The organism is Streptomyces sp. NPDC020996 (assembly GCF_040641355.1).
GTDB lineage: Bacteria > Actinomycetota > Actinomycetes > Streptomycetales > Streptomycetaceae > Streptomyces.
In genome coordinates, this window is sequence record NZ_JBFADM010000003.1 from 171,374 (window position 1) to 228,234 (window position 56,861).

Consider the following 56,861-nt stretch of genomic DNA (forward strand, 5'->3'; position numbering starts at 1 on the left):
CAGGCCCGCCCTCGTCGTCGCCGCGGCGGTGGCCGCGCTGGCCGTGATCGGCGGCACCGTCTTCGCCGTCACCAGCGGGGGCGACGACGGCGACGGCAAGCCGGTCGCCCGGAAGAGCGACGACCCCAAGGCATCCGCGTCCGCCTCCGCCCCGGTCAACCCCGGTGACGGCAGCGGCGACGGCGGTGCGGACCCGGAGAACTTCAACGCCGGCCGCCAGGCCGGTGAGGCGAAGGTGCTCTGGTACAAGGAGGCCCCGGACGCGCCCGGCTCCGGCGCCGACGCCCCCGGCATGTGGATCACCGACAAGGCGGCGGTGAAGGCGGCCTACAAGCAGGTCTCCGCGTACAACGTCGGCGACGGCAACCCCGCCTGGGACCCGATCACCCTGCCGCAGAAGGTCTGCGCCGTCACCCCGCAGAAGTCGGCCGACGACAAGGTCGTCGTGGCGTACGAGAGCGGCACCAGCGACCGCGCCAAGTGCAACCAGCTCCAGCAACTCGACCTGAACACCGGCGAGAAGGGCTGGAGCACCAAGATCGGCGACGGCGCGCTGTTCGACAGCGCGATCACCATCAGCATGTCCATCACCGGGAACACGCTGATGGTGGGCCGCTCGCAGTCCGGGGTGGCCTACGACCTCGCGACCGGCAAGAAGCTGTACGAGAAGACGAAGTACGGCGAGTCCTGCTTCCCGACCGCCTTCGCCGGCGGCAGCAAGCTGATCTCCGTCGCGTCCTGCGACGCCACCGGGTCGAACGAGCACGACGAGATCCAGGAGCTCGACCCGGCGACGGGCAAGGCGAAGTGGACGCAGAAGTTCGACAAGGGCTGGACGATCGCGCGCACGTACTCCCTCGACCCGCTGGTCGTCTACAGCACGAACAAGGACAAGAAGGCATGGAACATCGCCGCCTTCACCTCCAGCGGCAAGTTCCGCTCGCAGGTGGGCTTCGACGAGGACTTCGCCCCCGAGTGCGGCTGGGCCATCCTCCAGCGTGACCTGCAGGGCTGCCAGGGCGTGGCCGTCGACGGCAACACCCTGTACCTGCCCACGGAGGCGACCACCGGGGCGAACGAGGTGGTGGCGATAAACCTCGCGAACGGCAAGGAGAAGTGGCGCGTCAAGTCCCCGGCGGACGAGTCGATGCTGCCGATGAAGGTCGAGGGCGGCAAGCTCATCGCGTACGTGGAGCCGTCCTACGACGCGGGCGGCCAGGTCGTGGCGATCCCGACGAGCGGCTCCGGCCACAAGCCGGTCAAGCTGCTGCAGAACCCGCAGAGCACCGCCGAGATCGAGAACGGCTTCTACTCGAAGGCCTTCGACTGGGTGGACGGGCGCTTCTACCTCTCCTCGACCCGGCTGACCGGCAACGACGAGGCGAAGGAGAAGTTGATGCTCGCCTTCGGCAAGTGACCGCCTTCGGCAAGTGACCCTTCCGCCGCATCTCCGCCCGCCGTCCGCCACCCCCGTTCCCGAGGTACCCGCGTCATGACCCAGCCGCCGCCTCCGCCGCCCAACCAGCCCCCGCAGCAGGGCGGCTTCGGCCCGCCCCAGGACCAGCCGCAGCCCCCGCAGCCGCAGCCGCAGCCGCAGCAGCCGCAGCCGGGCTACGGCTACCCGCAGCAGCCCCAGCAGCCCCAGCAGCCCCAGCAGCCCCAGCAGCCCCAGCAGCCCCAGCAGCCACCCACCACCCCGACCCCGCAGGCGCCGCCGGGCTACGGCTACCCGGGCCAGCAGCCGAACCCGTACGGCCAGCAGCCAAATCCCTACGGCCAGCAGCCGAACCCGTACGGCCAGCAGCCCGGCTACGGCTATCCGCAGGCGACTGTGCCGATGTACCCGCAGGTGGGAGGGTCGGCCGGCGGGCGGAAGCCCAACCCGCAGGTGCTGATCATCGTCGCGGCCGTCGCAGCGATCGCGCTGATCATCGGCGGCGGCATCTGGTACTCGTCCGGCAAGGACGACGGCAAGAAGGACGACACCGCCAGCTCCAGCGGCGGCACCGGCGGCAAGGACGGGAAGGACGACAAGGGCGACACCGGGGGCACGGCCTCCGGCGGCGAGGAGAAGGTGCCGTCCGACCCGAGCGCCCAGGTCCTCTTCCAGATCCCGGCGCCCCAGGTCAAGGGCGACAGCAGCGTCGTCGTCTCCGGCTCGTGGCTCACCGGCAAGGCGTACGTCAAGAGCGGCGTCGCCGAGATCGACGGCTACGACCCGGCCAAGGGCACCAAGCTGTGGACGATCAAGCTGCCCGGCCCGGTGTGCCAGGCCAGCCCGCACACCACCGACACCGGCCTGACGGCGATCGTGTACGAGCCGGCGATGCCCACCAAGGCGGAGCCGTCGCACGGCTGCAGCCAGGTCGCGGCGCTCGACCTGAACGCGGGCAAAAAGCTGTGGACCAAGACGGTCAAGTCCGGTGACCGCCTGATCAGCCTGGACAACGTCACGGTCAGCGCGGAGACGGTCGCGGTGGGCAGCACCAGCGGCGGTGCGGCGTTCAACATCTCCGACGGCAAGACGCTGTGGGCCCCGAAGGCGACCGACAGTTGCTACGACGCCGGGTACGGCGGCGGGCCGAAGCTGGTCGCGGTGCGCAAGTGCGGCTCGTACGACCAGCGGCAGCTGCACATCCAGACCATCGACCCGAAGTCCGGGAAGGTGATCTCGGAGTACAAGATGACCGACGGCATCGAGTACGCCGCCGTCGTGTCGACCGACCCGCTGGTCGTGGCCGCCGACGTCGGCGACAGCGCGGGCGACGGCAGCGGCATCTCCGACTTCTTCTCCATCGACAACAAGACCGGCGAGCTGCGCACCCGGATCTCGGCGCCGGGCGACCAGTACGCGGCCCGCTGCGACGGCATAACGAAGATCGAGTACTGCACCGGACTCGCCGTCGGCGCCGACCGGCTCTACGTGCCCACCGAGGAGGCCGACACCTCCGGGACGTACGGGCGGGCCAACGAGATCGTCGCCTTCGACCTGTCAACCGGCAGGATGACCGGCGGGCGGGCCGACTCCGGCGACGGCTACACCATCACCCCGCTGCGCATGGACGGCAGCAACCTGATCGCGTACAAGCGGCCGCCGTACGACAAGGGCGGCCAGATCGTCAGCATCGACGGGGACTCCCTCAAGCAGACCAAGCTCCTGGAGAACCCGGCGACGGAGTCGGTGCGGGACGCGGAGACCAGCATGTCCCCGGACTACTCCGAGATCATCTACTCGCAGGGCCGCCTGTACTTGTCCGCGATCTACGCGGACAAGCCGTCGAGTGCGGAGGACAAGGAGTACCTGGCGCTCGCCTTCGGCACCGGCGGCTGACCCGTCGGCCCAGCCCGTCGCACGCCCCGGCGGCCCCGCCCCCGTTCAGGGAATCCCTGTTCGAGGGGACGGGGCCGTCGCGCTTACCGCCCAGGACCCGTGAAAACCCGGAGAACGAGAAATTCCGCTGATCCGGGGCACTTCTCGCCGGTAGGGGGAGCGCAACGTCGAACAAGCGTGTAGCTTCCGGGGGCATGAGAAGCGGGGGGAGCCGGGAGGGGGCTTCTGTCCGTGCGGACCAGTGGTCCGGTGGGCATCCATAGTGGGGCGTCGGTGGGAACCACTGGGGGGACTGGGGGGTTTGCTCGATGGGTGTGCGGCTGATGGTGGTCGACGACCACCGACTGCTCGCCGAGGCGCTGGCCTCGGCGCTGAAGCTGCGGGGACACCGGGTGCTCGCCGCGGCGGCGCCCGCCGCGGGCGCGGCGGAACTGGTGATCAGCCGTGCGCCGGAGGTGTGCCTGCTGGGCACGGCGACTCCGGCGGAACCGGGCGTCTTCGACCCGGTGGTGAAGATCAAGCGGGAGCGGCCGCAGGTCGCCGTCCTGGTGCTGGGCCCGGTACCCAGCCCGCGCGGCATCGCGGCGGCCTTCGCCGCGGGCGCCTCCGGCTACGTACGGCACGACGAGCGCATCGAGGGTGTCGAGCGGGCGATCATGAAGGCCAGGGCGGGTGAGGCGGCGGTGGCCCCGCAGTTGCTCCAGGGCGCCTTCAGCGAGCTGCTGAACCCGGCGGCACAGCCCGACGACGAGGGCCAGCGCCTGCTGCAGATGCTCACCCCGAGGGAGGTCGAGGTCCTGGTCAGGGTCGCCGACGGGGAGGACACCCGGCTGATCGCGGCCGGTATGGGCATCGCCCCGTCTACCGCCCGCACCCACGTCCAGCGCGTCCTGATGAAACTGGGCGTCGGCTCCCGCCTGGAAGCGGCGGCCCTGGCGGCCCGGACCGGGCTGCTGGACAGGGCGGGCCCGCTCCCTCGCGAACCGCGCCCGTCGGACTCCTGACAGCGGGGAACCGTCCCGGCCGTCGCCGCGCGGTTCGCGGCACACCGACGGGGCCGCCGCCGGGCGCTTGAAGGGGACTCCGGCCCAGCCACCGTCCCGGGCGCGGTGGGACCGGCAGCCCTGAGCAGGACGCCCCCGAGCGGACCCCGCCCCGCCGCCGCGCCCCGCCCCGCCGCCGCGCCCCGCCCCGCCCCGCCCCGCCGCCGCGCCCCGCCCCGCCGTCGTCAGCTCGCCGGTGCGTCCGGCTCGTCCCGCGGCCCCGGCGCGGTCTCGGTTTCCGGGGTCGGCGGGGTCGGCGGGGGCGTCGGGCGCAGCTTCAGCCAGGCCAGGAAGAAGATGCCCAGCAGCAGCATCCCCAGCCCGGTCCACAGGTTGATGTTGACGCCCTGCGCCTTGTCGATCTCGGCGGCGGAGTCCGTCAGGCCGGTGATCGTGACGATGACGCCGTAGAGCACGAAGAGGCCGCCGATGATGCGGCGGAGGTCGAAGATGCGGGCCGCGGTGGCGGACTTGGCCTCCAGGTCGGAGACCTCCCGCTGGACGTCCTTCTCGGAGTAACCGGAGTAACCGGAGTAACCGGGCTGACCGGGCTGACCGGACTGATCGGATGGTCCGGAGTGTTCGTTCATGGTCTCAGACTCCCTTGTCGGCAGGCCCGCGTCAGATCGAGAACGGGATGTAGCAGGCGGCGGCGAGGATCACGGCGCTCCAGCCCAGCAGGGCCGGCCTGCGGTACCAGGCGTCGTCGCCGGCGGCGGGCGGCTCGGCCATGCCGGGGGACCGGGTGCCGTAGACCAGGCCCTGCAGCTCCTCCTGCGGCTTCGGCTCGGTGAACAGGGACACGGCGACCATGACCACCGCGCCGGCGACGAAGCCCGCGATCGCCGAGACGAAGTTGGCGCCCTGGTCGGTGGGGATGCTGATGACGTCCTGCTTGTACAGGACGAAGTAGTTGACCATCGCGGCCGTCGTGCCGGCCAGCAGGCCCCAGAAGCCGGACTTCATGGACGCGCGCTTCCAGAACATGCCGACGACGAAGACGACGAACATCGGCACGTTGAAGAAGGAGAACAGCGTCTGCAGGTAGCTCATGATGTTCGAGAACGACGACGCCAGGAACGCCGTCCCGATCGAGGCCAGCACACCGATCGCGGTGATGAGCCGGCCGAACTTCACGTAGTAGCCGTCCTCGCGGCCCCGGACGACGTACCGCCCCCAGATGTCGTTGGTGAACACCGTGTTGAAGGACGACACGTTGGCCGCCATGCCCGCCATGAAGGCGGCGACGAGGCCGGTCACCGCGATGCCGAGCACACCGTTGGGCAGCAGTTCCTTCATCAGGTACGGGATCGCGTGGTTGTACTGGTAGTCCGAGCCGGAGGTGCCGATGCCGGGCAGCAGCACGGCGGCGACCAGGCCCGGGATCATGACCAGGAACACGATGAAGATCTTGGGGAACGCGGCGATCAGCGGGGTGCGCTGGGCCGCGGAGAGGTTCTTCGCGGACAGGGCGCGCTGCACCTCGGCGAAGTTGGTCGTCCAGTAACCGAAGGAGAGCACGAAGCCGAGGCCGAGCACGATGGTCAGCCAGTTGGCGCCCAGCGGGTTGGAGCTGCCGATGCCGGTGCCGCCCCAGGCGGTGACGAAATCCTCGCCGTGGCTCGCCGTGAGCTTGTCCGTCAGGCCGCCCCAGCCGCCGACCTTCCTCAGGCCCAGCACGACGATCGGGATGAGCGCGGCGAGGATGACGAAGAACTGCAGCACCTCGTTGTAGATCGCGGACGACAGGCCGCCGAGGGTGATGTACGCCAGCACGAAGAAGCCGGCGACCACGATCGCCACCCACTGCGGCCAGCCGAGCAGGGCCTCCACGATGATCGCCAGTGAGTACAGGTTCACGCCGGCGATCAGCACGGCGGCGAAGGCGAACAGGGCCGAACTCAGCAGGTGCGCCCACTTGTCGAAGCGCAGCAGCAGGAACTCGGGGACCGAGCGCACCTTGGAGCCGTAGTAGAAGGGCATCATCACCAGGCCGAGGAAGACCATGGCCGGGATGGCGCCGATCCAGTACCAGTGCACGGTGTAGGCGCCGTACTGCGCGCTGTTGGCGGCCATGCCGAGGATCTCGGTGGCGCCGAGGTTGGCGGAGACGAAGGCCAGACCGGTGATCCAGGCGGGCAGTGAGCGGCCGGAGAGGAAGAAGTCGAGGCTCGTCCTCACCGACTGGCGTGCGGCGAAGCCGATGCCCAGGACGACGGCGAAGTAGATGCCGAGGATCGTGTAGTCGAGTGCGTTCGTCGGGAGTCGTAGCACCGCGGCCAGGTCGGTGGCCGCATGTGTGGGGGTTTGCATAAGAACTCGCTTCGTTGCGCGAACTGATCCGGTGCGGAACCTACGCCTCTGTGTTCACTGTCTGAACATTTCCGTTGGTGCCCTTTGTTTGATTGTGATGTTGACGCCGCTGGTGCATTGTGTTTCGATGTGTTCGTTTCTGTTTGAAGATTGAGTGGAGTCGCAGTGAAGAAGACCTCGACCCGGCTGGCCGACGGTCGGGAGCTCGTCTACTACGACCTGCGCGACGACACCGTGCGGGACGCGGTCGACCGGCGCCCGCTGGAGCGGACCGTCACGACCTCCGAGATCCGCCGCGACCCGCTGCTCGGCGACTCGGTCGCCGTCGCTTCCCACCGCCAGGGCCGCACCTACCACCCGCCCGCCGACGAGTGCCCGCTGTGCCCGTCGCACGGCGAGCGCCTCAGCGAGATCCCGGACTCGTCGTACGACGTCGTGGTCTTCGAGAACCGTTTCCCGTCGCTGGCCGGCGACTCCGGCCGCTGCGAGGTCGTCTGCTTCACGTCCGACCACGACGCGTCCTTCGCCGACCTGACCGAACAGCAGGCGGCGCTGGTCCTCGACGCCTGGACCGACCGGACGTCGGAACTGTCCCATCTGCCCTCCGTCCGACAGGTCTTCTGCTTCGAGAACCGGGGTGCCGAGATCGGCGTGACGCTGGGTCACCCGCACGGGCAGATCTACGCCTACCCGTTCGTCACCCCGCGCACCTCGCTGATGCTGGGCCAGGTGGCCGCGCACAAGGAGGCGACCGTCGGGGAGAACCTGTTCGACGTCATCCTGGAGCGTGAACTCGCCGGTGAGCGGGTCGTCCTCGAGGGTGAACACTGGGTGGCCTTCGTGCCGTACGCGGCGCACTGGCCGTACGAGGTCCACCTCTACCCGCGGCGCCGGGTGCCCGACCTGCTCGCCCTCGACGAGGCGGCGCGCACAGAGTTCCCCAAGGTCTACCTGGAACTCTTGAGGCGCTTCGACCGGATCTTCGGCGAGGGTGAGCCTCCGACGCCGTACATCGCCGCCTGGCACCAGGCGCCGTTCGGCACGCTGGACGAGTTCGACGGGGTGAGCAGGGACGACTTCGCGCTGCACCTCGAGCTTTTCACCATCCGCCGTACGTCCGGCAAGCTGAAGTTCCTCGCGGGTTCCGAGTCCGGCATGAGCGTGTTCATCAACGACGTGCCGCCGGAGCGCGCGGCCGAGCGACTGCGGGAGGTAGCGAGTTCATGAGCGGCAAGTACCTGGTCACGGGCGGTGCGGGGTACGTGGGCAGCGTGGTCGCCCAGCATCTGCTGGAGGCGGGCCACGAGGTCGTCGTCCTCGACAACCTCTCGACCGGCTTCCGCGAGGGCGTGCCGGCCGGCGCCGGCTTCGTCGAGGGCGACATCCGGGACGCCGCCAAGTGGCTGGACGCATCCTTCGACGCGGTCCTGCACTTCGCCGCCTTCTCCCAGGTCGGCGAGTCGGTGGCGAAGCCCGAGAAGTACTGGGCCAACAACGTCGGCGGCACCATGGCGCTGCTGGCCGCCATGCGCGAGGCGGACGTGCGCACGCTCGTCTTCTCCTCCACGGCGGCCACCTACGGCGAGCCGGCGGAGGTCCCGATCGTCGAGTCGGCGCCCACCTCGCCGACCAACCCCTACGGCGCCACCAAGCTCGCCGTCGACCACATGATCACCGGTGAGGCGGCGGCCCACGGCCTGGGCGCGGTGTCACTGCGCTACTTCAACGTCGCGGGCGCCTACGGGCAGTACGGCGAGCGGCACGACCCCGAGTCGCACCTCATCCCGCTGGTGCTGCAGGTCGCGCAGGGCAGGCGCGAGGCGATCTCCGTCTACGGCGACGACTACCCCACCCCGGACGGCACCTGCGTCCGCGACTACATCCACGTCGCCGACCTGGCGGACGCCCACCTGCTGGCGCTGAAGGCCGCCACCCCCGGCGAGCACCTCATCTGCAACCTCGGCAACGGCAACGGCTTCTCCGTCCGCGAGGTCGTCGAGACCGTCCGCCAGGTCACCGGCCACCCGATCCCGGAGGTCGTGGCCCCGCGCCGCGGCGGCGACCCGGCGGTCCTGGTGGCCTCGGCGCGGACCGCCCGCGAGAAACTGGGCTGGAACCCGTCCCGCGCGGACCTCGCGGGGATCATCGCGGACGCGTGGGAGTTCGCGCAGCACATCGCAAGGGAGCAGTAGTGGGGGCACAGCAGCAGGTCGCCGACGCGTTCGCGGCGCTGTACGGGACGGCGCCCGAGGGCATCTGGTCGGCGCCGGGCCGGGTCAACCTGATCGGTGAGCACACCGACTACAACGACGGCTTCGTGATGCCCTTCGCGCTGCCGCACACCGCCGTCGCGGCGGCCTCCCGCCGCACGGACGGCGTCCTGCGCCTGCACTCGGCGGACGTCGAGGGCGGCGTCACCGAACTGCGGCCGGACGACCTCGTGCCGGGCACCGACCGCGCCTGGACCGCGTACCCGGCAGGCGTCGTCTGGGCCCTGCGGGAGGCCGGCCACCCGGTGACCGGCGCCGACATCCACCTCGCCTCATCCGTCCCGGTCGGCGCGGGCCTGTCGTCGTCGGCGGCCCTGGAGGTCGTCGTCGCACTCGCCCTGAACGACCTGTACGGGCTCGGCCTGCAGCGCTGGCAGCTGGCCCGCCTGTGCCAGCGCGCCGAGAACGTCTACGTCGGCGCCCCCACCGGGATCATGGACCAGACGGCGTCGGCGTGCTGCGAGGAGGGCCGCGCGCTGTTCCTCGACACCCGCGACCTCTCCCAGCGGCAGATCCCCTTCGACCTGGCGGCCGAGGGGATGCGCCTGCTGGTGGTCGACACCCGGGTCAAGCACTCCCACAGCGAGGGCGAGTACGGCAAGCGCCGCGCGGGCTGCGAGAAGGGCGCCGCGCTGCTGGGCGTCGACGCCCTGCGGGACGTGCCGTACGCCGGGCTCGATGCGGCGCTGGCCCGCATCGACGACGAGGAGGTCCGCCGCCTGGTCCGCCACGTCGTCACCGAGGACGAGCGCGTCGAGCGGGTGGTGTCGCTGCTGAAGTCCGGCGACACCCGCGCGATCGGCCCGGTGCTCGTCGAGGGCCACGCCTCGCTGCGCGACGACTTCCGCATCTCCTGCCCGGAACTGGACCTCGCCGTGGACTCCGCCCTGGCCGCCGGCGCGCTGGGCGCCCGGATGACCGGCGGCGGCTTCGGCGGCTCGGCGATCGTGCTGGCGGAGGCCGCTGACGTGGAGACGATCACCAAGGCGGTCGAGGAGGCCTTCGCCGCCGCGTCCTTCACCGCGCCCCGGGTCTTCGAGGCGGTGCCCGCGGCCGGGGCGCGCAGGCTCGGCTGAGCCCGGCCGGGGCGCACCGGCTCGGTTACGCCCGGCTGGGGCGCACCGGCTCAGCCGAGCCGCTTGGTCAGGGTGTACTCCGTGATCCCCGGCGGATAGCCGGGGATCACGCACACCACCTCGTAACCCTGCTTGCGGTAGAAGCCGGGCGCCTGGAAGTCCCAGGTCTCCAGGCGCGCGGACCGGCATCCGCGCTCCCGCGCGGCGACGCGCTCCGCCTCGGCCAGCAGCCGCCCGCCGAGCCCCGCGCCCCGGTGCCGCTCGTCCACCCACAGGTACGTCACGTGCAGCCAGCTCGCCCAGGTGTGCCCCACCAGCCCTCCGGCCAGGTCCCCCGCCTCGTCCGACGCCCACACGTGCAGGGGACGTTCACGCTCGTCCGGGCTTCCGCGCAGGGCCCGCAACACCGGAGAGGCCGCGGTGTTGGCGTCCCGCAACCGCACCCGCAGAAGATCACGCCGGGCCTTGTCGACTTCTGTCTCGAGACGGAACATGCGGCTCACCATAAACGCGCCGGACGGCCAGTTCTGCAAATAACCTTCCGCTCCCGGCCCCCGTCCGTACCCTGATGGACAGCGCCGGTGGGGGCCGGCGCCGCTCAGGGGGGCGAGAAAGCCGGGTACGACACCCGAAGTGGGGGTAGCAGTCTCCGCATGGCGGCGGCCGTGCGGAGCCATCGCGCTTCGGGCGGCGTACCCGCGCCCGTGCCGTCTCCCGACGATGGGGAATCCCCTGCTCCACGGGAGCCTGGGGAAGGGGGTTACGTGGTTCGCATCCGAGTCCTGGTCGTCGACGACCACCGCATCTTCGCCGAGTCGCTCGCCGCCGCACTGGCCGCCGAGCCCGACGTCGACGTCTCCGCCGCCGGCAGCGGCCCCGCCGCGCTGCGCTGCCTGGAGCGGGCGGCCGCCGACGGCCGCCGCTTCGACGTGCTGCTCGTCGACGCCGACCTGGGAGGCGGCGTGCCGGGCGTCCGGCCCGCCGTGCCTGTGCAGGAGGTGGGCGAGGACGGACACGTCGACGGGCTCTCGCTGGTCGCGGGGGTGCGCACCGCGCAGCCGGGCATCCGGATCGTCGTCCTCGCCGAGAAGGACGATCCCCGGCGGGCCGCCCTCGCCCTGCAGGCCGGCGCCTCCGGCTGGGTGGCCAAGGACTGCTCCCTCTCCCGGCTGCTGACCGTCATCCGGGGCGTACTGCGCGACGAGACCCACCTCCCGCCCGCCCTGCTCACCGGCGTCCTGCGGGAACTGACGGCCGCGCGCAAACACCGCACCGAGAGCGAACGGCTGGTGGAATCCCTCACCCCGCGGGAGCGGGAGGTGCTGCGCTGCATGGTCGCGGGGCTCGGCCGCAAGGCCGTCGCCGAGCGGCTGTTCCTCTCCCCGCACACGGTCCGCACCCACATGCAGAACGTCCTCGGCAAACTGGGCGTCCACTCCACCCTCGCCGCGGTCGCGCTCGCCCGCCGCGCCGGCGTCGGCCCGGCCGACCTGGGGCAGGCCCTAACCGGGGATGTTGTCGAACGGGGCGGTCAGCTGGCGTAGCAGGGCCGCCAGTTCACCGCGCTGGGCACGGGACAGCTCGGCGAGGATCGAGCGCTCCTGCTCCAGCAGGCCAGCCAGCGCCTGGTCCGCGCGGTCCCGGCCCTCGGCGGTCAGCCGGACCAGCACGCCCCGGCGGTCGCTCGGGTCCGGCAGCCGCTCCACCAGGCCCTTCTTGGCCAGCCGGTCGATGCGGTTGGTCATCGTGCCCGAGGTGACCAGGGTCTGCGTCAGCAACTGGCCGGGGGAGAGCTGGTAGGGCGCCCCCGCGCGCCTGAGCGCCGTGAGCACGTCGAACTCCCAGGGCTCCAGACTGTGCTCGGCGAACGCCAGCCGGCGCGCCCGGTCCAGGTGCCGGGCCAGCCTGCTCACCCGGCTGAGCACCTCGAGCGGTTCCACGTCGAGGTCCGGGCGCTCCCGGCGCCATGCTGCGACCAGCCGATCGACCTCGTCCTCCATGACGATCAGTGTAGTGGTTGTGTCGATGTGAAGTCTCTTGATGTCGAGCTTCTTGACATCGAGGTAATTTGGGGGCGAGGCTGGAGGTCCGTCCGGTACGCCGAGGAGGCCGACCATGCCCGCCGCCCCCGTCTGGGACCCCGACCGGTACCTGCGCCACGCCGGCCACCGCGCCCGCCCCTTCGCCGACCTCCTCGCCCGCGTCCCCGGCCTGCCCGCGCCACCGCCCGCGGAGCCGTACGCCGGGCCGCCCCGCATTGCCGACCTCGGCTGCGGCCCCGGCAACGTCACCGCCCTGCTCGCCGCGCGCTGGCCCGCCGCCCGCATCACCGGCTACGACAACTCGCCCGAGATGCTCGACCGGGCCCGCGCCGAGCACGCCGGCCCCACCGCGGGCGGCGGCCGCCTCGACTTCGTCCACGCCGACGTGGCGACGTGGACACCGGCCGAACCGCACGACCTGATCATCAGCAACGCCACCCTGCAGTGGGTACCGGGCCACGCCGAGCGGTTCGCGGAGTGGATCTCCGGGCTGCGGCCCGGCGGCACCCTCGCCTTCCAGGTCCCCGGCAACTTCGACGCCCCCAGCCACCGCCTGATGCGCGAACTCGCCCGCTCACCCCGTTTCGCCGACCGCCTCGCCGGCACCCTGCGCCACGCCGACGCCGTCCTCACCCCCCGGGCCTACCTGGAACGCCTCACCGGCCTCGGCTGCACCGCCGACGTGTGGGAGACCACGTACCTCCATCTGCTCACCGGCGACGACCCCGTACTGGACTGGGTGCAGGGGACGGGACTGCGGCCGGTCCTGACCGCGCTGGCCGACCACCCGCGGGACCGGCAGGCGTTCCTCGACGAGTACCGGGCCGCCCTGCGCGCCGCCTACCCGGCCACCGCCCACGGCACCCCCTTCCCCTTCCGCCGCGTCTTCGCCGTCGCCCACAAGGAGGCCTGATGCTCACCGCCGTCGACCACGTCCAGCTCGCCGCCCCGCCCGGCTCGGAGGACCGGCTGCGCGCGTACTACGCCGGTGTCCTCGGGATGACGGAGATCCCCAAGCCGCCCGTCCTGGCTGCCCGCGGAGGCTGCTGGTTCCAGGCGGGGCGGGTGCGGCTCCATTTCGGCGTCGAGGAGGACTTCCGGCCCGCAAGGAAGGCGCACCCGGGGCTGCGGGTGACCGGCATCGAGACCTACGCCGCCCGGCTGAAGGCCGGGGGAGCCCCGGTGCGGTGGGACGAGGACCTGCCCGGACACCGGCGCTTCTACTCCGAGGACCCCGTCGGCAACCGGCTGGAGTTCCTGGAGCCGGAGCGCTGACCGGGGTTTGCCCGTGGCTGCACCGGTTACCCGCCGTGCTGACAGCACTGTCGGATGCGACGGGGAGTGATGAAACGTGGCGAAGGAACAGAAGGCGAAGGCAAAGGCCGAACAGGCCAAGGGCAAGGCCAAGGAAGCCGTGGGCCGCGCCACCGGCGACGACGCCCTGACCGCCGAGGGCAAGGGCGGTCAGTCGAAGGGCGACGCCCGCCAGGCGAAGGAGAAGGCGAAGGACGTCTTCAAGCACTGAGCGGCCCGCACGCGCGTACGCGCGGCGGACCCCGCAACCCGACCCACGAACGCGGCTGACCCCGCAACCCAACGACCCCGTAACACAACCCACGAACCGAGCGCACGCACTGGGCGGCACCCGCGCAGTGCGTGCGCGCACGCCCGCGCACATGCGCACGCCCGCGCACATGCGCACGCCCGCGCACATGCGCGCGTACCGGTGACGCCGGGGACGGGCGGGGCTCGTACCAGTGACGCCGGGGACGGGCAGGGCTCAGGGTCAGCTCTTGCGGTGCCCGATCAGCCGAGGCTTCGGCTCCAGCCCGTCCAGCCCGTGCCAGGCCAGATTCACCAGGTGGGCGGCGACCTCCGCCTTCTTCGGGCGGCGCACGTCCAGCCACCACTGGCCGGTCAGCGCGACCATGCCCACCAGCGCCTGCGCGTACAGCGGGGCCAGCTTGGGGTCGAAGCCGCGGCTCTTGAACTCGCGGCCCAGGATGTCCTCCACCTGGGTGGCGATGTCGGAGATCAGCGACGCGAACGACCCCGTCGACTGCGGGATCGGCGAGTCCCGCACCAGGATGCGGAAACCGTCCGTGTACTCCTCGATGTAGTCCAGCAGCGCGAACGCCGCCTGCTCGCACAGCTCGCGGGGGTGCCCGGCGGTCAGCGAACTGGTCACCATGTCCAGCAGCCGCCGCATCTCGCGGTCCACCACCACCGCGTACAGCCCCTCCTTGCCGCCGAAGTGCTCGTACACCACCGGCTTGGACACCCCGGCCTTCGCCGCGATCTCCTCCACCGACGTGCCCTCGAAGCCCTTCGCGGCGAAGAGGGTGCGACCGATCTCCAGCAGCTGCTGGCGGCGCTCCGCACCGGTCATGCGGGTGCGGCGCACTCGGCGCTGCTTGTCCTGGCTCGGGGTACTGCTGGAGTCGGTCGCCACGGCGTCAATCATGCCGCCTCGGCGGCTTCCTCCCGCTGCCGGGAGCCGCCTTCGCCGCCGTTACGGCGGGAATCGATACGCGAGCGTGACGGCCAGCGCACGTCGTAGGCCCAGCCGAGCGCCTCGAAGATGCGGATGAAACGCGCCGAGGAGTCCACCTGGCCGCGCATCACCCCGTGGCGGGCCGACGTCGGGTCGGCGTGGTGCAGGTTGTGCCACGACTCGCCGCACGACAGCACCGCCAGCCACCACACGTTGCCCGAACGGTCGCGCGACTTGAACGGACGCTTGCCCACCGCATGGCAGATCGAGTTGATCGACCAGGTCACGTGGTGCAGCAGAGCCACCCGGACGAGGGACCCCCAGAAGAACGCCGTGAACGCGCCCCACCAGGACATCGTCACCAGACCGCCGATCAGCGGCGGCAGCAGCAGCGACACCGCCGTCCACAGGACGAACTGACGGGAGATCGCCCGGATCGTCCGGTCCTTGATCAGATCCGGCGCGTACTTGTCCTGCGGCGTCTGCTCCTCGTCGAACATCCAGCCGATGTGAGCCCACCACAGACCCTTGATCAGCGCCGGGATCGTCTCCCCGAAACGCCACGGCGAGTGCGGATCACCCTCGGCGTCCGAGAACCTGTGGTGTCTGCGGTGGTCGGCCACCCAGCGCACCAGCGGCCCCTCGACGGCCAGCGAACCCATGATCGCCAGCGCGATCCGCAGCGGCCGCCTGGCCTTGAAGGAACCGTGCGTGAAGTAGCGGTGGAACCCGATCGTGATGCCGTGGCAGCCCAGGAAGTAGAAGAAGACCAGCAGGCCGAGGTCCAGCCAGCTCACCCCCCAGCCCCAGGCCAGCGGCACCGCGGCCACCAGCGCGAGGAACGGGACGGTGATGAAGAGCAGCAGCGTGATCTGCTCGATCGAGCGCTTCTGCTCGCCACCCAGGGTGCCCAGGCTGGCGGACGGCGGCGGAGCGGTACCGGTCGCCTTCTGCGAGTCTTCGATCACGTCGGAGCTTGAGGTCATGCGCGTCCCCTGTGGGGTCGTGGAATAAGGCAGATGCCGGATCGCGGCAACCGCGCCGTGCTTCCTACGGTTCCGTAACCTACGGCATCGTAAGTATGGCAGTGGCCCGCCGGGCGGCAAGAGCCCGACAGTCTGCGCGTCCGCGCGGACACCTATCCTTGGAGTCGGTCGGACAGCGCGGTCCGCTCTGTTTTCTTCCCCGATGTCCGGGCCGTAAGCGGCGGCGCCGCACCGGTCCGGCGGCCGGGTTCCCCTCCAGACGAGCTTCAACACTGCAAGGAGCCGCACCTGTGAGCAGTGCCGACGACCAGACCCCGACGACCAGCAGCGAGCTGCGCGCCGACATCCGGCGGCTCGGCGACCTCCTCGGCGAGACCCTCGTGAGGCAGGAGGGCCCCGAACTGCTGGAACTCGTCGAGAACGTCCGCCGCCTCACCCGTGAGGACGGCGAGGCCGCCGCCGAACTGCTGCGTGGCATCGAACTGGAGACCGCGGCCAAGCTGGTCCGCGCCTTCTCCACCTACTTCCACCTCGCCAACGTCACCGAGCAGGTCCACCGCGGCCGCGAGCTGCGCGCCAGGCGGGCCGCCGAGGGCGGGCTGCTCGCCCGCACCGCCGACCGCCTCAAGGACGCCGACCCCGAGCACCTGCGCCAGACGGTCAGACACCTCAACGTCCGCCCGGTGTTCACCGCCCACCCCACCGAGGCCGCCCGCCGGTCGGTCCTCAACAAGCTCCGGCGCATCGCCGCGCTCCTGGAGACCCCCGTCATCGAGGCCGACCGCCGCCGCCACGACACCCGGCTGGCCGAGAACATCGACCTCGTCTGGCAGACCGACGAACTGCGCGTGGTCCGCCCCGAGCCCGCCGACGAGGCCCGCAACGCCATCTACTACCTCGACGAACTCCACGCCGGCGCCGTCGGCGACGTCCTCGAGGACCTGACCGCCGAACTGGAACGCGTCGGCGTCAAGCTCCCGGACGACACCCGCCCCCTCACCTTCGGCACCTGGATCGGCGGCGACCGCGACGGCAACCCCAACGTGACCCCCCAGGTCACCTGGGACGTCCTCATCCTCCAGCACGAACACGGCATCAACGACGCCCTGGAGATGATCGACGAACTGCGCAGCTTCCTCTCCAACTCCATCCGCTACACCGGCGCCACCGACGAACTGCTCTCCTCCCTCCAGGACGACCTCGACCGGCTGCCCGAGATCAGCCCCCGCTACAAGCGCCTGAACGCCGAGGAGCCCTACCGGCTCAAGGCCACCTGCATCCGGCAGAAGCTGGAGAACACCAAGCAGCGCCTGGCCAAGGGCACCCCGCACGAGCCCGGCCGCGACTACCTCGGCACCGGCCAACTGCTGCAGGACCTCACCGTCGTGCAGAACTCCCTGCGCGCCCACCGCGGCGACCTCTTCGCCGCCGGCCGCCTCAACCGCACCATCCGCACCCTCGCCGCCTTCGGCCTGCAGCTCGCCACCATGGACGTGCGCGAGCACGCCGACGCCCACCACCACGCCCTCGGCCAGCTCTTCGACCGGCTCGGCGAAGAGTCCTGGCGCTACGCCGACATGCCCCGCGAATACCGGGCCAAGCTCCTCGCCAAGGAACTGCGCTCCCGCCGGCCCCTCGCCCCCACCCCGGCACCCGTCGACGCGGCCGGCGAGAAGACCCTCGGCGTCTTCCAGACCGTCAGGCGGGCCCTGGAGGTCTTCGGACCCGAGGTCATCGAGTCGTACATCATCTCCATGTGCCAGGGCGCCGACGACGTCTTCGCGGCCACCGTGCTCGCCCGCGAGGCCGGCCTGATCGACCTGCACGCCGGCTGGGCGAAGATCGGCATCGTCCCGCTGCTGGAGACCACCGACGAGCTGAAGGCCGCCGACACCATCCTGGAGGACATGCTCTCCGACCCCTCCTACCGGCGCCTGGTCGCGCTGCGCGGGGACGTCCAGGAGGTCATGCTCGGCTACTCCGACTCCTCCAAGTTCGGCGGCATCACCACCAGCCAGTGGGAGATCCACCGCGCCCAGCGCCGCCTGCGCGACGTCGCCCACCGCTACGGCGTCCGCCTGCGCCTCTTCCACGGCCGCGGCGGCACCGTCGGCCGCGGCGGCGGCCCCTCCCACGACGCCATCCTCGCCCAGCCCTGGGGCACCCTCGAGGGCGAGATCAAGGTGACCGAGCAGGGCGAGGTCATCTCCGACAAGTACCTCATCCCGTCGCTGGCCCGGGAGAACCTGGAACTGACGGTCGCCGCCACCCTCCAGGCCTCCGCCCTGCACACCGCCCCCCGCCAGTCCGACGAGGCCCTCGCCCGCTGGGACGCCGCCATGGACGTCGTCTCCGACGCCGCCCACGCCGCCTACCGCGCCCTCGTCGAGGACCCGGACCTGCCGACGTACTTCCTCGCGTCGACGCCCGTGGACCAGCTCGCCGACCTGCACCTGGGCTCCCGGCCCTCCCGCCGCCCCGGCTCCGGTGTCTCGCTCGACGGACTGCGCGCCATCCCGTGGGTCTTCGGCTGGACCCAGTCCCGCCAGATCGTCCCCGGCTGGTTCGGCGTCGGCTCCGGCCTGAAGGCGCTGCGCGAGGCAGGCCTCGACACCGTCCTCGACGAGATGCACGAACGCTGGCACTTCTTCCGCAACTTCATCTCCAACGTCGAGATGACCCTCGCCAAGACCGACCTGCGCATCGCCGCGCACTACGTCGAGACCCTCGTCCCCGAGGAACTCAGGCACGTCTTCGACACCATCCGCGCCGAGCACGAACTGACCGTCGCCGAGGTGCTGAAGGTGACCGGCGAACGGGAACTGCTGGACGCCACCCCGGTGCTCAAGCAGACCTTCGCCATCCGCGACGCCTACCTGGACCCCATCTCCTACCTCCAGGTGACCCTCCTGAAGCGTCAGCGCGACGCCGCGGCCGCGGGCGAACAGCCCGACCCGCTGCTGTCCCGCGCGCTGCTGCTGACGGTCAACGGCGTCGCCGCGGGCCTGCGCAACACCGGCTGACCCCCGCCCGCACACACAAGGGTGCCCCCGCGCTCGTACGGATCGTACGGAGCACGGGGGCACCCCCGTGTACGGACTCAGATCCGGCGCCGGCGGAACACCAGGAAGCCGCCCGCGGCCAGCAGCACGGCCGACAGGCCGGCCAGCAGGCCGACCGGGACGCCGTTGCCGGTCTCGGCGAGATCCCCGGAAGCGCCCCCGGCCGCCGACGGCGACGACGAGGCGGACGGGGCCGCCGGCTCACTCGCGGAGCCCGACGGGCCCGGGGACGCGGAGGACCCGGCCGACTCCGACGCCGACGCCGAAGCCGACGCCGAGGCGGACGAAGACGCGGACGCGGACGCGGAATCGGAAGCGGAAGCCGACGGCGTCGAGCCGCCGCCCTGGGAGTCCTCGCAGTCCGCCCAGAACACCTTCTGCTTCGCGGCGCCCTTCTCCCCCTCGAAGTTCCAGAACAGCTTGTAGTGCCCGTCCGGCAGCGACATGTCGTCCGTACGGCCGTGCCCCTCGCCGTCCAGCGTGATGGCGCCGGACTTCACGGTCTCGCCCTTGGCCCCGGCCGACGGCGCCCAGGCGTCGATGTGCCAGTCGACCTCCTGGACACCGTCGAAACCGAAGGCGTCCAGGTAGAAGGAACAGACGTGCGGTTCGTTGCGGGGAAGTTCCTCGCCGGTCTTCGCGTCGTGGATCTTCACGGTTCCGTTGTCGCCCGGAACGGCGGCGTGGGCGACGGCCGGCGAGCACAGCAACGCGGCCGCAGCGACGGCGGACAGGGCGCCGGCGCGAGAGAGGGTACGCATGAGACAGGTCCATCTTCGAGTGACTGAACGGGAAGATGTGGAGGGGGCGGCTCAGCATCCGGCCGCGACTCGCACCGGGTCAAGCACGAACCGGCAACACTCGCAGCGCCCCTCCGCGGACCCGCGCGGCGCCCGGTGCATCACATCGTCGCGAAAGCCGCCGTCAGCAGCGCCAGCCCCGACCCCGCCAGCACCCACGCCAGCCGCGTCCGGCGCAGCCCCCCGGCCACCACCACCGACGCCAGCAGCAGCGCCCCGGCGAACGGCACCCACGCGTACAGCACCCCCGCCGTCCCGGACCGCACCACCTCGTCCCCGCCGGGCTTGATCACCACCGTGTACCGCCCGCCCTTGCGCACCGCCACCGTCCTGTCGATGACCACCCGGCCGCGCGCCTGCGACCCCGCGGACAGCGGCGTGTACGGACCCGTGCACGTGTCCGCCCCGCACCGGGTCACCACGACCGTCCCGCGCTCCCGCCCCTTGGTGAGCATCACGTACTGGGCGCTCCCCCACGACGCCCACACGCCCGCGACCAGGATCAGTACGGCGATCGACCCCATGACCGCGAACCGCCCGAACCGGACGACGGCGAACGAGGCCTGACGAGAAGTGGTGGCTGTGGCCGGCATGGCCGGGATCATTGGCCATACCCCCACGCCCGGTCAACTCGGCCCGGGCGCGAAAGCCGCACATCAGGAGTTGTAGGTGCTCTGCGCCCGCTCCAGACCGTCGATCACCAGACACTCCACCGCATCCGCCGCCCGGTCCACGAAGTAGTCCAGCTCCTTGCGCTCCGCCGACGAGAAGTCCTTCAGCACGAAGTCCGCGACCTGCATCCGCCCCGGCGGCCGGCCGATCCCGAACCGCACCCGGTGATAGTCCGCACCCATCGCCTTGGTCATCGACTTCAGCCCGTTGTGCCCGTTGTCACCACCGCCCAGCTTGAGACGGAGCGTGCCGTAGTCGATGTCCAGCTCGTCATGAACCGCGACGACATTGGCGACCGGCACCTTGTAGAAATCACGCAGCGCGTTGACCGGACCGCCCGACAGGTTCATGAACGACATCGGCTTCGCCAGGACCACCCGACGGCTGCCCGGCCCCGGCGGCCCGATCCGCCCCTCCACCACCTGCGCCTGCGCCTTGCCGGCCCGCTTGAACTTCCCCCCGATCCGCTCGGCCAGCAGATCGGCCACCATGAACCCGACGTTGTGCCGGTTCATCGCGTACTCCGGTCCCGGATTGCCCAGCCCCACGACGAGCCAGGGGGCATTGGCGGGCGTGCTCACGTCCATGTCTCCTTGGATACGCGCCAGCCGCTGCCCCCGGCGGGAACAGCGGCTGACGAAACGATGCGGGGCGACGATCAGGCCTCGGCGGAAGCCTCTTCGCCGGCCTCCTCGCCCTCACCGGCCTCCTCGGCCTGCGCGGCGAGCACCTGAAGGACGACGGCGTCCTCGTCCACGGCCAGCTTCACGCCTGACGGCAGGGTGATGTCCTTGGCCAGCACCGAGGCGCCGGCCTCCAGACCCTCCACCGACACCGTGACCGACTCGGGGATGTGCGTCGCCTCGGCCTCGACCGGCAGCGCGTTCAGCACGTGCTCCAGCAGGTTGCCGCCCGGAGCCAGCTCGCCCTCGGTGTGCACCGGGATCTCCACCGTGACCTTCTCGCCACGCTTGACCAGCAGCAGGTCGACGTGCTCCAGGAAGCCCTTCAGCGGGTCACGCTGCACCGACTTCGGGATCGCCAGCTCGGTCGACTTGCCGTCGATGTCGAGGGAGATCAGCACGTTCGGCGTACGCAGCGCCAGCAGCAGGTCGTGACCCGGAAGCGTCAGGTGCACCGGCTCCGAACCGTGCCCGTACAGCACACCCGGAACCTTCTTGTCACGGCGGATACGGCGCGCGGCACCCTTGCCGAACTCGGTGCGCGTCTCGACGGCGAGCTTCACCTCGGACATGTCATCACTCCTCGTAGAAAACGGAACGGACGTGGTCACCCGGCCACGAACGGCCTGCTACGAAGAGCGCGTCGATAACGGACCACCGCACCCAAAGAGTGCGGCCTCCCTCGCCGAGCAACTGCAGCAGTCTACTCGGCCGGGGAGGCCGCCGAAAAATCGATCATGCAGGCGCTACGGCAGCACTCGCCGCCCGCTCAACGCCCACTCACCGCTCGCTCACTGCTCGTCGAACAGGCTCGTCACCGAACCGTCCTCGAACACCTCACGCACCGCCGACGCGATGGTCGGCGCGATCGACAGCACCGTGATCTTGTCCAGCTCCCGGTTCAGCTCACTCGGCGTCGGCAGCGTGTTCGTGAACACGAACTCACTCACCCGCGAGTTCTTCAACCGGTCGCTCGCCGGGCCCGACAGCACACCATGCGTCGCCGTCACGATGACATCCTCCGCACCATGCGCGAACAACGCGTCCGCCGCCGCACAGATCGTGCCACCCGTGTCGATCATGTCGTCGACCAGCACACAGACCCGGCCCTTGACCTCACCCACGACCTCGTGGACGGTCACCTGGTTCGCCACGTCCTTGTCGCGCCGCTTGTGCACGATCGCCAGCGGCGCACCCAGCCGGTCGCACCAGCGGTCCGCCACCCGCACCCGGCCGGCGTCCGGCGACACCACCGTCAGCTTGTTCTTGTCGACCTTCGCCCCCACGTAGTCCGCGAGCAGCGGCAGCGCGAAGAGGTGATCGACCGGACCGTCGAAGAACCCCTGGATCTGGTCCGTGTGCAGATCCACCGTCAGGATGCGATCAGCACCCGCCGTCTTCATCAGATCCGCGATCAGCCGCGCCGAGATCGGCTCACGGCCCCGGTGCTTCTTGTCCTGCCGCGCGTAACCGTAGAACGGCACGATCACCGTGATCGAACGCGCCGACGCACGCTTCAGCGCGTCGATCATGATCAGCTGCTCCATGATCCACTTGTTGATCGGAGCCGTGTGGCTCTGGATCAGGAAGCAGTCCGCACCACGCGCCGACTCCTGGTAGCGGACGTAGATCTCGCCGTTCGCGAAGTCGAAGGCCTTCGTCGGGACGACCCCGACCCCCAACTGCTGGGCGACCTCCTCGGCAAGCTCGGGGTGGGCGCGGCCGGAGAAGAACATCAACTTCTTCTCGCCGGTCGTCTTGATCCCGGTCACAGCACTGTCTCCTCAGAGGTGTCAGCCGGCTGACGACGCCGCGCCGCTGGGCACGACGGGCCGTCTCAGCTGGTGGGGGTGCGGGTTGCACTTATCACGGTACGCCGTGTTTCACGCACCTGTTTCCGGTCAGTCCTCGTCACCGTGGAGCCGCGAAGCCGCCTCGGCCGCCTTCGCCGCCGCGCTCCCCGGACGCTTACGAGCCACCCAACCCTCGATATTCCTTTGCTGGCCGCGGGCTACGGCCAGCGAACCGGGCGGCACATCCTTCGTGATCACCGAGCCCGCCGCGGTGTACGCGCCGTCCCCGACCGTGACAGGTGCCACAAACATGTTGTCCGAACCCGTACGGCAATGCGACCCGACGACCGTGTGGTGTTTGTCCTGTCCGTCATAATTCACGAAGACGCTGGCCGCCCCGATGTTCGAGTACTCACCGATGGTCGCGTCACCGACGTAGGACAGATGGGGAATCTTCGTGCCCTCCCCGATGGAGGCGTTCTTCGTCTCCACGTACGTACCGATCTTCCCCTTGGCACCCAGCCGCGTACCGGGCCGCAGATACGCGTACGGCCCCACACTCGCCCCAGGGCCCACCTCCGCACCGTTCGCCACCGTGTTGTCGACCCGGGCGCCGGCACCCACCAGCGTGTCCCTCAGACGGCTGTTCGGCCCCACCTCGGCGCCCTCGCCCAGATGCGTCGCACCCTGCAACTGCGTCCCCGGATGAACGACGGCGTCCTGCTCGAACGTCACCGTCACGTCCACCCACGTCGTCGCCGGATCGATCACGCTCACGCCGGCCAGCATCGCCTCCGTCAGCAGCCGGTCGTTCAGAATCCGCCGGGCCTGCGCCAACTGCACCCGGTTGTTGATCCCGGCGATCTCCCGATGGTCACCGGCGACCGAGGCACCCACCCGGTGACCCGCCTCACGCAGGATCCCCAGCACGTCCGTCAGGTACTCCTCGCCCTGACTGTTGTCCGTACGCAGCTTCTTCAACGCGTCGGCCAGCAACTGCCCGTCGAAAGCGAACACACCGGAATTGATCTCCCGGATCTCCCGCTGCGCCTCCGAGGCGTCCTTGTGCTCGACGATCTCGGTCACGGCCCCGGCGTCGTCCCGCACGATCCGGCCGTAACCCGTGGCGTCGGGCACCTCGGCGGTCAGCACGGTGACCGCGTTGCCGTCGGCGGAATGCGTGGCCGCCAGCCGCCCCAGCGTCCCACCGGTCAGCAGCGGGGTGTCACCGCAGACCACGACGACCGTCCCGTCGACCGACCCGCCGAGCTCCTCCAGCGCGATGCGCACGGCGTGCCCGGTGCCGTTCTGCTCCGCCTGCACGGCCGTCCGCACACCCGGGTCGACCTCGGCGAGGTGCGCGGTGACCTGCTCACGCGCGTGCCCGACCACGACGACCAGGTTCTCGGGCTCCAACTCCCGCGCCGCGGCGAGCACATGACCCACCAGGGACCGGCCGCAGATCTCGTGCAGGACTTTCGGTGTGGCCGATTTCATACGGGTGCCCTCACCCGCTGCGAGAACGACGACGGCTGCCGGGCGGATGGCGCTCACGGAGTTGCCCTTCGGCTGTGGACGGGTGGGGACATCCGCAGGATACCGGGGCGTTTCACGGAGGACATGAGAGTGGGCCCTGACGGTGCTGTCTGGCAGCGGTCAGGGCCCACTCTCAGTTGGGCTCCCGGGGGAGGACTCGAACCCCCATAAGCGACACCAAAAGACGCTGTCCTGCCCTTAGACGACCCGGGAATGCCCTTATGTCCGGTTCGAAAGATCGCCCGGAAGGACAGCTCCTACTATGCCGTACCACCAGCCCTCAATGCGACGGTACAACTCGGCTCCCTGTAGAACTCGGATGACGAGGCAGCCGTGATAGTCGTCGCCGGTGTTCTTGCGGACGGTCTTGGGGTTGTGCTTCTTGAGGGTCGACGGCTGGAGGGCGGAGGGGGCGATACCGACGAGGTCGGCCCAGTATCGCTCGGAGCCTGCCACGTCGGCTGTCTCGTGGATCATCACGCGGAACCGCAGGCGCTCCCGCTTCACACCCAGCAGGTCGAGCCAGGCCAGGTGGACCTGGATCACTTGAGGATCGCTGTTGACGAAGAGCACGGCTTCGCGACGGCTGTACGATTTGCTCTTCTGGCCTTCGGCCCAGTAAAGCGCGACGCCAGCCATGAAGAGCTCCCGGTCGGTCAGTTCGCCGATCTCGCGGGCGGCGCTCTCCTTGACTCGCTGTCGTTCCTCGTCCTGTGCGCTGCGAAGGCGTGCCAGCCCGGCCTGCATGAGCGCTCGCTGCTCCTCCGGTGTGTAGCGAGGCTCCGGCTTCGGTGGATCCCGCACCCACAGGGAGACCGAACTCTTCGAGCAGCCCAGCTCCACCTCGATCTGGTCGTACGTCCAGCCCGGGAGCCGCAGCTCGCGCGCCCTGGCCCGCAGGTCGTCCTTTGCTCGGGGGCGTTTCGTCCACTTCGGTGGCGGTTCTCCCTTCACCAGCTGGTTGAGGATGTCGTTGTTGTAGACCTTCAGCTCGTCGCGGATCTGCCGGAGGGTGTAGCCCTGGCGCCGCAGCGCCACGGCCTGCTCGCGCAGGCCCTCGAAATCCGCGTACTTGCTCTGTGGGTGTGCCATAGGCATACCGTCCAGGCGGAACGGGGCGTTCCGCGGTCGAACGGTGTGCGGTTCAGCAGTTCGAGCGATATCGGGTGGTTTCGCGCCCGTTCGGTTACGCGGTGTGGTGTAGGCCAGTCGTGGAAACTGGACGGAAAACCCCACCCGGGCGCATCTAGGCTGGAGCCATGACCACGACGGGGGAAGACCACGCGACGGCCGCGGGAGGGCCGTGGTGGTGGGCCAGGTGGCGCAGCGCGGCGCTGGACGCCGGTCTGGCGTCGGTGTCCGCGCTGGAGTGCGCGGCGGAGGGGATCGAGTTCGCGCGGGACGCGGGGATTCCGGCGGCGGCCGGTGTGGTGTTCGGGGTGCTGGCCGGCTCGGCGTTGTTGGTGCGTCGTAAGTGGCCGATCGCGGTGGTGCTGGTGTCGATCGCCATCACTCCGGCCCAGATGGGCTATTTGATGGGCATCGTCGGCCTGTACACGCTCGCCGCTTCCGAGCTGCCGCGGCGGATCATCGGGTCGCTGGCCGGTATGTCGCTGGTCGGGATGCTGATCGTGATGTTCGTGCGGGTGCGGCAGGACATGGCGCACGGTGATCTGGATCTCGGTGACTGGTTCGTGCCGTTCGCGTCTATCACCACGGCTGTCGGGATGACCGCGCCGCCGCTTCTGCTGGGCCTGTATGTGGGGGCTCGGCGGCGGCTGATGGAGAGCTTGCGGGAGCGGGCCGACAGCCTGGAGCGGGAGCTGCAGTTGCTGGCGGAGCGGGCGGAGGAGCGGGCCGAGTGGGCCCGGAACGAGGAGCGGACGCGGATCGCGCGTGAGATGCACGACGTGGTGGCGCACCGGGTGAGTCTGATGGTGGTGCACGCGGCGGCGTTGCAGGCGGTGGCTCGCAAGGATCCGGAGAAGGCGGTCCGGAACGCCGTGCTGGTGGGGGACATGGGGCGGCAGGCGCTGACGGAGTTGCGGGAGATGCTCGGCGTGCTGCGCAGTGGGGACGGGGTGCGGGGGCGTGAGCGGCCCGTGCCGTTGGCGGCGGTGGGGGCGGTGTCGGGCGTGGTGGCCGCGGCGGCTGTGCCGGATGCGGAGGAGGGGGAGGGGCCGTGTCTGTCGGAGCTGGACGAGTTGCTGGGGCAGTCGGCGGCGGCGGGGATGGTGGTGGACCTGTCGGTGGAGGGGGAGAAGCGGTCGTACGCGGCTGAGATCGAGCAGACGGCGTACCGCGTGGTGCAGGAGGCGTTGACGAACGTCCACAAGCATGCGGCGGGGGCGAAGACGCATGTGCGGCTGGCGCACCGGGCGGCGGAGATCGCGATGCAGGTGGAGAACGAGCCGCCCCCGGAGCCGGCGTCGGCGTCGTCGGCGCGGCTGCCGTCCGGGGGCAATGGGCTGGTGGGGATGAAGGAGCGGGTCGTGGCGCTGGGTGGTGTGTTCGTGTCGGGGCCGACGGACGCCGGGGGGTTCCGGGTGTCGGCGGTGATTCCGGCGTCGTAGCGCCGGGGGTGTCGTGCGGGGGTGCGGCACGGTTGCGCGCGTCCGGTCCTGCTGTTCGTGCGGGGGTCAGCCGGCGGTGAGGCGTACTGGTTCTATTCCTGCGACGAGGCCGGTGAGGGCTTGGTCGATGTCGGGGCCGAGGTACCAGTCGCCGGTGTGGTCGAGGGCGTAGACGCGGCCTGCGGCGTCGATGGCGAGGACGGCGGTGGTGTCGGTCTCGGCGCCGAGGGGGCTGACGTCGGTGCCGAGGGCGCGGCCGAGGTCGCCGAGGGTGCGGGCCATGTGGAGGCCGTGCAGGGGGTCGATGTGGACGGTGGCGGGGGCGAGTTGTCGGCCGGGGCCGGTGGGGGTGAGGTGCAGGCCGCCGAATTCGGCCCATGCTTCGACGGCCGCCGGGAAGACCGCGTGGCGGTGCCCGGCGGGTGAGGTGTGGTCGCGCAGGGTGTCGGCCCAGATCTCGGCTTGTCTTATGTCCCAGCGTCCGGGTTGCCAGCCTGCGGCGCGCAGGGCGGCGTCGACGGGTACGGGGAAGCGTGGTGGGGATCCCCCGGGTCGGGCGAAGCCGGGATGGGGGGTGGAGGTGCGGTCGGGGTGCATCTGCCCTTCGTTCGTCGAGGTCAGGGACCGGCCGGGGGCCGTCTTGCCGGAGTGCTGGGTGGGAATGGGTCGGGGGTGGGTGCGGGGGTCAGCGGTCTGTCGTCGTGGGGTCGACGATGCGGACGCCGAAGTGGGCGCTGAGGGCGGTGCAGGCGCGGCAGGGTGCGGCGAAGCTGCCGTGCAGGGGGTCGCCGTCCTCGCGGATGCGGCGGGTGGTGAGTTTGGCTTGTTTGAGGGCTTTGCGGGCTTCGCCGTTGGTCATGGGTTTGCGGGCGGCGCGTTTGGTGCGGGCGGCGTCGGCGGCTGTGATGTGGCGGGAGATGAGGATCGTCTCGGCGCAGCGGCCGGTGAAGCGGTCGCGCTGGGCGCTGGTGAGGGTGTCGAGGAAGTCCTGCACGAGGGGGTGCAGGGGTGGTGGCTGGTCGCCGCGGGCGGCGGTGCCGGTGAGGGTGGCGCCGCGGACGGAGAGGGCGGCGGCGACGGTGGGGAGTATGCCGTCGCGGCGGTGGCGGAGGACGGGGGCGTGCGGGGCCTCGGCGGCGCTCCAGCCGATGCGGGGGTCGCCGGACGAGGTGCCCGTGCGCGGTGCCGAGTGTGGTCCCGTCTGCGTGGCGTTCATGATCGTCATTCCCTCCCGAGCGTCCCCCCGGACGACACAGAGTGCCAAATCGCGTGGCGGGTGCGGAAGCTGAGGCGGTGCGACACGCCAGTGTTTGGGCAGGCTGTCACGGCGCTGTGACGGCTGGTCACGGAAGCGGAGGGTGACCGGCCGGTGCCCGGTGACCGGTGCGGGCGTACCGCATAGGCTGTCGGCACCGCTCTCCACGCGGTCGACGGACAGTGACATGCGTGGCGGGAGTCGCGACGGAAGTCGGGACGGACGAGACAGTCGATACGGGGCGTAGTGGGCCGAGGCGGGTCACTACGGGTCGTACAGAGTGCCGCAGGGGGCAACCGCGATGACGACAGGTCGGCTCGGGCTGGGGGCACCTCCCGGCCGCCAGGCCGGGGGGCAAGCCGCGCCGCCGAACGCGGCCTATGCCGGGCAGGTCGTGCACTTTCCGGATCCGGTCCGGGCGGCCCGTCATCCGAGGGGGGTGCGGGTGGACGAGCGTGGCTATCCGGACTTCTCGCCCTATGCGCGGGCGGTGGCGGAGATCGCCGAGCCTCCGGAGGGTTTCGGTGTCGACGAGTTGCGGTTGACCGACTATGTGTCGGCGAACGCGGCGCTGGCGGCGTCGGGGCACGAGCTGTGGGACACGGTGCCGTCGGTGGCGACGCCGCACGGCTGGACGTGGCATCACGTGGCGGGTGGCCGGCGGCTGGAGCTGGTGCCGGTCGAGGTGAAGGCGCTGCTGCGGCATCACGGCGGGATCGCGACGGCGAACGTCGACCAGGACAAGCGGGGTACGCGGCCGTTGCAGGAGACCCGTCCGGCGCACTTCGGGCTGCCGAAGTCGGGTGTGGCGGTGACGGAGTCGCAGGTGCAGGGGGTCGAGGAGGATCTCGGGTACCGGCTGCCGGGTGCGTACCGGTCGTTCCTGAAGGCGGCGGGCGGGTGCGCGCCGGTCGGCACGGCGCTGGACGCGGAGTTGGGGCTGCTGATCGACCAGCCGTTCTTCACGGTGCGGGACGAGGCGGCGGTCAACGATCTGGTGTACGTCAACAAGTGTCTGCGTGATCATCTGACGAAGGACTATCTGAGCGTCGGTTTCGTGCAGGGTGGTCTGCTCGCGGTGAAGGTGAAGGGCGAGCGGGTCGGTTCGGTGTGGTTCTGCGCGTACGACGACGTGCGTGATGTGGATCCGTCGTGGTCGCCGGCGGAGCGGGTGGAGCGGTTGCTGCTGCCGTGCGGTGAGGACTTCGACGTGTTCCTGTCGCGGCTGGCGGGTTCTCCGCCGGAGTTGGAGACCGTGGCGAACCTGATGGTGGACGGCGGCTTCGCGCGTGCGGTGCCGGTGTCGTCGGTGGGGGAGTGAGGTTCGGGCCATGGTGACGTTCGCGCAGGTGCAGGAGCGCGGCGAGGAGTGGATCAACGGTGACGTGCCCTCGTATCAGCATCGTGAGGTGCGGGTGCGGGAGTTCGAGCTGGGGTTCGTGGTGTGGGGCGAGGACCGTGCGGAGGGGCCGCGTTCGGACGGGGGCGGGCAGCGGCTGGTCATCGCGCGGGACAGCGGTGAGGCGACGCTGTGGCCCGCGCTGCCGGTGGGTGAGGTGATCCGCCGGTACGAGGAGGAGTACGGCCGTCCCGATGTCGCCGATGCGCCGGTGCCGGCCGCTCCGGCGCGGGTGGATCTGAATCAGACGTCGTTCTTGCTGAGTCCGCCGGAGTGGTTGCAGGAGGCGGCGGACAAGCTGGGGATTCCGGATCGGCGGACCGGCGCGGGTGCCGGGGCCGATACGGGTGCCGGGGCGGGCGCGGCTGCCGACGGTGCTTCGGCGGGTGCGGGGCTCGCTGAGACGCAGGCCGGGGTTCCGGGCGGGGGGCGTGCGGAGTGGCCGGAGGCCGGGGCGGGCGCTGACAGCGCGGCGCGGACCGGCGCTGGTGCTCGCGCAGGGGCGCACGGGGCTCCCGGCGCGCCGGAGGTGCCCGAGGGGGCGACTCCCTGGGCCGGGACCGATACCAACGCCGATGCGGGCGAGGACCGTTCGGTGCCGCTGCCCGCGACGGTGTTCGCGCCACAGCTGAGCGAGCTGTCCGACGACACGCCGCCGGATGCCCAGACGGCACTGATGTCGGGCGGCAGCCAGTTGCCGCCGACGGCGGTGACGCCGGCGCTCGGTGATCCGAACGCGTCGGCGGGGCACGGCGTGCCGGGCGCGCGTGGCCCGCAGGGTGGTGCGCCGGGGGTGCCCGCGTTCCCGGCGGCGCCGGGCAGCACGCCGCCGCCTCCGCCCGTGCCGGGCACGCCCCCTCCGGGCGCTGGAGCGCCGGGCGCGACACCGCCGCCCGCGCCGTCGTACGGCTACCCGCAGGCACCGTCCGGTGCTCCGGCGGCTCCGTCGGCTCCGGGTACTCCGCCTCCTCCGCCTCCGCTGTCTCCACCGGGCGGTCCGCAGGGGACGCCGCCCGGCGGTGTCCCGGGTGCTCCGCAGCCGCCGGCCGGTCCGGCCCGGCCGCTCGCGTCGAACGCAGGGGACATCGCCGAGGCCGCCACGAGCAAGGCGGCCCCGCCGCCGCGTCGTGCGCGCGGGGGCGTGAATCCGCCGCCTCCGCCGGGCGTGCCCGGCGCTCCCGGCACGCCGGGCGCGCGCCCGGCTAGCCCGCCTGCGCCGCCGCAGGCCCCCGGCGCGCCGGGCGGCCCCGCGGGCGGGTACGTGCCGACGCAGCTGATGTCGGCGCTCGGCCCCGAGGGGCCCGAAGGCCCCGGCGCACCGCAGCCGCCGGGCGCCCCCCGTCCGCCCGGTGCGCCGAACGCGCCCGGCGGTACGCCTCCGGGCGGGGTGCACCACGCCGCGACGATGCTCGCCGACCCGAGTCAGCTCGGCGCCCTGGGCGCGCCGCAGCCGCCGGGCGCCCCGGGTGTGCCCGGTGCCCCCGGCGCACCCGCTGCTCCTGGCGCCCCGGGCACGCAGAACCCGCCCGGCGCGCCCGGTGCCCCGAGCGCCCCCGGTATGCCCGGTGCCCCGGGCGCGCCGCAGCCGCCGGGCGCCCCTGCGGGCGCTGCGGGCGCCGTTCACCAGGCGCAGACCATGTTCGCCGCGCCCCCGGCGGGCGGCCCCGGCGTGCCCCCGCCGCCGTCCGCCCCCGGCGCACCCGGTGTTCCGGGCGCTCCGGGTGCGCCCGGCATGGCGTCGGGCGCTCCCCAGCCGCCCATGTCGCCGCAGCCCCCTATGTCGCCGCAGCCGCCCATGTCGGCGCAGCCGCCCATGTCGCCGCCAGGGCAGCAGTCGCCGCCCGCCTATGGCTATCCGCAGCAGCAGGCTCAGCCGACGGTCGGTCCCGGTTATCAGGCCGTGCTGCGCTACCGCGCGCAGGACGGTTCCGAGCAGCAGCTGATCAGGCGGTCGGCGCCGGGGACGCCGCACCCGGAGTGGCAGATCTTCCACGAGCTGCGTGCGATGAACGTGCCGCCGGACCAGGTGCTGGAACTCCACACGGAGCTGGAGTCGTGCGAGCTGCCGGGCGCGTACTGCGCGCGGATGATCCGGGAGCAGTGGCCGCAGGCGCGGATCACGAGCATCGCGCCGTACGGGACGGACCACGCGAGCCGGCAGCAGGGCATGCGGCAGTTGCTGGCGCACCAGGGCGAGTTGCACCAGGTGGCGGACGGGCCGGCGCGGCCGGCGCCGGTGCGTGCGCCGTTGCCGCCGGTGCAGGCGGTGCCGCCGATTCCTCCGGAGGGCGTCGCGCAGGAGCTGGCCGGGGCCTTCGGGCCGGGGATCTTCCGGTTCGAGCAGGCGGCCGTGTCCCGGCAGGGGGTGCCGCCGGTCGTGGCGCACTCGCTGGTGGTGGCGGGGCTGCCGATGGACATGAACCCGTTCTTCTGGGCGCAGGCCCAGCCGGGGCGGCCGGTGCCGACGCTGGCCGAGCTGGCGCAGGAGCGCGGCGTGCAGCCGGCCGCGGACGCGGGCTCGTACCTGGTGATGGGCAGCGACTTCGGCAGGGCGATCTGTGTGCAGTACGGGACGGCGAACATCGTGGCCGTGCCGGTGGAGGCGGGGCCCGGCGGAGCGCCGGTGCCGCCGCAGTTCGTGAACACGGGGCTGCTCGAGTTCCAGCGGTGCCTGGCGCTGCTCGGACGGATGTGGCGGCTGCGGTTCGGGCTGAACCAGGAGCAGGCGGGCCGTTGGACCGTCGACTTCCAGGCCCAGCTGGCCTCTCTCGACCCGGCGGCGCTCGGGTCGCCGGAGAGCTGGTGGTCGGTGCTGCTGGAGCAGATGTGGGACGGCCTGCTGTGACGCGCTGAACCTCCGCCTGCCTGTGGGGCCGGGACTGGTCGTGGAGACCGGTCCCGGCCCTTCCGCATGCCCCCGGCCGACCCGCCCGGCAGGACCCGCGCCCGTAGCCGCGCCCCGCGCGCCTGCCCGTGACCGGAGGGGCCTTGACCGCGCCCCGTTCGCGGCGCGCCCATGCCCGTGCCCGTGCTGCGTGCGTGCCTGTGCCCGTGCTGCGTGCGCGCCCGTGCTCGCGTGGGTGCCCGTGTCCCGTACGCGCGAGCGGGCCCGCAACCCGGGCGCGTGACGGGACCGGCGCGCGGAGTGTCGCGTTATGAGCCCTTACATCCGGTACATCAAGATGTGCGCGAATCATCATGCCGCATCCGTTCGGCGGAGAGGGGTTGCAGGATGAGCAGCGCACCGGTCTCGTTCCACGGGTTCGTGGCCGTACGGGGGCGCGGCTACCGTCCCGACCAAGTCGACGCGTACGCCGCCGCTCTTTCCCGTGACCGGGACGCCGCCTGGGAGCGGGCCGCCCGTCTGACCGTGCTCGCCAAGGAGATGGAGGCGGAGGCGGCGCGGCTGCGGGAGACGGTGGCACAGCTCGCGCCGCAGACGTACGAGGCGCTCGGGGAGCGTGCGCGGCGCCTGTTCGAGCTCGGGCAGGAGGAGGCCACCGCCGTGCGGGAGGACGCGCGACGGGAGGCGCAGCGTCTCGTGGAGGAGGCGCAGGCGCGCGCGGACGGAGTGCGGGACGCCGCACAGGCGCACGCCGACGCCGTGCGCGCCGACGCCGAGGAACGCGCCCGGCAGTGCCTCCAGGCGGCGCGCGCCGAGGCCGACGAGATCCGGGTCGCCGCCCGGCGCGAGGTGAAGGCCAGCCGTGGCGAGGCGCTGGCCGCGCTGCGTGAGATGGGCCGGCGTACCTCTGCGATGCTCGCCGAGCAGGCCAAGGAGAACGCCGAACGCCTGGTCCGCGCCGAGCGGGAGGACGCCGCCCGGGTGGCCGCTCTGGAGGCGCGGGAGGCCCAGCGGGTGGCGGCGGCGCAGGCGGTGCTGTCCGAGGCGGAGCAGGCGGTCGCGGACGCGGAGGAGACCGCGGGCCGCTGCCAGGAGGAGGCACACGCGCGTGCCGCCGAGATCATCGCCGAGGCGCGCGGGCACGAGGAGCGGATCGCCCGGGAGACGGAGCGGGTGCTGCGCGAGCACGGGGAGCGGTGGGACGACGTGCGGGCGCAGATGGACCATGTGCGGGCCAGTCTCACGGCGCTCACGGGGTCGGCACCCGGGGAGTGACCCGCGAACGCCGGGGGAGTGGCCCGCGAACGCCGGGGAAAGACCGGTGCGGGTCCCGGGGAGTGACCGGCGAATCCGGGAGCGCTTTCCACCCATCGCGCGCCTCCCGAAGGCCGCCCACCCCGAACCCCGCCCGTCAGTCCTTCAGGACCGGGAAGCGGCGCGGGGCCAGCAGGAGCAGGACCAGGAAGGCCACGGCGGCGGCGCAGGACGCGCCGAGGTACACCGCGTGCACCGCGTCGGCGACCGCCCGGCGCGTGGCCTCCGGCGCGGTCCCGGTGTCGAGGGCCCGCGTCACCGTGTCCAGGTCGCCGGCGCCGCCCAGGCGGGAGGCCAGCACCCCGTTGGCCACCGCGCCGAAGACGGACGCGCCGACCGTCTGGCCGGTCTGGCGGCAGAACAGCACCGAAGCCGTCGTGGTGCCGCGCTCCGACCAGACCACCGTCGACTGCACGCCCACGAGCAGCGGGAGCTGGAACAGGCCGAGCGAGGCGCCGAGCAGCAGCATCAGCAGCGTCGGCTGCCAGGCCGCGCCCGGGTAGGGCAGGAACGGGAACGCGAACAGGATGGCGGCCGCCGCCCCGATGCCGAGCATGGCGGTGTTGCGGAATCCGATGCGCCGGTACACGTGCTGGCTCAGGGCGGCCGACACCGGCCAGCTCAGCGTCCACACCGACAGCACGAAACCGGCGGTCACCGGGGCGAGTCCCAGGACCGCCTGGGCGTACGTCGGCAGGAACACCGTCGGCGCCACCATCAGCAGCCCCAGCGCGCCCAGCGCGAGGTTGACCGCGGCGATCGTGCGGCGGCGCCACACCCAGCCGGGGATGATCGGCTCGGCCGCCCGGCGCTCCACCCACACCACGAGCCCGGCCAGCGCGAGCCCCGCGGCGAACAGGGCGTACGACGGTCCCGACAGCCACGGCCAGGCCACCCCGCCCTGCACAAGCGCCGTCAGCAGCACGCCCCCGCACGCGAACACCGCCAGCGCGCCCGCCCAGTCGACGCGGGCCCGCGTGGCGGCCGGCTTCCGTTCCGGTTCGTGCAGGTGGCGGGCGATCAGCCACAGCGCGACCGCGCCGATCGGGAGGTTGACGAGGAAGATCCAGCGCCAGTCCGCGTAGGCGGCCAGCACACCGCCCAGGGCGGGTCCCGCGACCGCGGACACCGCCCAGACCGTGGAGAGCCTGGCCTGGATCCTGGGGCGTTCCTCGAGCGGGTACAGGTCGGCGGCGAGCGTCTGCACCGTGCCCTGCAGGGCGCCGCCGCCGAGCCCCTGGACGATCCGGAAGGCGATCAGCGTGCCCATGTTCCAGGCCGCGCCGCACAGCAGCGAACCCAGCAGGAACACCGCCGCGCCCGCGACCAGCACCGGTTTCCGGCCGAAGGTGTCCGACAGCTTGCCGTACACCGGCAGGGTCACCGTGACGGCCAGCAGATAGCCCGAGAACAGCCAGGAGAAGACGGCGAAGCCGCCGAGGTCGCCGACGATCTGCGGGACGGCGGTCGAGACGATGGTGGAGTCCAGCGCCGGCAGCGCCATCGCGAGCATCAGGGCGGCCACGACGGCCCCGCGCCGGTCGGTCGTGGTGCGCCGTGTCACCGCGCGTGCCGCCGGTCTCGTCCCGCCCACGCCGGTTCCCTCCCCCGCGTCCGTTGTGCCCGGAACACTCGCGTCCGTTGTGCCCGGAACACTCGCGTCCGTTGTGCCCCGGACACTTGCGTCTGTCGTGCCCCGGACACTCTCCCACTTGATCCTCACGTCGCGGCAGGGTGCACCCTGAGCGGGCCGGGCGGCGGCAGGGCTCCCCGAGGGGGTCCTCCGCCCCGCGCCCGACGGGTCCTGCGCCTCAGGGAGACCGACCCCTAGGGGGAGATCCGTACTACGGCTCGGGGAGGGGTCGTACCGCCGGAGGACGAGACGGGCCGGGGGTGTCCTTAGCCTGGCTTTACGCCGCCGAGGGGTGGTCGGGAGGCCGTCGGGGGGCGGCCTGCCCGACCGGTGGGGTGGGGTTTTCCCCCCGCGCAAGACGGTGCCGGGCACCAGCGCGCGGGACCCCCTCGACGGACCAGACTCATCGGCGTACCGAGTTCGTGCGGTTCACCGATCCACCCACAGAGGAGACTCATCATGACTTCGGCCGTGACCATTCCCAGGCACGGGGGCACTGGAGGGCGTACGGCCGTTGCCGCGCGGGCGCGACAGGTCGTCAAGGCGTACGGGGCCGGGGAGACCCGTGTCGTCGCTCTCGACCACGTCGACGTGGACATCGCCCGCGGCCGGTTCACCGCGATCATGGGCCCCTCGGGGTCCGGCAAGTCCACGCTGATGCACTGCCTCGCCGGTCTCGACACGGTGACGAGCGGTCAGATCTACCTGGACGAGACCGAGATCACCGGCCTGAAGGACAAGAAGCTCACGCAGCTGCGCCGGGACCGGATCGGGTTCATCTTCCAGGCGTTCAACCTGCTGCCGACGCTGAACGCGCTGGAGAACATCACCCTGCCCATGGACATCGCCGGGCGGAAGCCGGACAAGCAGTGGCTGGCGCGGGTCGTGGACACCGTGGGACTGTCCGACCGGCTCAAGCACCGGCCCACCCAGCTCTCCGGCGGTCAGCAGCAGCGTGTCGCGGTGGCCCGTGCCCTGGCCGCGCGGCCGGAGATCATCTTCGGTGACGAGCCGACCGGCAACCTCGACTCGCGCGCCGGTGCGGAGGTGCTCGGCTTCCTGCGGCGCTCGGTGGACGAGCTGGGCCAGACCATCGTCATGGTCACCCACGACCCGGTGGCCGCCAGCTACGCGGACCGCGTGCTCTACCTCGCCGACGGCCGGATCGTCGACGAGATGCAGCGCCCGACCGCCGAGGCCGTGCTGGACCGCATGAAGGACTTCGACGCCCGGGGGCGCACGTCATGACCGTCCTGAGAACCTCGATGCGCAACTTCTTCGCGCACAAGGGGCGGATGGCCCTGTCGGCGGTCGCGGTCCTGCTGTCCGTGGCGTTCGTGTGCGGCACGCTCGTGTTCACCGACACGATGAACACGACGTTCGACAAGCTGTTCGCGGCGACCTCCTCCGACGTGACGGTCAGCGCCAAGGGCGCTTCCGACACCGGCCAGACGACCTCCGACACCGGCAGGCCGCCGGTCCTGCCGGCGTCCGTGGTGGGCAAGGTCCGTCAGGCTGAGGGCGTGAAGTCGGCGGAGGGGACCGTCTTCTCCACCTCCGTGACCGTCGTGGACGCCGACAAGGACAGCCTGTCGCCGAAGAACGGCGGGCCGACCATCGTCGGCAGCTGGAACGGCAACGACGCCCGCACCATGAAGATCACCTCGGGTGCCGCGCCCAAGGAACCCGACCAGGTCATGGTCGACGCCGACACCGCCGACAAGCACCATCTGAAGCTCGGCGACGAACTCGGCGTGATCAGCGCGGTCGGCACGCACACCGCGAAGATCTCCGGCATCGCGGCCTTCCAGGTCACCAACCCGGGCGCGGCGATCTTCTACCTCGACACGCGTACTGCGCAGCGGACCCTGGTCGGCGAGCCGGACGTCTACACGAACGTCAACGTCACGGCCGCCGCCGGCGTCAGCGACGCCCAGCTGAAGAAGAACGTCGTCGCCGCGCTCGGCGCCGGCTACCAGGTGCAGACCGCCAAGGAGACCGCCGACGCCAACCAGAAGAGCGTCGAGGGCTTCATGAACGTCATGAAGTACGCGCTGCTCGGCTTCGCCGGGATCGCCTTCGTCGTCGGCATCTTCCTGATCATCAACACCTTCTCGATGCTGGTCGCGCAACGGACCAGGGAGATCGGCCTGATGCGGGCCATCGGCTCCTCCCGCAGGCAGGTCAACCGGTCGGTTCTGGCCGAGGCGCTGCTGCTCGGCGTCTTCGGTTCCGTCCTCGGCGTCGGCGCGGGCATCGGCATCGCGGTCGGGCTGATGAAGCTGATGGGCCAGATGGACATGCACCTGTCCACGGACGACCTCACCATCGCCTGGACGACCCCGGTGGCCGGCGTGGTGCTGGGCGTCGTCGTCACGATCCTGGCCGCCTACCTGCCCGCCCGCCGCGCCGGGAAGATCTCGCCGATGGCCGCGCTGCGCGACGCCGGTGTTCCCGCGGACGCCCGCGCGGGCCGCGTCCGGGCCGTGACCGGCACGGTGCTCACCGGCGCCGGCGTTGGTGCCCTGTACCTCGCGGCGGCCGCCGACAAGGCCAAGGGCGGCTCGCTGTGGCTCGGCCTGGGCGTGCTGCTGTCGCTGATCGGTTTCGTGGTCATCGGCCCGCTGCTGGCCGGCGCTCTGGTGCGGATGCTGGGCGCGGTCGTCCTCAGGGTCTTCGGCCCCATCGGCCGCATGGCCGAGCGCAACGCCCTGCGCAACCCGCGCCGCACCGGCGCGACCGGCGCGGCGCTGATGATCGGCCTGGCGCTGGTGGCCTGCCTGTCGGTGGTCGGCTCGTCCATGGTGGCGTCGGCGACGGACCAGCTCGACAAGACCGTCGGTACGGACTTCATCATGCAGTCCGACAGCGGGCAGCTGATCACCCCCGAGGCGGTGAAGGCGGTCAAGTCGGTGCCGGGCCTGGAGCGGGTCACCGAGTACAAGACCACCGAGGCGGACTACACCACGCCCGACGGCAAGACGCTCAAGAACACCGACATCACGGCGGCCGACCCGTCGTACGCGACCGACCTGCGCACCAAGACCGTCGCCGGGGACCTGAAGGACGCCTACCTGCCGGACTCGATGTCCGTGCACGAGAAGTTCGCCGAGGCGCACGGCATCCGCCTCGGGTCGAAGATCGACGTGAAATTCAAGGACGGCGGCACCGCCCGCCTGACGGTCCGCGCGATCACCAGCAGCGACGTCGTCATCGACGCCGGAGCCAAGTACATCTCCATCGCCACGCTCGCCGAGTACGTGCCGGCCGACAGGATGCCGCTGGACCAGATGATCTTCGCCACCGCGAAGGACGGGCAGCAGGACGCCGCGTACAAATCGCTGAAGACGGCGCTGCACGACTACCCGCAGTACACCGTGCGCGACCAGACCGACTTCAAGCAGGACCTGAAGGACCAGATCGGCCAGCTGCTGAACATGATCTACGGCCTGCTGGCGCTGGCGATCATCGTCGCGGTCCTCGGTGTGGTGAACACCCTGGCGCTGTCGGTGGTCGAGCGGACGCGGGAGATCGGCCTGATGCGGGCGATCGGCCTGTCGCGGCGGCAGCTGCGCCGGATGATCCGCATGGAGTCGGTGGTGATCGCCCTGTTCGGCGCCCTGCTGGGCCTGGGCCTGGGGATGGGCTGGGGCGCGACCGCGCAGAAGCTGCTCGCCCTGGAGGGCCTGAAGGTGCTGGACATCCCCTGGCCGACGATCATCGCGGTCTTCGTCGGCTCGGCCTTCGTGGGTCTGTTCGCGGCGCTGGTCCCGGCGTTCCGGGCGGGGCGCATGAACGTCCTGAACGCGATCGCGACGGAGTAGCCACCGCGCGCGGGGAGCACTGCGGGGATCAGGGAGATCACCGGAATCACGGGGGACCGGCCCGGCGCCGAGAAGTCACGGGGGACTTCTCGGCACCGGGCCGCTTACGTCCCCGTCCGCGCTCCGCCCGCCCGGGGCCGGCACCGTCCGCGGCGCGGCCGCGAGCCCCCGCTTCTCAGCGGCCGGGCGTCGGCTGCGAGCCGGTTTCCCACGGGCCGGGATGAGGGCCGCGAGCCCGGTGGTCCCCGGGCCCGGCACAGTCCGCGAGGCCGGTTGTCTCCCAGCCCGGTGCTCCCCGGGCCGGGCGCCGGCCATGACCGGCCACGAGCGGGTTTTCCACAGGCCGGGCCCCGCCGGGAGCCGGGGTTGTCCACAGGCCACGGCATCGCCGGGCGCACCGTCGTAGGCTGGAGACCCCCGGCCGGTCTCCGTGTCGGGCCCTTCGCGTTGCCCACCCCCCGGACGAAAGCCGCCTCCGAATGAGCCTGCACGGTCTGCTCGACGCCGTCGTCAAGGACACCGCCCTCGCGGAAGCGATTCAGGCGGCCCGCGACGGCAACCGCATGCACGTCGACCTGGTCGGCCCCCCGGCGGCCCGCCCGTTCTCGGTGGCCGCCCTGGCCCGGGAGTCCGGCCGGACCGTGCTGGCGGTGACGGCGACCGGGCGCGAGGCCGAGGACCTGGCCGCGGCGCTGCGCTCGCTGCTGCCGCCGGACGGCGTCGTGGAGTACCCCTCCTGGGAGACGCTGCCGCACGAGCGCCTCAGCCCCCGCAGCGACACCGTCGGCCGCCGCCTCGCCGTGCTGCGCCGGCTGGTCCACCCCAGCGCCGACGACCCCGAGACCGGCCCTGTCTCGGTCGTCGTCGCGCCCGTCCGGTCCGTGCTCCAGCCGCAGGTCAAGGGGTTGGGGGACCTGGAGCCGGTGGCCCTGCGCACCGGGCAGACCGCCGACCTGAACGAGGTCGTGGAAGCCCTCGCCGCCGCCGCGTACGCGCGCGTGGAGCTGGTCGAGAAGCGCGGCGAGTTCGCCGTCCGCGGCGGCATCCTCGACGTGTTCCCGCCCACCGAGGAACACCCCCTGCGCGTCGAGTTCTGGGGCGACGACGTCGAGGAGATCCGCTACTTCAAGGTCGCCGACCAGCGCTCCCTGGAGGTCGCCGAGCACGGCCTGTGGGCGCCGCCGTGCCGCGAGCTGCTGCTGACGGACGACGTACGCGCGCGGGCCCGCGCCCTCGCCGAGGAACACCCCGAGCTCGGCGAACTGCTCGGCAAGATCGCCGAGGGGATCGCCGTGGAGGGCATGGAGTCCCTGGCGCCGGTCCTGGTCGACGACATGGAGCTGCTGATCGACGTGCTGCCCGAGGGCGCCATGACCGTCGTGTGCGACCCGGAGCGGGTACGCACGCGTGCCGCCGACCTCGTCGCGACCAGCCAGGAGTTCCTGCAGGCGTCCTGGGCCGCCACCGCCGGCGGCGGCGAGGCGCCCTTCGACGTCGGCGCGGCCTCCCTGTGGTCCATCGCCGACGTGCGGGACCGGGCGCGCGAGCTGGAGATGATGTGGTGGTCGGTGTCGCCGTTCGCCGCCGACGACGCGCTGGAGGAGGCCGACACCCTCAAGCTCGGCATGCACGCCCCGGAGACCTACCGCGGCGACACCGCGAAGGCGCTCGCCGACACCAAGGGCTGGCTCGCCGACGGCTGGCGCGCGGTGTACGTCACCGAGGGCCACGGCCCGGCGGCCCGCACGGTCGAGGTGCTGGGCGGCGAGGGCATCGCGGCCCGGCTCGACACCGACCTCGGGAAGCTGTCCCCGTCGTTGGTGCACGTGTCGTGCGGTGGCATCGAGCACGGCTTCGTGGACCCGGCGCTGAGACTGGCCGTGCTCACCGAGACCGACCTGTCCGGCCAGAAGGCGTCCAGCCGCGACGGCGCCCGCATGCCGGCCCGCCGCCGCAAGACGATCGACCCGCTCACCCTGGAGGCGGGCGACTACATCGTCCACGAGCAGCACGGCGTGGGCCGCTACATCGAGATGGTGCAGCGCACCGTCCAGGGCGCGACCCGCGAGTACCTGGTCGTCGAGTACGCCCCCGCCAAGCGCGGCCAGCCCGGCGACCGGCTGTACATCCCGACCGACCAGCTGGAGCAGATCACCAAGTACGTCGGCGGTGAGGCCCCCACCCTGCACCGGCTGGGCGGCGCCGACTGGACCAAGACGAAGGCGCGTGCGAAGAAGGCCGTCAAGGAGATCGCCGCCGACCTGATCAAGCTGTACAGCGCGCGGATGGCGGCGCCCGGTCACGCGTTCGGCTCGGACACGCCCTGGCAGCGCGAGCTGGAGGACGCCTTCCCCTACGCGGAGACGCCCGACCAGCTCACCACGATCGCCGAGGTCAAGGAGGACATGGAGAAGTCGGTCCCGATGGACCGCCTGATCTGCGGCGACGTCGGCTACGGCAAGACCGAGATCGCGGTGCGGGCCGCCTTCAAGGCGGTCCAGGACGGCAAGCAGGTCGCCGTCCTGGTCCCGACGACGCTGCTGGTGCAGCAGCACTTCGGCACGTTCAGCGAGCGCTACGCCCAGTTCCCGGTGAACGTCAGGGCGCTGTCCCGGTTCCAGACCGACTCCGAGGCCAAGGCGGTCCTGGAGGGCCTGCGCGACGGCTCGGTGGACGTCGTCATCGGCACCCACCGCCTGTTCTCCTCCGAGACGAAGTTCAAGGACCTCGGCCTGGTCATCGTCGACGAGGAGCAGCGCTTCGGCGTCGAGCACAAGGAGCAGCTGAAGAAGCTCCGCGCGAACGTCGACGTGCTGACCATGTCCGCCACGCCCATTCCGCGCACCCTGGAGATGGCGGTGACCGGCATCCGCGAGATGTCGACGATCACCACGCCGCCGGAGGAGCGCCACCCGGTGCTCACCTTCGTCGGTCCGTACGAGGAGAAGCAGATCGGCGCGGCGATCCGCCGCGAGCTGCTGCGCGAGGGCCAGGTCTTCTACATCCACAACCGGGTCGAGTCCATCGACCGGGCCGCGGCCCGCCTGCGCGACATCGTGCCCGAGGCGCGCATCGCCACGGCGCACGGCCAGATGTCGGAGCAGACGCTGGAGCAGGTGGTGGTCGACTTCTGGGAGAAGAAGTACGACGTCCTGGTCTCCACGACGATCGTCGAGTCCGGCATCGACATCTCCAACGCCAACACCCTCATCGTCGAGCGCGGCGACAACTTCGGCCTCTCCCAGCTGCACCAGCTGCGCGGCCGGGTCGGCCGCGGCCGCGAACGCGGCTACGCCTACTTCCTGTACCCGCCGGAGAAGCCGCTGACGGAGACCGCGCACGAGCGGCTGGCGACCATCGCCCAGCACACCGAGATGGGCGCGGGCATGTACGTGGCGATGAAGGACCTGGAGATCCGCGGCGCCGGAAACCTGCTCGGCGGCGAGCAGTCCGGCCACATCGCGGGCGTCGGCTTCGACCTGTACGTCCGGATGGTCGGCGAGGCGGTCGCCGACTACCGGGCCTCCCTGGAGGGCGGCGTGGAGGAGGAGCCGCCGCTCGAGGTCAAGATCGAGCTGCCGGTCGACGCGCACGTCCCGCACGACTACGCCCCCGGCGAGCGCCTGCGCCTGCAGGCCTACCGCGCCATCGCCTCCGCCAACACCGAGGAGGACATCAAGTCCGTCCGCGAGGAACTCGTCGACCGCTACGGCAAGTTGCCGGAACCGGTGGAGAACCTGCTGCTGGTGGCGGGCCTGCGCATGCTCGCCCGTGCCTGCGGCGTCGGCGAGATCGTGCTGCAGGGCAACAACATCCGCTTCGCGCCGGTGGAGTTGCGCGAGTCGCAGGAGCTGCGGCTCAAGCGCCTCTACCCCGGCACGGTCATCAAGCCGGCCGCGCACCAGATCCTGGTGCCGCGCCCGAAGACCGCGAAGGTGGGCGGCAAGCCGCTGGTCGGCCGCGATCTGCTCGGCTGGGTGGGCGAGTTCCTGACCTCGATCCTGGGGTCGTAGCCCTCCGCGTTACGGTGTGCGCACGGCCGTCCCCGGGAAGACGGCACCTGCGGGGGGCGGATCGTGTCGGCAAGGGGAGGACGCGCCGTGAGGCGTACGAGGGGCGGGAGCGCGGTCGCCGTCGCGCTGGTGTTCGCGGTGGCCGGATGCACGGAGCAGACCACGGGGTCCGCGGGCCCCGAGGAGACCGGCGGGCACTCGGGCGCGGCCCTCACCGCCGCCGAGTCGCTGACGGTGAAGGGCCGGGCGCCGAAGACGGGTTACGACCGGGACCGCTTCGGCACCGCTTGGGCGGACACGGACTCCAACGACTGCGACACCCGCGACGACATCCTCAAGCGGGATCTGGAGGATGTGCGGTTCACCGACGGCGACTGCAAGGTGTCCTACGGCGTCCTCGAGTCGGACCCCTACTCCGGCAAGCACGTCGTCTACCGGCGCGGCCGCAGCCAGGTCGACATCGACCACGTCGTCGCGCTCTCCGACGCCTGGCAGAAGGGCGCCAAGTACTGGAAAGCCGGCAAGCGCATAGCGCTCGCCAACGACCCCCTCAACCTCATCGCCGTCGACGCGAGCACCAACCGCGCCAAGGGCGACGGCGACACCGCGACCTGGCTGCCGCCCAACAAGGGTTACCGCTGCACTTACGTCGCCGCGCAGGTCGCCGTGAAGAAGAAGTACGAGCTGTGGGTCACCGCGGCCGAGAAGGCGGCGATGGAAAAGGTGCTCAGGACCTGCCCGGGCCAGAAGCTCCCCTCGGGCGGCAACCCGACCGAGGCCCCGGCCCGCTTCCACGCGAACTGACGCCCGCGCCAACCGGCTTCAGGCCGGCGAGGAAGGCGGTGAAGGCGGTGAAGGCCGCGGCTGGGAAGGTGAGGGCGCGGTTGGCGGGGGACTTGGAGTCGCGTATGGCCACGTGGGTGGGGGAGTCGGCTATCTCGACGCAGTTGTTGCCGTCGTCGGGGCCCGAGTAGGACGACTTCCGCCAGTTGTCGGGGGTGGTCGCGGTGGGCTTCACAGCTCCTTGGCCAGTATCCGGATGAAGTCTCGCGGTTCGCCCCTATCGGTGTGCGGGCGGTGTCGTAGAGCCGCCGGGCTTCAGTGCGGTGAGGAAGGCGGTGAAGGCCGCGGCCGGGAAGGTGAGGGTGCGGTCGGTGGGGGACTTGGAGTCGCGTATGGCGACGTGGGTGGGGGAGTCGGCTATCTCGACGCAGTCGTTGCCGTCGCCCTCCCCTGAGTAGGACGACTTGCGCCAGTTCTCGGGTGTGGTCATGAGGCGCCTCACAGCTCCTTCGCCAACTCGTGGATGAAGTCACGCGATCGGTCCGGCTCGAGTGATACAGCCTCCACCTTACGGAAGCGCGTTCGATAGGCGTTGAGTTGGGCTTCGGAGTCGATGAAGACCGAGCCGTGAGGTGCGTCCCGTACGACCGTGTCGAGCTTGGGCAGGGGCCCGCCGACATAGGTCATGGAACTCGAAGCTCTGGCGAACCCGTCAAGGTCGAAGGGGATGACGCGCAGGGTGATGTGGTCCGCTTCGGAAACTTCCAGCAGGTGAGCCAACTGAGCCTTCGATGCGGTGCGGTCACTGACTCTGATCCGTAGCGCCGCCTCGTGGATCACCGCCTTGTACGGGATGCGCGCCGACCCCTCGATGGTCACGCGGCGCGCGAGCCGGTGACGGACGCGCAGGTCACGCTCCTCCGGGGTCAGTTCCGGGATTCTGTTCGAGAAGACCGCCCGGGCGTACGTCTCCGTCTGAAGCAGCCCTGGAACGTACAGGACGGCCACGTCGCGGCGGAACGTTGCGTGGTGATCCAATTCGGACAGGTCCAGAAATGGCGTGGGCAGCAGGCCCCGGTATTCCTCCCACCAGCCGCGTGTGCGATCGGTGGCCATGGCTACCAGGGCGTCGACGAACTGCTCGTCTGTGCAGACGTAGTGGGACGCGAGGCGGCGCAGTCGTTTCTCGCTCACGCCCGCGAGTCCTGACTCGATGTGGGTGATCTGGGCCGGACTCACTCCAAGCAGCGCTGCCGCCTGGCGGGCGCTGAGGCCGGCAGCTTCCCGCAGTCTGCGCAGTTCTCTTGCCAGACGCATCTGACGTGCCGTTGGTTCGGGCCTCAAAGCTCTCGACCGCTCCTTGGGACAACGCGCATGCGAACGCGACTCGTTGGGCGTCAGTTTACGCGATCGACTTGCTGAATCTCTAGATTTAGATTCACCGTCGGTGACGTGCTGCGCACGCTGCGAATTCGCCGGGTGCCGGAAGCGCACCGCTTCGTCCTGCCGTGACGGACGCGGCAACGACACCGCGCCCCGAATCACGAACCCCCTTCCCCCGACAGGAGTTCACGCATGGCCGAAACCGAACCGTGGGAGTACACGCTGTACATCCCGAACGACGTCCGCGCGGTCACCGTGAGCCGCCGCACCCTCCGCCTGATCCTGACCGTGCACGGTCTGATCCGGCTCGTGGACACCGCCGAGCTCCTCGCGACGGAGCTGGTCTCCAACGCCGTACGGCACACGAAAGGGCCCGCCGCCCTGCGGGTGCGATGGGCGGCGGGCGTGCTGCGGATCGGGGCCTGGGACGCCGATCCCGAGCCGCCCGAGCCCCCCGAGGCGTCGCAGGGCGCGGACCGGCTCGCCGAGGAAGGACGCGGGCTGGCGCTGGTGCGGGCCTGTGCCGACCTGTGGGGCTGGCAGCCGCTGTCCAGGCAGGGCAACCGCGGCAAGTACGTGTGGTGCGAACTGGCAGCCGTCTAGGACTGTCCAGTGCTGCCTACCGCGCGTACGGGTATCCCTGGCCGTACGGCTGGCCCTGCTGCGGGCCGGGCATCGGCATCGCGCCGTACGGCTGCTGGCGCGGCAGCGGGCTGTCGAACTCGGCGAACAGCAGCATGGCCGTCCCGATGAGCAGCGTCAGGATGATGACGCAGCCAAGGATCGCGTCGCCGTCGTCGTTGGAGAGGCTGATCCAGGGGATGGTGATCAGCTCGTAGAGGACGAACGAGCAGAAGGCGCCCCAGTCCGACCCGCGGCCGCGGCGGATCGCCACGTACAGGAACGGCACCCACGCCAGCAGGCCCAACGACCCCCACACCAACACCGACCAGGCGATCCGCTGCAGCCAGCCGGCTTCAAGACGCTTGACCGTCACCATGGCGACCCCCATCCCCCGAAGCGTTCGCGCCGCGGTATGCGTAAGGCGGCGCAGGCAGCAAGAGTAGGGCACGGAGGGGCGAGAACGGGCCAGGGGCTGCCTTTGCGGCGGCATGAGGGAAACTTGTGGCTGCCGATAAGCTGCGTTTCCTGATCGGAGAGGCGCCGTCGGTTACGGTGCGATCCGCATCGGGCGCCGCGCGATAGGGCCGCGACAGGTCAGTGTCGTAGGCCGCGCCGTCTCGGGGGCATCCAGAGAACCGGTTTTGGCGGACGTACGCCGTCGTCGACGCGACGCCGTACGACGCTCAGGCGCGTACGCACGCAGGCGTACGCATGAAGGGGTGGGGATGGCCGAGCACCGGCAGTCCAGGAAGCGCAGGTACCTCACGTGGGCGGTGGCCGGCGCGGCTGTCGTCGCGGGGGCCGGGATCGCGGCGCAGACCTCGATGGCGGCCACCACCTGGCCCGCCCAGACGACCTACACCGGCCGCGCCTTCGACACCTGCGCCGCGCCCTCGCTGAGCGCGATGAAGGCATGGCACACCGGCTTCTACGGCGCCGCCGCCGTCTACATCGGCGGGAAGAACCGGGGCTGCAGCCAGCCCAACCTCACCGCGTCCTGGGTGAAGTCGGTCAACTCCGTCGGCTGGAAACTGATCCCCATCTACGTCGGCGCCCAGCCGCCCTGCCAGAGCGGCTCCAACCCGGAGAAGCTCACCGCCTCCACCGCCGCCTCACTCGGCGCGACGGACGCGGCCGACGCGGTGGCCAAGGCGTCGGCGCTCGGCATGAAGGCCGGCAGCCCGATCTACCTCGACATGGAGCCGTACGACGTGACGAACACGTCGTGCAACGACGCGGTGCTGACCTACGTGCGCTCCTTCGACAAGACGCTGCGGACCAAGACGTACCGCGCCGGTTTCTACGGCTTCACCAGCTCCAGCGCCAAGGCCATCGCCACGGCGAAGGACAAGACGGACCTGCCGGGCAACCTCTGGTACGCGCTGTGGGACAAGCAGAACACCACCACAGCCGACTGGCCGTGGGGGTCCACTCAGTACACCGGCCACAGCCGCGGTCACCAGTACATGGTGAACAGCAAGGAGACGCGGGGCGGGTACACGATCACCGTCGACCGCGACGCCTGGGACGCGCCCGTCGCCATCGTCGGCTGAGCCGCCCGCGCCGCCCCGCCCCGCCTGCACCGCCCGCCCCGCGGGCGGCGGGACCGCGGCGGTGCCCGAAGTCCTGGTGAATCGTTGGTCGAATGGGTTGGCCACAGCCGACCCACTGCCTACCATCGATCATCGCAAGACTTTGTGCACCGTCGCACAATCTCCTCGGGAGGCTTCCTTGCACCGCCGCCGTCGCACCGCGCTCCTCCTCTCCGCCGCGATCGTCGCCGCGGCCCCCGTCCTGACCGCCTGCGGAAGCGACGCGCATCCGGGCGCGGCGGCCGTGGTCGGCGGCCAGCGGATCACCGTCTCCCAGTTGCAGAGCCGCGTGAACGAGGTACGCGCCGCGCAGCGCGCGGCGGTGCGCAGCGACGCGCAGTACCAGCAGGTCCTCGCGCAGACCGGCAGCCTCACCCGCGACACCCTGCACGGCATGGTCCTCGACCGGGTGCTGCACCGCGCCGCCGAGGACGCGGGCGTGACCGTGACCCGCAAGGAGATCCAGCAGATGCGCACCGGCCTGGAGCAGCAGGTCGGCGGGGAGAAGGCGCTGCAGACGGCCTGGCTGCAGCAGTACGGCGTCGCCCCCGAGCGCCTCGACGACAACCTCCGCCTGCAACTGGAGGCCCAGAAGCTCGCCCGGTCGCTCGGCACGAACACCGGCCAGCCCGCGTTCTGGAAGGCCCTCTCGCAGGCGTCGAAGGAACTCCACGTCGACCTCAACCCGCGCTACGGCAGCTGGGACGTGCAGAAGAGCAGCCGCGTCGACGCCAAGACGCCGTGGCTGCGCGAGGTCACCTCCTCGAAGGCGTGACGGCGACGCAGGACGGCCGCCCGCCCTGTGGATAACTCCGGGGGGTGTCGGTGGCGTGGGTTACGTTCGGAGGGTGAACGCAACCAGCTCCGACGCCACGCCCACGCCCGGCCGCATCGTCCTGCTCACCACCAGCCACCGCGTCGCACCCGGCCTGCTGTCCTGGCCCGCCTGGCAGGCCCTGCACGCCGCCGACCGGGTGCTGTGCGCGGACGGCGCGCACCCGCAGCTTCCGTACCTGCGGGAGGCCGGGATACGGGTGGACGAGGCGTCCCCGACCGCCGAGGAACTGGTCGGCGCCTGCGCGGGCGGGCGGACGGTCGTCGTGGTGGCCACCGGCGAGGGCGAACCCGCCCTGACCGACGGCCTCGCGCGCCTCGCCGGCTCCGGGCGCGTCGCCATGCCCGAGCTGGAGCTGCTGCCCGCCTCCTACGACCTGCCGGGCGCCCGCCTGCTCGACCTGGTCCAGGTCATGGACCGCATCCGCGCCGAGTGCCCGTGGTCGTCCCGGCAGACGCACAAGGGCCTGGCGAAGTACGGCATCGAGGAGGCGTACGAACTCGTCGAGGCGATCGAGGACGGCGACCGGGACGAACTCCGTGAGGAACTGGGCGACGTGCTCCTCCAGGTCGTCTTCCACGCCCGCATAGCGGAGGAGGACCCGGACGCCCCCTTCTCGATCGACGACGTGGCCGCCGGGATCGTCACCAAGCTCATCCACCGCCACCCCCATGTCTTCGGGGACGAGACGGCCACGACCCCGGAGGAGGTCAAGGAGCACTGGCTGCGCACCAAGGCGGTCGAGAAGCGGCGCACCTCCCTGACCGACGGCGTCCCCCTCGGCCAGCCGGGCCTCGCCCTCGCGTCGAAACTGGCCTCCCGGGTGCGCACGGCGGGACTGCCGGTGCCGCCACCGGCCGGCGAGGGCATCGGCTACGACCTCCTCGCGATGGCGGTGCGCGCGGAGGCGGAAGGCGTCGACCCCGAGGCGGCCCTCCGAGCGGCGGCCCGCGCCTACCGGGACGCGATCCGCGAGGCAGAGGGCACGCCGACGGAAGGCTGACGCCACCGGGGCGGGACTGCCCACCCGGGGCGGGACTGCCCACCGGGGCGGGACTGCGGAGGGCCGGCATCCGTCGGCTCTTCGGCTCCTCGGTCCGGCATCCGTCGGCTCTTCGGCTCTTCGGTCCGGCATTCGTCGGCTCTTCGGCTCCTCGGTCCGGCATCCGTCGGCTCCTAGGCTTCTCGGTCCGGCATTCGTCGGCTCCTAGGCTCCTCGGCTCGGCATCCGTCGGCTCCTCGGCGCGGCGGCCTCGTCGCTCGGGTGCGGTGCGACACGTGCACGCGGGCGCGAAGGTGGTCACGTCGTCCGGGCCCGGCCCGGGACGCGCACCGGCCGCGCCCAGGGCTCGGGCGCCCATTGGCCGTGCCCGGTGCCCGGTGCTCGGGCGCTCGGGTACGCGTCGGTCGCGCCGGGCGGCGCAGTTGCGGTCGCAGTCGTGGTCGCGATCGCGAGGCGTGCGTGGGTGCGCCGCCCGGCGGTCGTCCGCGGCCGCGGGCCCCGCGCCTGCCGGGACGCGATCCGGGAGGCCCTACCGGCGCGCTCCTGGAAGTGGGCGCGCTGTCCGGGCCCGGCCCGGGGCGCGCGCCGGTCGCGCCGGTCGCGCCGGGGGCTCGGGTGCGGTCGTCGCCGCCGTCGCCGTCGCCGTCGCCGTCGCCGTCGCCGTCGCCGTCGTCGTCGTGGGCGGGGCGTGCGCGGTGCGCCGCCCGGTGGACGTCCGTGGCTGCGGGGCCCGCGCCACCAGGGCGCGATCCGCGAGGCCGGGGGCACGGAGCCGGAAGGCCGACGGATACCGTCGAGGAGTGACCGACCAGCCCACCGCCGACTCCGCCGCCCCCGAACTCTTCAGCTGGGAGTTCGCCACCGACCCCTACCCGGCCTACGCCTGGCTGCGCGAGCACGCGCCCGTGCGCCGCACGCGGCTGCCCAGCGGGGTGGAGGCATGGCTGGTCACCCGGTACGAGGACGCCTGGCGGGCCCTCGCCGACCAGCGGCTGAGCAAGAACCCGGCGCATCACGACGAGCCCGCGCACGCCCGGGGCAAGACCGGCATCCCCGGGGAGCGCAAGGCCGAGCTGATGACGCACCTGCTCAACATCGACCCGCCGGACCACACCCGGCTGCGCCGGCTGGTCAGCAAGGCCTTCACCCCGCGCCGCGTGGCCGAGTTCGCCCCCCGGGTGCAGGAGCTCACCGACACCCTCATCGGGCGGTTCGCCGGCCGCGGCCACGCCGACCTGATTCACGAGTTCGCCTTCCCGCTCCCCATCTACGCGATCTGCGACCTGCTCGGCGTCCCCCGCGAGGACCAGGACGACTTCCGGGACTGGGCGGGGATGATGATCCGTCATGGGGGAGGGCCGCGCGGCGGGGTCGCCCGGTCGGTGAAGAAGATGCGCGGCTACCTCGCCGACCTCATCCACCGCAAGCGGGCGGCGCTGCCCGCCGAACCCGCCCCCGGCGAGGACCTCATCTCCGCCCTGATCCGCGCCTCCGACCACGGCGAGCACCTGACGGAGAACGAGGCGGCCGCCATGGCCTTCATCCTGCTGTTCGCCGGTTTCGAGACGACCGTCAACCTCATCGGCAACGGGACCTACGCGCTGCTGACCCACCCCGCCCAGCGATCCCGTCTCCAGCGCTCCCTCGCCGCGGGCGAGCGCGGCCTGCTGGAGACCGGCGTCGAGGAACTCCTGCGCTACGACGGCCCGGTGGAGATCGCCACCTGGCGGTTCGCGACCCGGCCGCTGAGCATCGGCGGGCAGGACATCGCCGCCGGCGACCCCGTGCTGGTCGTCCTCGCCGCGGCGGACCGGGACCCGGAGCGGTTCGCCGAGCCGGACACCCTCGACCTCGCGCGCCGCGACAACCAGCACCTGGGGTACGGCCACGGCATCCACTACTGCCTCGGCGCCCCCCTCGCCCGCCTGGAGGGCCAGACCGCGCTCGGCACGCTGCTGACCCGGCTGCCGGACCTCCGACTCGCGGTGGAACCCGCCGAATTGAGGTGGCGCGGCGGCCTCATCATGCGCGGACTGCGCACCCTGCCGGTCGAGTTCACCCCTCCGGAACCAGTAGGCCGGAGTCCCAGAACGTGACACGCACTCAACTTCGTGATCTTCATGTGATCTGTGCGGCATTAACTTGTGACAAGTGATCGTCTGCCTATACCTTCACCCATCAACGCGGCTGCTTCGAAAACCGATTGCCGCGTGGGTCACCGCTGTCTCGCGAAAGGTCTCCGCATGCTCTCCGGGAACGGTCGTCACCGTCGCCCCCGCCAGGCTCCGGCTCTCCTCGTCGCGGCCGGAGTGACCGGCTCCGCCATCGCCATCCCGCTCCTGGGCGCCTCCGCCGCGAGCGCCGCCGACGGTTCGACGTGGGACAAGGTGGCGGAATGCGAGACCGGCGGCTCGTGGAGCGAGAACAGCGGTGACGGCTTCTACGGCGGCCTGCGGCTGTCCCAGGAGGACTGGGAGAAGTACGGCGGCCTCGACTACGCGCCGAGCGCCGACCTGGCCAGCCGCAACCAGCAGATAGCCGTCGCCGAGAAGATACTCGCGGACCAGGGCGCCGGCGCCTTCCACACCTGTGGACTGACCGCCGGGCTCGACAAGGACAAGGGCGCGGCCGACATCGACACCGGGATCGCTGACGACTCGTCCGACTCCACCGGCGTCACCGACTCCACCGGCCTGTCCAACGGCTCGTCCGGCGCGTCGGGTGACGCGTCCGGCGACACGTCCGGCACGGCCTCGCCCTCGGACGCCCCGTCCCACGCCTCCGCGTCCCCCGGGGCGTCGAAGGGTTCCTCCAGCACTACGGACAAGCCCGCCAAGTCCGACAAGTCGGCTTCGCCGTCCGCCTCCCCGTCCGTGTCGCGGACGTCCGACGGCTCACCCGACGAAACGGCCGAAAGTGACGACACGGACAACTCGGAGCAGATGGTGGGCTCCTGGAGCCTCGTCGACACCGGCTCGCTTGACGTCGGTAGCGGCGTCGGCGGCGACACCGGCACCGGCCGCCACCGCGGCGGCAGCGCCGACGAGGCGGCGAACGGCCGCTCCATGGAAGCGTCCTCGGGCCGCCACGCCGCGCGCACGGACGCCGACGACGGCGACGCCTACACGGTCCACGCCGGCGACACCCTCGCCTCCGTCGCGGACACCCTCGACGTCGAGGGCGGGTGGCGCGAGCTCTACGCCCTGAACAAGAAGGCGATCGGCGCCGACCCGAGTCACATCGTCCCCGGTCAGACCCTGCGAGTAGGGGCGGAAACGGGCGAAAACTAGCGGGAGTTGACGTCCGCTTTCGCCGTGGAATGTCCGGTTTGGCGAAAGTGTGGGATGAGTCTCAGAGGCCCTGATCGTCTTTGAAATCCGGTGGATTCCGTGTCTACGGTCATGACCGCTCGCCAACGCGGGCCCCGGCTGCCGCAACGCCGAATCCTGCCAGCGGCCGTCCGGGAACAGTCGTCGCGTCAAGCGCCGTAGGCAGGAGCGGGGGACCCAAGGTAGGCGCCGGGCCCGGCCCTTGAGGGGCGGGAACGGCTAGGGGTGGAGTCGCGCACCGGGAGGTGGGCGGCCGGGCAACTCAACCGGCCCGAACCCGACAGCTCACCTCGCAGGCGTCGGTGAGGGGATCAACCATGCTGTTTTCCGGCAAGGGCAAGCACCGTCGTCCGACTGTTCTCCAGCGCTCCACCCGCGCCGTCGCCGTCGCCGGTGTCACCGGCGCCGCCGTCGCCGCCCCGCTGCTGGCGGCCGGCAACGCCTCCGCCGCCACCGCCTCCGAGTGGGACGCCGTCGCCCAGTGCGAGTCCGGCGGCAACTGGTCCATCAACACCGGCAACGGCTACTACGGCGGCCTGCAGTTCTCCGCCTCCACCTGGGCCGCGTACGGCGGCACGCAGTACGCCTCCACCGCCGACCAGGCCAGCAAGGCGCAGCAGATCGCCGTCGCCGAGAAGGTCCTCGCCGCTCAGGGCAAGGGCGCCTGGCCGGTCTGCGGCACGGGCCTGTCCGGCGCCTCCTACGACGGCGCCGCCGGGGCGCCGTCCTCGTCGTCCTCCTCGTCGTCCTCCCCGTCGTCGTCCTCCTCTTCGTCTTCCTCCTCGTCCTCCTCGCCGAGCGGCGGCACCGCCTCCCGCTACACCGAGCAGCAGAGCGCCTTCCGCTCCACCGAGCGCCCGGTCGTGAAGGCGCAGAAGACCGTCACCACCCCGACCGGCAAGAAGGTCAAGAAGGGCGACGGCGAGTACAAGGTCGTCAAGGGCGACACGCTCTCCTCGATCGCCGCGGAGCACGACGTCAAGGGCGGCTGGAAGAAGGTGTTCCGGCTGAACAAGGACATCGTCGAGGACGCCGACCTCATCTACCCGGGCCAGCAGCTGCACCTGAAGTGACAGCCGTCCGGTAGCCGGCGCGCAGGCCCCGCACAGCCCGCGTCCCCCACAGTGGACCGCCATGGGAGCCGCCCCCCGGCCCCCATGGGCTCCCCGCCCCGGTGCGTGTTCCCCCGTACGCACCGGGGCGGGGTTTTCTTTGCCCGCCGGTGCCCGGTGTGCACGCGTTGTTCACCTCGCTTTGTTCCGGGGGTGAACAATAGGTACCGTCTGACCTTGTCCACGGGACGGTCGGTCGGCTGCCGACGGCCCCGGGACGGTTAGGCTCTAGTCGCAAGGCTGCAAGACGGGCCGTCAGGCCCAGTGCCCCGCACTACCAGCGTCACATCCACGAAGGAGATGCTCGTGCCGTCCATCGACGTCGTCGTAGCCCGGGAAATCCTGGACTCCCGAGGCAATCCCACGGTCGAGGTCGAGGTCGGCCTCGACGACGGCAGCACGGGTCGTGCCGCCGTCCCCTCCGGCGCCTCCACCGGCGCCTTCGAGGCCATCGAGCTCCGTGACGGCGACCCGAACCGTTACCAGGGCAAGGGTGTCGAGAAGGCCGTCCTCGCCGTCATCGAGCAGATCGGCCCGGAGCTGGTCGGCTACGACGCCACCGAGCAGCGCCTGATCGACCAGGCGATGTTCGACCTGGACGCCACCGACAACAAGGGCTCGCTCGGCGCCAACGCCATCCTCGGCGTCTCGCTCGCCGTGGCCCACGCCGCCTCCGAGGCCAGCGACCTCCCCCTCTTCCGCTACCTGGGCGGCCCCAACGCGCACCTGCTGCCGGTGCCGATGATGAACATCCTGAACGGCGGCTCGCACGCCGACTCCAACGTGGACATCCAGGAGTTCATGATCGCCCCGATCGGCGCGGAGTCCTTCTCCGAGGCCCTGCGCTGGGGCACCGAGGTGTACCACACCCTGAAGAAGGTCCTGAAGTCCAAGGGTCTGGCCACCGGCCTGGGCGACGAGGGCGGCTTCGCCCCGAACCTCGGCTCCAACCGCGAGGCCCTCGACCTCATCCTGGAGGCGATCAAGGAGGCCGGTTACACCCCCGGCGAGCAGATCGCCCTCGCCCTCGACGTCGCCGCCTCCGAGTTCTACAAGGACGGCAAGTACCTCTTCGAGGGCAAGGAGCGCTCCGCCGCCGAGATGACGGAGTACTACGAGGAGCTCGTCGCGGCCTACCCGCTCGTCTCCATCGAGGACCCGCTGTTCGAGGACGACTGGGCCGGCTGGAAGGTCATCACCGACAAGCTCGGCGACAAGGTGCAGCTCGTCGGCGACGACCTGTTCGTCACCAACCCCGAGCGGCTGGCCCGCGGCATCGAGGAGGGCACCGCCAACGCCCTGCTGGTCAAGGTCAACCAGATCGGCTCGCTGACCGAGACCCTGGACGCCGTGGAGCTCGCCCAGCGCAACGGCTTCAAGTGCATGATGTCCCACCGCTCCGGCGAGACCGAGGACGTCACCATCGCCGACCTGGCCGTCGCCACCAACTGCGGCCAGATCAAGACCGGCGCCCCGGCCCGCTCCGAGCGCGTCGCCAAGTACAACCAGCTGCTGCGCATCGAGGAGATCCTCGACGACGCCGCGGTCTACGCCGGACGCAGCGCCTTCCCGCGCTTCAAGGGCACCCAGATCTCCAAGGGCTGACCCCGGCACGGCCGCTCACGAGCCGGTCGTACGTACGTCCCCGTACGCGGTCCCGTACCGTGTGCGGGGACGTACGCGCGTGTGAAGGGGAGGCGGGGACATGGCCGGCAGGGACCGCGGCGACCGGTTCTCCACCACGACCAGGATCAAGCTGCTCGGCGAGCAGACGGCGGCCCGGGTCTACCGCTCGCAGACCAGACGCCAGGCCCGCCGCTCCCGGCTGACCAGCCGGGCGGCGCTGCTCGCCCTCGTCGTGTGCACCCTGGTCGTCGCGCTCGCCTACCCGATAAGGCAGTACGTCTCCCAGCGCGCCGAGATCGCCGACCTGGAGCGGCAGAAGCAGCAGGCCCGGGAACGGGTCGGGCAACTGCGCGACCTCAAGGCACGCTGGCAGGACGACGCGTACGCCGAGCAGCAGATCCGGCAGCGGCTGCACTACGTGATGCCGGGCGAGACGGGCTACGTCGTGATCGACCCGGGCGCGGCCCGGCAGTCCCGCGCCGGCCGGACGGCGGCCGACCGCTCCTGGTACTCCAACGTCTGGTACGGCGTCGACAGGTCCGACGCCGCCGCCCAGTGACCCGACCGACACTCGAGAGAGACTTTCGCACAGGCATGGAAACGCCCCCGCCGACCACCCCGCGCACCGAGCCCACCGACGCGGACGTCGAGGCCTTCAAGCAGCAGCTCGGGCGGCCGCCGCGCGGACTGCGCGCGATCGCGCACCGGTGCCCGTGCGGGCAGCCGGACGTCGTGGAGACCGCGCCGCGGCTGCCCGACGGCACCCCCTTCCCGACGCTCTACTACCTGACGTGCCCCAAGGCCAACTCCGCCATCGGCACGCTGGAGGCCGAGGGCGTGATGAAGGAGATGACCGAGCGGCTGCGCACCGACCCGGAGCTGGCCGCCGCCTACCGCGCCGCGCACGAGGACTACATCCGGCGCCGCGACGAGATCGAGGAGCTGACCGGCTTCCCGAGCGCGGGCGGCATGCCGGACCGGGTGAAGTGCCTGCACGTCCTGGTCGCCCACTCGCTGGCCGCCGGTCCCGGGGTCAACCCGCTCGGCGACGAGGCCCTCGCGATGCTGCCGGAGTGGTGGCGCAAGGGAGCGTGCGTGACGGCCGCCGAGGGGGAGCAGCGATGACCCGCGTCGCCGCCGTCGACTGCGGTACGAACTCCATCCGCCTCCTGGTCGCCGACGCCGACCCGGCGACCGGCGAACTGGTCGAGCTGGACCGGCGCATGACGATCGTGCGGCTCGGGCAGGGCGTCGACCGCACCGGCCGGCTCGCCCCCGAGGCGCTGGAGCGGACCTTCGCCGCCTGCCGCGAGTACGCGGAGATCGTCAAGGAGCACGGCGCCGAGCGCCTGCGCTTCGTGGCCACCTCCGCCTCCCGGGACGCCGAGAACCGGGACGAGTTCGTGCGCGGGGTGCTGGACATCCTGGGCGTGGAGCCGGAGGTCATCACCGGGGACCAGGAGGCGGAGTTCTCCTTCACCGGGGCGACCAGGGAGCTGGCCGGCAGCGACCGCCTGGACAGGCCGTACCTGGTCGTGGACATCGGCGGCGGCTCGACCGAGTTCGTGGTCGGCGACGACCACGTGCGGGCGGCCCGGTCGGTCGACGTGGGCTGCG

50 protein-coding genes, 1 tRNA gene and 1 riboswitch (2 of these 52 running past the window's edge) are annotated in these 56,861 nt (G+C 71.5%); of the genes, 30 read left to right on the top strand and 21 right to left on the bottom strand.

Annotation, left to right across the window (positions count from 1 at the left end; all coding sequences use genetic code 11):
- From AB0G63_RS03635 to AB0G63_RS03645, 3 genes are all read left to right on the top strand, one after another.
- On the top strand, positions 1-1,417 hold the 3' portion of the coding sequence (locus AB0G63_RS03635) for a PQQ-binding-like beta-propeller repeat protein (protein ID WP_360743642.1). 440 nt of this gene lie to the left of the window's left edge; only the last 1,417 of its 1,857 coding nucleotides appear in the window; its start codon lies beyond the left edge, outside the window; the stop codon is at positions 1,415-1,417.
- A 75-nt stretch (positions 1,418-1,492) separates the two neighbouring features.
- On the top strand, positions 1,493-3,331 hold the full coding sequence (locus tag AB0G63_RS03640; protein ID WP_360743644.1) for a PQQ-binding-like beta-propeller repeat protein: 1,839 nt from the start codon (positions 1,493-1,495) through the stop codon (positions 3,329-3,331).
- A 308-nt stretch (positions 3,332-3,639) separates the two neighbouring features.
- Positions 3,640-4,335, top strand: a complete 696-nt coding sequence (locus AB0G63_RS03645) for a LuxR C-terminal-related transcriptional regulator (protein ID WP_360743647.1) — start codon at positions 3,640-3,642, stop codon at positions 4,333-4,335.
- Between the two features lie 224 nt (positions 4,336-4,559).
- Here AB0G63_RS03645 and AB0G63_RS03650 read toward each other — a convergent pair whose 3' ends face one another.
- A complete protein-coding gene (locus AB0G63_RS03650) occupies positions 4,560-4,964 on the bottom strand; it encodes a hypothetical protein (RefSeq protein ID WP_360743650.1) in 405 nt (134 codons plus the stop codon).
- 31 nt (positions 4,965-4,995) lie between these two features.
- Complete coding sequence (locus AB0G63_RS03655; RefSeq protein ID WP_360743652.1) at positions 4,996-6,687, bottom strand: sodium:solute symporter family protein; 1,692 nt, start codon at positions 6,685-6,687, stop codon at positions 4,996-4,998.
- Positions 6,688-6,852: 165 nt separating this feature from the next.
- Between AB0G63_RS03655 and galT the strand changes: the two genes are divergently transcribed.
- Genes galT through galK form a run of 3 tightly spaced genes read left to right on the top strand, consistent with a single transcriptional unit; the run spans position 6,853 to position 10,033 of the window.
- Positions 6,853-7,914 carry a galactose-1-phosphate uridylyltransferase gene (gene galT / locus AB0G63_RS03660; RefSeq protein ID WP_360743655.1) on the top strand — a complete coding sequence of 354 codons (1,062 nt, stop codon included), beginning with the start codon at positions 6,853-6,855 and terminating at the stop codon, positions 7,912-7,914.
- Entirely contained in the window at positions 7,911-8,879 is a 969-nt protein-coding gene (gene galE / locus AB0G63_RS03665) for a UDP-glucose 4-epimerase GalE (protein WP_360743658.1), read from the top strand. Before galT ends, galE begins: the two co-directional genes overlap by 4 nt.
- A complete protein-coding gene (galK, locus tag AB0G63_RS03670) occupies positions 8,879-10,033 on the top strand; it encodes a galactokinase (RefSeq protein ID WP_360743661.1) in 1,155 nt (384 codons plus the stop codon). Before galE ends, galK begins: the two co-directional genes overlap by 1 nt.
- A gap of 50 nt (positions 10,034-10,083) precedes the next feature.
- Here galK and AB0G63_RS03675 read toward each other — a convergent pair whose 3' ends face one another.
- Positions 10,084-10,539: an N-acetyltransferase gene (locus AB0G63_RS03675; RefSeq protein ID WP_360743664.1), complete on the bottom strand. Its 456-nt coding sequence runs from the start codon at positions 10,537-10,539 to the stop codon at positions 10,084-10,086.
- 258 nt (positions 10,540-10,797) lie between these two features.
- Between AB0G63_RS03675 and AB0G63_RS03680 the strand changes: the two genes are divergently transcribed.
- Complete coding sequence (locus tag AB0G63_RS03680; protein WP_360743667.1) at positions 10,798-11,577, top strand: response regulator transcription factor; 780 nt, start codon at positions 10,798-10,800, stop codon at positions 11,575-11,577.
- On the opposite strand, the gene tamR is transcribed toward AB0G63_RS03680, so the two are convergent.
- Positions 11,536-12,033 carry a MarR family transcriptional regulator TamR gene (gene tamR / locus AB0G63_RS03685; protein WP_360743873.1) on the bottom strand — a complete coding sequence of 166 codons (498 nt, stop codon included), beginning with the start codon at positions 12,031-12,033 and terminating at the stop codon, positions 11,536-11,538. The genes AB0G63_RS03680 and tamR overlap by 42 nt on opposite strands.
- A gap of 115 nt (positions 12,034-12,148) precedes the next feature.
- Here tamR and AB0G63_RS03690 point away from each other — a divergent pair, with 115 nt between their 5' ends.
- The 3 genes from AB0G63_RS03690 to AB0G63_RS03700 all read left to right on the top strand — a co-directional run bounded on the left by AB0G63_RS03690 (position 12,149) and on the right by AB0G63_RS03700 (position 13,600).
- Positions 12,149-12,988, top strand: a complete 840-nt coding sequence (locus tag AB0G63_RS03690; RefSeq protein WP_360743670.1) for a trans-aconitate 2-methyltransferase — start codon at positions 12,149-12,151, stop codon at positions 12,986-12,988.
- The gene (locus AB0G63_RS03695) at positions 12,988-13,350 is read left to right on the top strand and encodes a VOC family protein (RefSeq protein WP_360743673.1); all 363 of its coding nucleotides are present in this window, start codon (positions 12,988-12,990) and stop codon (positions 13,348-13,350) included. The genes AB0G63_RS03690 and AB0G63_RS03695 overlap by 1 nt, the downstream gene beginning before the upstream one ends.
- Before the next feature lie 76 nt (positions 13,351-13,426).
- Entirely contained in the window at positions 13,427-13,600 is a 174-nt protein-coding gene (locus AB0G63_RS03700) for a CsbD family protein (protein ID WP_324783204.1), read from the top strand.
- A 261-nt stretch (positions 13,601-13,861) separates the two neighbouring features.
- Here the strand turns inward: AB0G63_RS03700 and AB0G63_RS03705 are convergent, their stop codons facing one another.
- Both AB0G63_RS03705 and AB0G63_RS03710 read right to left on the bottom strand, forming a co-directional pair.
- A complete protein-coding gene (locus AB0G63_RS03705; protein WP_324783203.1) occupies positions 13,862-14,539 on the bottom strand; it encodes a TetR/AcrR family transcriptional regulator in 678 nt (225 codons plus the stop codon).
- Positions 14,536-15,555, bottom strand: coding sequence for an acyl-CoA desaturase (locus tag AB0G63_RS03710; protein ID WP_360743678.1), 1,020 nt, complete (start codon positions 15,553-15,555; stop codon positions 14,536-14,538). Before AB0G63_RS03710 ends, AB0G63_RS03705 begins: the two co-directional genes overlap by 4 nt.
- Before the next feature lie 290 nt (positions 15,556-15,845).
- Here AB0G63_RS03710 and ppc point away from each other — a divergent pair, with 290 nt between their 5' ends.
- Positions 15,846-18,578, top strand: a complete 2,733-nt coding sequence (gene ppc / locus AB0G63_RS03715) for a phosphoenolpyruvate carboxylase (RefSeq protein WP_360743681.1) — start codon at positions 15,846-15,848, stop codon at positions 18,576-18,578.
- 77 nt (positions 18,579-18,655) lie between these two features.
- Here the strand turns inward: ppc and AB0G63_RS03720 are convergent, their stop codons facing one another.
- From AB0G63_RS03720 to AB0G63_RS03755, 8 genes are all read right to left on the bottom strand, one after another.
- Positions 18,656-19,378 (bottom strand): LPXTG cell wall anchor domain-containing protein, encoded by a 723-nt coding sequence (locus AB0G63_RS03720; protein WP_360743684.1) that lies wholly within the window; start codon positions 19,376-19,378, stop codon positions 18,656-18,658.
- 140 nt (positions 19,379-19,518) lie between these two features.
- On the bottom strand, positions 19,519-20,010 hold the full coding sequence (locus tag AB0G63_RS03725; RefSeq protein ID WP_360743687.1) for a hypothetical protein: 492 nt from the start codon (positions 20,008-20,010) through the stop codon (positions 19,519-19,521).
- Between the two features lie 63 nt (positions 20,011-20,073).
- Entirely contained in the window at positions 20,074-20,676 is a 603-nt protein-coding gene (gene pth, locus AB0G63_RS03730) for an aminoacyl-tRNA hydrolase (RefSeq protein WP_360743690.1), read from the bottom strand.
- A 71-nt stretch (positions 20,677-20,747) separates the two neighbouring features.
- Positions 20,748-21,344: a 50S ribosomal protein L25/general stress protein Ctc gene (locus AB0G63_RS03735; RefSeq protein ID WP_360743693.1), complete on the bottom strand. Its 597-nt coding sequence runs from the start codon at positions 21,342-21,344 to the stop codon at positions 20,748-20,750.
- Between the two features lie 219 nt (positions 21,345-21,563).
- Positions 21,564-22,544 carry a ribose-phosphate diphosphokinase gene (locus AB0G63_RS03740; protein WP_360743696.1) on the bottom strand — a complete coding sequence of 327 codons (981 nt, stop codon included), beginning with the start codon at positions 22,542-22,544 and terminating at the stop codon, positions 21,564-21,566.
- Positions 22,545-22,673: 129 nt separating this feature from the next.
- Positions 22,674-24,119, bottom strand: coding sequence for a bifunctional UDP-N-acetylglucosamine diphosphorylase/glucosamine-1-phosphate N-acetyltransferase GlmU (glmU, locus tag AB0G63_RS03745; protein ID WP_360743699.1), 1,446 nt, complete (start codon positions 24,117-24,119; stop codon positions 22,674-22,676).
- 124 nt (positions 24,120-24,243) lie between these two features.
- Positions 24,244-24,314 (bottom strand) — tRNA-Gln (locus tag AB0G63_RS03750).
- 6 nt (positions 24,315-24,320) lie between these two features.
- Positions 24,321-25,193 carry a hypothetical protein gene (locus tag AB0G63_RS03755; RefSeq protein WP_360743702.1) on the bottom strand — a complete coding sequence of 291 codons (873 nt, stop codon included), beginning with the start codon at positions 25,191-25,193 and terminating at the stop codon, positions 24,321-24,323.
- 167 nt (positions 25,194-25,360) lie between these two features.
- Between AB0G63_RS03755 and AB0G63_RS03760 the strand changes: the two genes are divergently transcribed.
- A complete protein-coding gene (locus AB0G63_RS03760; RefSeq protein WP_360743705.1) occupies positions 25,361-26,674 on the top strand; it encodes a histidine kinase in 1,314 nt (437 codons plus the stop codon).
- 66 nt (positions 26,675-26,740) lie between these two features.
- Here AB0G63_RS03760 and AB0G63_RS03765 read toward each other — a convergent pair whose 3' ends face one another.
- The gene (locus AB0G63_RS03765; protein ID WP_360743708.1) at positions 26,741-27,271 is read right to left on the bottom strand and encodes an SUKH-3 domain-containing protein; all 531 of its coding nucleotides are present in this window, start codon (positions 27,269-27,271) and stop codon (positions 26,741-26,743) included.
- 88 nt (positions 27,272-27,359) lie between these two features.
- Positions 27,360-27,899, bottom strand: a complete 540-nt coding sequence (locus tag AB0G63_RS03770) for a YwqJ-related putative deaminase (protein ID WP_360743711.1) — start codon at positions 27,897-27,899, stop codon at positions 27,360-27,362.
- 331 nt (positions 27,900-28,230) lie between these two features.
- Between AB0G63_RS03770 and AB0G63_RS03775 the strand changes: the two genes are divergently transcribed.
- The 3 genes from AB0G63_RS03775 (at position 28,231) to AB0G63_RS03785 (ending at position 33,448) form a co-directional block, all read left to right on the top strand.
- Positions 28,231-29,250 (top strand): SMI1/KNR4 family protein, encoded by a 1,020-nt coding sequence (locus AB0G63_RS03775; RefSeq protein WP_360743714.1) that lies wholly within the window; start codon positions 28,231-28,233, stop codon positions 29,248-29,250.
- A 10-nt stretch (positions 29,251-29,260) separates the two neighbouring features.
- Positions 29,261-32,173, top strand: coding sequence for an SUKH-4 family immunity protein (locus AB0G63_RS03780; RefSeq protein WP_360743717.1), 2,913 nt, complete (start codon positions 29,261-29,263; stop codon positions 32,171-32,173).
- Between the two features lie 387 nt (positions 32,174-32,560).
- Positions 32,561-33,448, top strand: coding sequence for a cellulose-binding protein (locus AB0G63_RS03785; protein WP_360743720.1), 888 nt, complete (start codon positions 32,561-32,563; stop codon positions 33,446-33,448).
- 136 nt (positions 33,449-33,584) lie between these two features.
- Here the strand turns inward: AB0G63_RS03785 and AB0G63_RS03790 are convergent, their stop codons facing one another.
- Positions 33,585-35,081 carry an MFS transporter gene (locus AB0G63_RS03790; protein WP_360743723.1) on the bottom strand — a complete coding sequence of 499 codons (1,497 nt, stop codon included), beginning with the start codon at positions 35,079-35,081 and terminating at the stop codon, positions 33,585-33,587.
- Positions 35,082-35,579: 498 nt separating this feature from the next.
- Between AB0G63_RS03790 and AB0G63_RS03795 the strand changes: the two genes are divergently transcribed.
- From AB0G63_RS03795 to AB0G63_RS03810, 4 genes are all read left to right on the top strand, one after another.
- Entirely contained in the window at positions 35,580-36,368 is a 789-nt protein-coding gene (locus AB0G63_RS03795) for an ABC transporter ATP-binding protein (protein ID WP_360743726.1), read from the top strand.
- Positions 36,365-38,944, top strand: coding sequence for an FtsX-like permease family protein (locus AB0G63_RS03800; RefSeq protein WP_360743729.1), 2,580 nt, complete (start codon positions 36,365-36,367; stop codon positions 38,942-38,944). Before AB0G63_RS03795 ends, AB0G63_RS03800 begins: the two co-directional genes overlap by 4 nt.
- Positions 38,945-39,423: 479 nt before the next feature.
- A complete protein-coding gene (mfd, locus tag AB0G63_RS03805) occupies positions 39,424-42,957 on the top strand; it encodes a transcription-repair coupling factor (protein ID WP_360743732.1) in 3,534 nt (1,177 codons plus the stop codon).
- An 87-nt stretch (positions 42,958-43,044) separates the two neighbouring features.
- A complete protein-coding gene (locus AB0G63_RS03810; RefSeq protein WP_360743735.1) occupies positions 43,045-43,761 on the top strand; it encodes an HNH endonuclease family protein in 717 nt (238 codons plus the stop codon).
- Here the strand turns inward: AB0G63_RS03810 and AB0G63_RS03815 are convergent.
- From AB0G63_RS03815 to AB0G63_RS03825, 3 genes are read right to left on the bottom strand one after another with little or no spacing between them, the layout of a single operon-like run.
- Positions 43,685-43,975, bottom strand: a complete 291-nt coding sequence (locus tag AB0G63_RS03815; protein WP_360743738.1) for a DUF397 domain-containing protein — start codon at positions 43,973-43,975, stop codon at positions 43,685-43,687. The genes AB0G63_RS03810 and AB0G63_RS03815 overlap by 77 nt on opposite strands.
- A gap of 42 nt (positions 43,976-44,017) precedes the next feature.
- Complete coding sequence (locus tag AB0G63_RS03820; RefSeq protein WP_324783177.1) at positions 44,018-44,230, bottom strand: DUF397 domain-containing protein; 213 nt, start codon at positions 44,228-44,230, stop codon at positions 44,018-44,020.
- A gap of 8 nt (positions 44,231-44,238) precedes the next feature.
- The gene (locus AB0G63_RS03825; RefSeq protein WP_360743741.1) at positions 44,239-45,057 is read right to left on the bottom strand and encodes a helix-turn-helix transcriptional regulator; all 819 of its coding nucleotides are present in this window, start codon (positions 45,055-45,057) and stop codon (positions 44,239-44,241) included.
- Positions 45,058-45,315: 258 nt separating this feature from the next.
- Here AB0G63_RS03825 and AB0G63_RS03830 point away from each other — a divergent pair, with 258 nt between their 5' ends.
- Complete coding sequence (locus tag AB0G63_RS03830; protein WP_360743744.1) at positions 45,316-45,726, top strand: ATP-binding protein; 411 nt, start codon at positions 45,316-45,318, stop codon at positions 45,724-45,726.
- A gap of 16 nt (positions 45,727-45,742) precedes the next feature.
- On the opposite strand, the gene AB0G63_RS03835 is transcribed toward AB0G63_RS03830, so the two are convergent.
- Entirely contained in the window at positions 45,743-46,135 is a 393-nt protein-coding gene (locus AB0G63_RS03835; protein WP_360743747.1) for a hypothetical protein, read from the bottom strand.
- 337 nt (positions 46,136-46,472) lie between these two features.
- Between AB0G63_RS03835 and AB0G63_RS03840 the strand changes: the two genes are divergently transcribed.
- From AB0G63_RS03840 to AB0G63_RS03885, 10 genes are all read left to right on the top strand, one after another.
- Complete coding sequence (locus AB0G63_RS03840; RefSeq protein ID WP_360743750.1) at positions 46,473-47,300, top strand: glycoside hydrolase domain-containing protein; 828 nt, start codon at positions 46,473-46,475, stop codon at positions 47,298-47,300.
- A gap of 178 nt (positions 47,301-47,478) precedes the next feature.
- A complete protein-coding gene (locus AB0G63_RS03845; protein ID WP_360743753.1) occupies positions 47,479-48,114 on the top strand; it encodes a SurA N-terminal domain-containing protein in 636 nt (211 codons plus the stop codon).
- Between the two features lie 73 nt (positions 48,115-48,187).
- A complete protein-coding gene (locus tag AB0G63_RS03850; RefSeq protein WP_360743755.1) occupies positions 48,188-49,177 on the top strand; it encodes a nucleoside triphosphate pyrophosphohydrolase in 990 nt (329 codons plus the stop codon).
- 800 nt (positions 49,178-49,977) lie between these two features.
- Positions 49,978-51,273: a cytochrome P450 gene (locus AB0G63_RS03855; protein ID WP_360743758.1), complete on the top strand. Its 1,296-nt coding sequence runs from the start codon at positions 49,978-49,980 to the stop codon at positions 51,271-51,273.
- A 147-nt stretch (positions 51,274-51,420) separates the two neighbouring features.
- Positions 51,421-52,467, top strand: a complete 1,047-nt coding sequence (locus AB0G63_RS03860) for a transglycosylase family protein (RefSeq protein ID WP_360743761.1) — start codon at positions 51,421-51,423, stop codon at positions 52,465-52,467.
- 183 nt (positions 52,468-52,650) lie between these two features.
- Positions 52,651-52,820: riboswitch (cyclic di-AMP (ydaO/yuaA leader) on the top strand.
- 3 nt (positions 52,821-52,823) lie between these two features.
- Positions 52,824-53,579, top strand: a complete 756-nt coding sequence (locus AB0G63_RS03865) for a transglycosylase family protein (RefSeq protein WP_360743764.1) — start codon at positions 52,824-52,826, stop codon at positions 53,577-53,579.
- Positions 53,580-53,918: 339 nt separating this feature from the next.
- Positions 53,919-55,223, top strand: coding sequence for a phosphopyruvate hydratase (gene eno / locus AB0G63_RS03870; protein ID WP_360743767.1), 1,305 nt, complete (start codon positions 53,919-53,921; stop codon positions 55,221-55,223).
- A gap of 100 nt (positions 55,224-55,323) precedes the next feature.
- The gene (locus AB0G63_RS03875) at positions 55,324-55,803 is read left to right on the top strand and encodes a septum formation initiator family protein (protein WP_360743770.1); all 480 of its coding nucleotides are present in this window, start codon (positions 55,324-55,326) and stop codon (positions 55,801-55,803) included.
- Positions 55,804-55,838: 35 nt separating this feature from the next.
- Complete coding sequence (locus AB0G63_RS03880; RefSeq protein WP_360743773.1) at positions 55,839-56,369, top strand: DUF501 domain-containing protein; 531 nt, start codon at positions 55,839-55,841, stop codon at positions 56,367-56,369.
- Positions 56,366-56,861: the 5' portion of a Ppx/GppA phosphatase family protein gene (locus tag AB0G63_RS03885; RefSeq protein WP_360743776.1), read on the top strand. Its footprint extends 446 nt past the window's final position; only the first 496 of its 942 coding nucleotides appear in the window; the start codon lies at positions 56,366-56,368; the stop codon falls past the right edge of the window. Before AB0G63_RS03880 ends, AB0G63_RS03885 begins: the two co-directional genes overlap by 4 nt.

Bases quoted from the DNA above. Each gene is read 5' to 3' on its own strand.
- AB0G63_RS03640 (WP_360743644.1), top strand. From the start codon at position 1,493: ATGACCCAGCCGCCGCCTCCGCCGCCCAACCAGCCCCCGCAGCAGGGC.
- AB0G63_RS03645 (WP_360743647.1), top strand. From the start codon at position 3,640: ATGGGTGTGCGGCTGATGGTGGTCGACGACCACCGACTGCTCGCCGAG.
- AB0G63_RS03650 (WP_360743650.1), bottom strand. From the start codon at position 4,964: ATGAACGAACACTCCGGACCATCCGATCAGTCCGGTCAGCCCGGTCAG.
- AB0G63_RS03655 (WP_360743652.1), bottom strand. From the start codon at position 6,687: ATGCAAACCCCCACACATGCGGCCACCGACCTGGCCGCGGTGCTACGA.
- galE (WP_360743658.1), top strand. From the start codon at position 7,911: ATGAGCGGCAAGTACCTGGTCACGGGCGGTGCGGGGTACGTGGGCAGC.
- AB0G63_RS03675 (WP_360743664.1), bottom strand. From the start codon at position 10,539: ATGGTGAGCCGCATGTTCCGTCTCGAGACAGAAGTCGACAAGGCCCGG.
- tamR (WP_360743873.1), bottom strand. From the start codon at position 12,033: ATGGAGGACGAGGTCGATCGGCTGGTCGCAGCATGGCGCCGGGAGCGC.
- AB0G63_RS03690 (WP_360743670.1), top strand. From the start codon at position 12,149: ATGCCCGCCGCCCCCGTCTGGGACCCCGACCGGTACCTGCGCCACGCC.
- AB0G63_RS03695 (WP_360743673.1), top strand. From the start codon at position 12,988: ATGCTCACCGCCGTCGACCACGTCCAGCTCGCCGCCCCGCCCGGCTCG.
- AB0G63_RS03705 (WP_324783203.1), bottom strand. From the start codon at position 14,539: ATGATTGACGCCGTGGCGACCGACTCCAGCAGTACCCCGAGCCAGGAC.
- AB0G63_RS03710 (WP_360743678.1), bottom strand. From the start codon at position 15,555: ATGACCTCAAGCTCCGACGTGATCGAAGACTCGCAGAAGGCGACCGGT.
- AB0G63_RS03720 (WP_360743684.1), bottom strand. From the start codon at position 19,378: ATGCGTACCCTCTCTCGCGCCGGCGCCCTGTCCGCCGTCGCTGCGGCC.
- AB0G63_RS03725 (WP_360743687.1), bottom strand. From the start codon at position 20,010: ATGCCGGCCACAGCCACCACTTCTCGTCAGGCCTCGTTCGCCGTCGTC.
- pth (WP_360743690.1), bottom strand. From the start codon at position 20,676: ATGGACGTGAGCACGCCCGCCAATGCCCCCTGGCTCGTCGTGGGGCTG.
- AB0G63_RS03735 (WP_360743693.1), bottom strand. From the start codon at position 21,344: ATGTCCGAGGTGAAGCTCGCCGTCGAGACGCGCACCGAGTTCGGCAAG.
- AB0G63_RS03755 (WP_360743702.1), bottom strand. From the start codon at position 25,193: ATGGCACACCCACAGAGCAAGTACGCGGATTTCGAGGGCCTGCGCGAG.
- AB0G63_RS03760 (WP_360743705.1), top strand. From the start codon at position 25,361: ATGACCACGACGGGGGAAGACCACGCGACGGCCGCGGGAGGGCCGTGG.
- AB0G63_RS03765 (WP_360743708.1), bottom strand. From the start codon at position 27,271: ATGCACCCCGACCGCACCTCCACCCCCCATCCCGGCTTCGCCCGACCC.
- AB0G63_RS03770 (WP_360743711.1), bottom strand. From the start codon at position 27,899: ATGACGATCATGAACGCCACGCAGACGGGACCACACTCGGCACCGCGC.
- AB0G63_RS03775 (WP_360743714.1), top strand. From the start codon at position 28,231: ATGACGACAGGTCGGCTCGGGCTGGGGGCACCTCCCGGCCGCCAGGCC.
- AB0G63_RS03780 (WP_360743717.1), top strand. From the start codon at position 29,261: ATGGTGACGTTCGCGCAGGTGCAGGAGCGCGGCGAGGAGTGGATCAAC.
- AB0G63_RS03785 (WP_360743720.1), top strand. From the start codon at position 32,561: ATGAGCAGCGCACCGGTCTCGTTCCACGGGTTCGTGGCCGTACGGGGG.
- AB0G63_RS03795 (WP_360743726.1), top strand. From the start codon at position 35,580: ATGACTTCGGCCGTGACCATTCCCAGGCACGGGGGCACTGGAGGGCGT.
- AB0G63_RS03800 (WP_360743729.1), top strand. From the start codon at position 36,365: ATGACCGTCCTGAGAACCTCGATGCGCAACTTCTTCGCGCACAAGGGG.
- mfd (WP_360743732.1), top strand. From the start codon at position 39,424: ATGAGCCTGCACGGTCTGCTCGACGCCGTCGTCAAGGACACCGCCCTC.
- AB0G63_RS03820 (WP_324783177.1), bottom strand. From the start codon at position 44,230: ATGACCACACCCGAGAACTGGCGCAAGTCGTCCTACTCAGGGGAGGGC.
- AB0G63_RS03825 (WP_360743741.1), bottom strand. From the start codon at position 45,057: ATGCGTCTGGCAAGAGAACTGCGCAGACTGCGGGAAGCTGCCGGCCTC.
- AB0G63_RS03830 (WP_360743744.1), top strand. From the start codon at position 45,316: ATGGCCGAAACCGAACCGTGGGAGTACACGCTGTACATCCCGAACGAC.
- AB0G63_RS03835 (WP_360743747.1), bottom strand. From the start codon at position 46,135: ATGGGGGTCGCCATGGTGACGGTCAAGCGTCTTGAAGCCGGCTGGCTG.
- AB0G63_RS03840 (WP_360743750.1), top strand. From the start codon at position 46,473: ATGGCCGAGCACCGGCAGTCCAGGAAGCGCAGGTACCTCACGTGGGCG.
- AB0G63_RS03860 (WP_360743761.1), top strand. From the start codon at position 51,421: ATGCTCTCCGGGAACGGTCGTCACCGTCGCCCCCGCCAGGCTCCGGCT.
- AB0G63_RS03865 (WP_360743764.1), top strand. From the start codon at position 52,824: ATGCTGTTTTCCGGCAAGGGCAAGCACCGTCGTCCGACTGTTCTCCAG.
- eno (WP_360743767.1), top strand. From the start codon at position 53,919: ATGCTCGTGCCGTCCATCGACGTCGTCGTAGCCCGGGAAATCCTGGAC.
- AB0G63_RS03875 (WP_360743770.1), top strand. From the start codon at position 55,324: ATGGCCGGCAGGGACCGCGGCGACCGGTTCTCCACCACGACCAGGATC.
- AB0G63_RS03880 (WP_360743773.1), top strand. From the start codon at position 55,839: ATGGAAACGCCCCCGCCGACCACCCCGCGCACCGAGCCCACCGACGCG.